This window comes from Microbulbifer yueqingensis, assembly GCF_900100355.1.
Lineage (GTDB): Bacteria > Pseudomonadota > Gammaproteobacteria > Pseudomonadales > Cellvibrionaceae > Microbulbifer > Microbulbifer yueqingensis.
The window spans coordinates 402,360-458,600 of record NZ_FNFH01000002.1; the positions used below are offsets into that span (position 1 = coordinate 402,360).

Annotated in this window: 54 protein-coding genes, 1 other RNA gene and 1 pseudogene (1 of these 56 cut by a window edge); 31 read left to right on the forward strand and 25 right to left on the reverse strand. The window is 61.3% G+C overall.

The genetic code is table 11. The features are described from left to right. Positions 1-80 precede the first annotated feature (80 nt). The 5 genes from nirB (at position 81) to BLT26_RS05575 (ending at position 7,108) form a co-directional block, all read left to right on the forward strand. Positions 81-2,606 carry a nitrite reductase large subunit NirB gene (gene nirB / locus BLT26_RS05555; protein ID WP_091509891.1) on the forward strand — a complete coding sequence of 842 codons (2,526 nt, stop codon included), beginning with the start codon at positions 81-83 and terminating at the stop codon, positions 2,604-2,606. Positions 2,607-2,698: 92 nt separating this feature from the next. Continuing rightward, positions 2,699-3,094 (forward strand): nitrite reductase small subunit NirD, encoded by a 396-nt coding sequence (gene nirD / locus BLT26_RS05560; protein ID WP_091509894.1) that lies wholly within the window; start codon positions 2,699-2,701, stop codon positions 3,092-3,094. A 2-nt stretch (positions 3,095-3,096) separates the two neighbouring features. Continuing rightward, positions 3,097-5,766, forward strand: coding sequence for a nitrate reductase (locus BLT26_RS05565; protein WP_091509898.1), 2,670 nt, complete (start codon positions 3,097-3,099; stop codon positions 5,764-5,766). A gap of 150 nt (positions 5,767-5,916) precedes the next feature. After that, positions 5,917-6,324 carry a VOC family protein gene (locus BLT26_RS05570; protein WP_091509901.1) on the forward strand — a complete coding sequence of 136 codons (408 nt, stop codon included), beginning with the start codon at positions 5,917-5,919 and terminating at the stop codon, positions 6,322-6,324. 58 nt (positions 6,325-6,382) lie between these two features. Further along, the gene (locus BLT26_RS05575) at positions 6,383-7,108 is read left to right on the forward strand and encodes a dienelactone hydrolase family protein (protein WP_091509903.1); all 726 of its coding nucleotides are present in this window, start codon (positions 6,383-6,385) and stop codon (positions 7,106-7,108) included. Positions 7,109-7,207: 99 nt separating this feature from the next. Here the strand turns inward: BLT26_RS05575 and soxR are convergent, their stop codons facing one another. Then, positions 7,208-7,666, reverse strand: a complete 459-nt coding sequence (gene soxR, locus BLT26_RS05580) for a redox-sensitive transcriptional activator SoxR (protein WP_091509907.1) — start codon at positions 7,664-7,666, stop codon at positions 7,208-7,210. A 358-nt stretch (positions 7,667-8,024) separates the two neighbouring features. Here soxR and BLT26_RS05585 point away from each other — a divergent pair, with 358 nt between their 5' ends. Continuing rightward, on the forward strand, positions 8,025-8,981 hold the full coding sequence (locus BLT26_RS05585) for an ABC transporter ATP-binding protein (RefSeq protein ID WP_091509910.1): 957 nt from the start codon (positions 8,025-8,027) through the stop codon (positions 8,979-8,981). Further along, positions 8,978-9,739, forward strand: coding sequence for an ABC transporter permease (locus BLT26_RS05590; RefSeq protein WP_091509913.1), 762 nt, complete (start codon positions 8,978-8,980; stop codon positions 9,737-9,739). The genes BLT26_RS05585 and BLT26_RS05590 overlap by 4 nt, the downstream gene beginning before the upstream one ends. A 58-nt stretch (positions 9,740-9,797) precedes the next feature. Here BLT26_RS05590 and BLT26_RS05595 read toward each other — a convergent pair whose 3' ends face one another. From BLT26_RS05595 to BLT26_RS05605, 3 genes are all read right to left on the reverse strand, one after another. Next, entirely contained in the window at positions 9,798-10,706 is a 909-nt protein-coding gene (locus tag BLT26_RS05595; RefSeq protein WP_091509916.1) for an MBL fold metallo-hydrolase, read from the reverse strand. Further along, positions 10,699-11,598 (reverse strand): glycerophosphodiester phosphodiesterase family protein, encoded by a 900-nt coding sequence (locus tag BLT26_RS05600; protein WP_091509918.1) that lies wholly within the window; start codon positions 11,596-11,598, stop codon positions 10,699-10,701. Before BLT26_RS05600 ends, BLT26_RS05595 begins: the two co-directional genes overlap by 8 nt. Positions 11,599-11,662: 64 nt before the next feature. Beyond that, positions 11,663-13,048: a hypothetical protein gene (locus BLT26_RS05605; RefSeq protein ID WP_091509922.1), complete on the reverse strand. Its 1,386-nt coding sequence runs from the start codon at positions 13,046-13,048 to the stop codon at positions 11,663-11,665. Between the two features lie 710 nt (positions 13,049-13,758). Here BLT26_RS05605 and BLT26_RS05610 point away from each other — a divergent pair. From BLT26_RS05610 to BLT26_RS05650, 9 genes are all read left to right on the forward strand, one after another. Further along, positions 13,759-14,349 carry a response regulator transcription factor gene (locus BLT26_RS05610; RefSeq protein WP_091511025.1) on the forward strand — a complete coding sequence of 197 codons (591 nt, stop codon included), beginning with the start codon at positions 13,759-13,761 and terminating at the stop codon, positions 14,347-14,349. An 8-nt stretch (positions 14,350-14,357) separates the two neighbouring features. Further along, positions 14,358-14,792, forward strand: coding sequence for a curli production assembly/transport protein CsgE (locus tag BLT26_RS05615; protein ID WP_245720605.1), 435 nt, complete (start codon positions 14,358-14,360; stop codon positions 14,790-14,792). Further along, positions 14,792-15,211 carry a curli assembly protein CsgF gene (locus tag BLT26_RS05620; RefSeq protein ID WP_091509927.1) on the forward strand — a complete coding sequence of 140 codons (420 nt, stop codon included), beginning with the start codon at positions 14,792-14,794 and terminating at the stop codon, positions 15,209-15,211. The genes BLT26_RS05615 and BLT26_RS05620 overlap by 1 nt, the downstream gene beginning before the upstream one ends. A gap of 58 nt (positions 15,212-15,269) precedes the next feature. Then, the gene (locus BLT26_RS05625; protein WP_175453033.1) at positions 15,270-16,139 is read left to right on the forward strand and encodes a CsgG/HfaB family protein; all 870 of its coding nucleotides are present in this window, start codon (positions 15,270-15,272) and stop codon (positions 16,137-16,139) included. Positions 16,140-16,173: 34 nt separating this feature from the next. After that, on the forward strand, positions 16,174-16,722 hold the full coding sequence (locus BLT26_RS05630; RefSeq protein WP_091509935.1) for a hypothetical protein: 549 nt from the start codon (positions 16,174-16,176) through the stop codon (positions 16,720-16,722). Positions 16,723-16,757: 35 nt separating this feature from the next. Next, entirely contained in the window at positions 16,758-17,648 is an 891-nt protein-coding gene (locus BLT26_RS05635) for a hypothetical protein (protein WP_091509939.1), read from the forward strand. Between the two features lie 645 nt (positions 17,649-18,293). Then, positions 18,294-19,181 (forward strand): hypothetical protein, encoded by an 888-nt coding sequence (locus BLT26_RS05640; protein ID WP_091509943.1) that lies wholly within the window; start codon positions 18,294-18,296, stop codon positions 19,179-19,181. 151 nt (positions 19,182-19,332) lie between these two features. Next, positions 19,333-20,208 (forward strand): hypothetical protein, encoded by an 876-nt coding sequence (locus tag BLT26_RS05645; RefSeq protein ID WP_091509947.1) that lies wholly within the window; start codon positions 19,333-19,335, stop codon positions 20,206-20,208. A gap of 673 nt (positions 20,209-20,881) precedes the next feature. After that, positions 20,882-21,757: a hypothetical protein gene (locus BLT26_RS05650; RefSeq protein WP_175453034.1), complete on the forward strand. Its 876-nt coding sequence runs from the start codon at positions 20,882-20,884 to the stop codon at positions 21,755-21,757. 68 nt (positions 21,758-21,825) lie between these two features. Here BLT26_RS05650 and greA read toward each other — a convergent pair whose 3' ends face one another. From greA to dapB, 7 genes and pseudogenes are all read right to left on the reverse strand, one after another. After that, positions 21,826-22,302 carry a transcription elongation factor GreA gene (greA, locus tag BLT26_RS05655; RefSeq protein WP_091509954.1) on the reverse strand — a complete coding sequence of 159 codons (477 nt, stop codon included), beginning with the start codon at positions 22,300-22,302 and terminating at the stop codon, positions 21,826-21,828. 140 nt (positions 22,303-22,442) lie between these two features. Then, positions 22,443-25,673, reverse strand: coding sequence for a carbamoyl-phosphate synthase large subunit (carB, locus tag BLT26_RS05660; RefSeq protein WP_091509959.1), 3,231 nt, complete (start codon positions 25,671-25,673; stop codon positions 22,443-22,445). Between the two features lie 99 nt (positions 25,674-25,772). Further along, positions 25,773-26,933, reverse strand: coding sequence for a glutamine-hydrolyzing carbamoyl-phosphate synthase small subunit (gene carA, locus BLT26_RS05665; RefSeq protein WP_091511029.1), 1,161 nt, complete (start codon positions 26,931-26,933; stop codon positions 25,773-25,775). A gap of 397 nt (positions 26,934-27,330) precedes the next feature. Continuing rightward, entirely contained in the window at positions 27,331-27,933 is a 603-nt protein-coding gene (locus BLT26_RS05670; protein WP_245720606.1) for a YfiR family protein, read from the reverse strand. A 188-nt stretch (positions 27,934-28,121) separates the two neighbouring features. Then, a complete protein-coding gene (gene rimK / locus BLT26_RS05675; RefSeq protein WP_245720634.1) occupies positions 28,122-29,057 on the reverse strand; it encodes a 30S ribosomal protein S6--L-glutamate ligase in 936 nt (311 codons plus the stop codon). A gap of 84 nt (positions 29,058-29,141) precedes the next feature. After that, positions 29,142-29,549: pseudogene (locus tag BLT26_RS16600) on the reverse strand (ATP-dependent zinc protease family protein); the annotation flags it as partial. A 27-nt stretch (positions 29,550-29,576) separates the two neighbouring features. Further along, positions 29,577-30,401, reverse strand: a complete 825-nt coding sequence (gene dapB / locus BLT26_RS05680; protein ID WP_091509967.1) for a 4-hydroxy-tetrahydrodipicolinate reductase — start codon at positions 30,399-30,401, stop codon at positions 29,577-29,579. 107 nt (positions 30,402-30,508) lie between these two features. Between dapB and BLT26_RS05685 the strand changes: the two genes are divergently transcribed. Beyond that, entirely contained in the window at positions 30,509-30,853 is a 345-nt protein-coding gene (locus BLT26_RS05685) for a TraR/DksA family transcriptional regulator (RefSeq protein WP_091509972.1), read from the forward strand. Positions 30,854-30,886: 33 nt separating this feature from the next. Here BLT26_RS05685 and BLT26_RS05690 read toward each other — a convergent pair whose 3' ends face one another. The 4 genes from BLT26_RS05690 to grpE form a co-directional block, all read right to left on the reverse strand. Then, the gene (locus tag BLT26_RS05690; protein WP_091509975.1) at positions 30,887-31,768 is read right to left on the reverse strand and encodes an alpha/beta hydrolase; all 882 of its coding nucleotides are present in this window, start codon (positions 31,766-31,768) and stop codon (positions 30,887-30,889) included. A gap of 250 nt (positions 31,769-32,018) precedes the next feature. Further along, complete coding sequence (dnaJ, locus tag BLT26_RS05695) at positions 32,019-33,143, reverse strand: molecular chaperone DnaJ (protein WP_091509979.1); 1,125 nt, start codon at positions 33,141-33,143, stop codon at positions 32,019-32,021. A 119-nt stretch (positions 33,144-33,262) separates the two neighbouring features. Further along, on the reverse strand, positions 33,263-35,206 hold the full coding sequence (gene dnaK / locus BLT26_RS05700; RefSeq protein WP_091509982.1) for a molecular chaperone DnaK: 1,944 nt from the start codon (positions 35,204-35,206) through the stop codon (positions 33,263-33,265). 134 nt (positions 35,207-35,340) lie between these two features. Further along, positions 35,341-35,985, reverse strand: a complete 645-nt coding sequence (gene grpE / locus BLT26_RS05705) for a nucleotide exchange factor GrpE (protein ID WP_091509986.1) — start codon at positions 35,983-35,985, stop codon at positions 35,341-35,343. Between the two features lie 275 nt (positions 35,986-36,260). On the opposite strand from grpE, the gene recN reads away from it, so the two are divergent. Both recN and BLT26_RS05715 read left to right on the forward strand, forming a co-directional pair. Next, positions 36,261-37,928 carry a DNA repair protein RecN gene (recN, locus tag BLT26_RS05710; RefSeq protein WP_091509989.1) on the forward strand — a complete coding sequence of 556 codons (1,668 nt, stop codon included), beginning with the start codon at positions 36,261-36,263 and terminating at the stop codon, positions 37,926-37,928. A gap of 100 nt (positions 37,929-38,028) precedes the next feature. After that, complete coding sequence (locus BLT26_RS05715) at positions 38,029-38,622, forward strand: 1-acyl-sn-glycerol-3-phosphate acyltransferase (RefSeq protein ID WP_091509993.1); 594 nt, start codon at positions 38,029-38,031, stop codon at positions 38,620-38,622. A gap of 75 nt (positions 38,623-38,697) precedes the next feature. Here the strand turns inward: BLT26_RS05715 and fur are convergent, their stop codons facing one another. Beyond that, on the reverse strand, positions 38,698-39,108 hold the full coding sequence (fur, locus tag BLT26_RS05720; RefSeq protein ID WP_091509997.1) for a ferric iron uptake transcriptional regulator: 411 nt from the start codon (positions 39,106-39,108) through the stop codon (positions 38,698-38,700). A gap of 317 nt (positions 39,109-39,425) precedes the next feature. On the opposite strand from fur, the gene BLT26_RS05725 reads away from it, so the two are divergent. Continuing rightward, positions 39,426-39,773: an outer membrane protein assembly factor BamE gene (locus BLT26_RS05725; RefSeq protein WP_091510000.1), complete on the forward strand. Its 348-nt coding sequence runs from the start codon at positions 39,426-39,428 to the stop codon at positions 39,771-39,773. A 27-nt stretch (positions 39,774-39,800) separates the two neighbouring features. On the opposite strand, the gene BLT26_RS05730 is transcribed toward BLT26_RS05725, so the two are convergent. Beyond that, entirely contained in the window at positions 39,801-40,142 is a 342-nt protein-coding gene (locus tag BLT26_RS05730; RefSeq protein ID WP_091510004.1) for an RnfH family protein, read from the reverse strand. Further along, complete coding sequence (locus BLT26_RS05735) at positions 40,139-40,579, reverse strand: type II toxin-antitoxin system RatA family toxin (protein ID WP_091510008.1); 441 nt, start codon at positions 40,577-40,579, stop codon at positions 40,139-40,141. Before BLT26_RS05735 ends, BLT26_RS05730 begins: the two co-directional genes overlap by 4 nt. A gap of 185 nt (positions 40,580-40,764) precedes the next feature. Here BLT26_RS05735 and BLT26_RS05740 point away from each other — a divergent pair, with 185 nt between their 5' ends. From BLT26_RS05740 to ssrA, 4 genes are all read left to right on the forward strand, one after another. Further along, positions 40,765-42,183 (forward strand): sodium-dependent transporter, encoded by a 1,419-nt coding sequence (locus BLT26_RS05740; RefSeq protein ID WP_091510011.1) that lies wholly within the window; start codon positions 40,765-40,767, stop codon positions 42,181-42,183. A 20-nt stretch (positions 42,184-42,203) separates the two neighbouring features. Continuing rightward, positions 42,204-42,683: an SsrA-binding protein SmpB gene (gene smpB, locus BLT26_RS05745; protein ID WP_091510016.1), complete on the forward strand. Its 480-nt coding sequence runs from the start codon at positions 42,204-42,206 to the stop codon at positions 42,681-42,683. Between the two features lie 74 nt (positions 42,684-42,757). Next, entirely contained in the window at positions 42,758-44,110 is a 1,353-nt protein-coding gene (locus tag BLT26_RS05750; RefSeq protein ID WP_091510020.1) for a sodium-dependent transporter, read from the forward strand. Between the two features lie 92 nt (positions 44,111-44,202). Continuing rightward, positions 44,203-44,591: a transfer-messenger RNA gene (ssrA, locus tag BLT26_RS05755) on the forward strand. Here the strand turns inward: ssrA and BLT26_RS16460 are convergent. Further along, complete coding sequence (locus tag BLT26_RS16460) at positions 44,542-44,757, reverse strand: hypothetical protein (protein WP_175453035.1); 216 nt, start codon at positions 44,755-44,757, stop codon at positions 44,542-44,544. The genes ssrA and BLT26_RS16460 overlap by 50 nt on opposite strands. A gap of 448 nt (positions 44,758-45,205) precedes the next feature. Between BLT26_RS16460 and BLT26_RS05760 the strand changes: the two genes are divergently transcribed. From BLT26_RS05760 to BLT26_RS05780, 5 genes are all read left to right on the forward strand, one after another. Beyond that, positions 45,206-45,415 carry a cold-shock protein gene (locus tag BLT26_RS05760; protein WP_091510024.1) on the forward strand — a complete coding sequence of 70 codons (210 nt, stop codon included), beginning with the start codon at positions 45,206-45,208 and terminating at the stop codon, positions 45,413-45,415. A 272-nt stretch (positions 45,416-45,687) separates the two neighbouring features. After that, positions 45,688-47,961, forward strand: coding sequence for a ribonuclease R (rnr, locus tag BLT26_RS05765; RefSeq protein ID WP_091510027.1), 2,274 nt, complete (start codon positions 45,688-45,690; stop codon positions 47,959-47,961). 295 nt (positions 47,962-48,256) lie between these two features. After that, positions 48,257-48,934, forward strand: a complete 678-nt coding sequence (locus BLT26_RS05770) for an SDR family oxidoreductase (RefSeq protein ID WP_091510031.1) — start codon at positions 48,257-48,259, stop codon at positions 48,932-48,934. Positions 48,935-49,028: 94 nt separating this feature from the next. After that, complete coding sequence (locus tag BLT26_RS05775; RefSeq protein WP_091510034.1) at positions 49,029-49,349, forward strand: heavy metal-binding domain-containing protein; 321 nt, start codon at positions 49,029-49,031, stop codon at positions 49,347-49,349. A 50-nt stretch (positions 49,350-49,399) separates the two neighbouring features. Continuing rightward, positions 49,400-49,720 (forward strand): hypothetical protein, encoded by a 321-nt coding sequence (locus tag BLT26_RS05780; protein ID WP_091510039.1) that lies wholly within the window; start codon positions 49,400-49,402, stop codon positions 49,718-49,720. A 48-nt stretch (positions 49,721-49,768) separates the two neighbouring features. Here BLT26_RS05780 and BLT26_RS05785 read toward each other — a convergent pair whose 3' ends face one another. The 3 genes from BLT26_RS05785 to BLT26_RS05795 all read right to left on the reverse strand — a co-directional run bounded on the left by BLT26_RS05785 (position 49,769) and on the right by BLT26_RS05795 (position 52,968). Continuing rightward, entirely contained in the window at positions 49,769-50,545 is a 777-nt protein-coding gene (locus BLT26_RS05785; RefSeq protein ID WP_091511035.1) for an enoyl-CoA hydratase, read from the reverse strand. Positions 50,546-50,733: 188 nt separating this feature from the next. Continuing rightward, positions 50,734-51,651, reverse strand: coding sequence for a dimethylarginine dimethylaminohydrolase family protein (locus BLT26_RS05790; protein WP_091510043.1), 918 nt, complete (start codon positions 51,649-51,651; stop codon positions 50,734-50,736). Between the two features lie 69 nt (positions 51,652-51,720). Continuing rightward, the gene (locus tag BLT26_RS05795) at positions 51,721-52,968 is read right to left on the reverse strand and encodes a Zn-dependent hydrolase (protein WP_091510046.1); all 1,248 of its coding nucleotides are present in this window, start codon (positions 52,966-52,968) and stop codon (positions 51,721-51,723) included. A 129-nt stretch (positions 52,969-53,097) separates the two neighbouring features. Between BLT26_RS05795 and BLT26_RS05800 the strand changes: the two genes are divergently transcribed. Next, positions 53,098-53,880 carry a tryptophan 2,3-dioxygenase gene (locus BLT26_RS05800; RefSeq protein WP_091510049.1) on the forward strand — a complete coding sequence of 261 codons (783 nt, stop codon included), beginning with the start codon at positions 53,098-53,100 and terminating at the stop codon, positions 53,878-53,880. A 113-nt stretch (positions 53,881-53,993) separates the two neighbouring features. On the opposite strand, the gene BLT26_RS05805 is transcribed toward BLT26_RS05800, so the two are convergent. Both BLT26_RS05805 and BLT26_RS05810 read right to left on the reverse strand, forming a co-directional pair. Beyond that, entirely contained in the window at positions 53,994-54,416 is a 423-nt protein-coding gene (locus tag BLT26_RS05805; protein ID WP_091510052.1) for an ExbD/TolR family protein, read from the reverse strand. 183 nt (positions 54,417-54,599) lie between these two features. After that, the gene (locus tag BLT26_RS05810) at positions 54,600-55,052 is read right to left on the reverse strand and encodes a methylglyoxal synthase (RefSeq protein WP_091511038.1); all 453 of its coding nucleotides are present in this window, start codon (positions 55,050-55,052) and stop codon (positions 54,600-54,602) included. A 243-nt stretch (positions 55,053-55,295) separates the two neighbouring features. On the opposite strand from BLT26_RS05810, the gene BLT26_RS05815 reads away from it, so the two are divergent. Further along, positions 55,296-55,697 (forward strand): hypothetical protein, encoded by a 402-nt coding sequence (locus tag BLT26_RS05815; protein ID WP_091510056.1) that lies wholly within the window; start codon positions 55,296-55,298, stop codon positions 55,695-55,697. Between the two features lie 25 nt (positions 55,698-55,722). Here BLT26_RS05815 and BLT26_RS05820 read toward each other — a convergent pair whose 3' ends face one another. After that, a protein-coding gene (locus BLT26_RS05820) for a hypothetical protein (RefSeq protein WP_091510060.1) crosses the window boundary here: on the reverse strand, positions 55,723-56,241 show its 3' portion. The gene runs 270 nt beyond the window's last position; the window shows 519 of its 789 coding nt (coding positions 271-789); the start codon falls outside the window, past its right edge; its stop codon occupies positions 55,723-55,725.

Sequence of the window (56,241 nt, forward strand, 5' to 3'; positions counted from 1 at the left end):
GAAGAGCACACGGCCGTGCCGGACTTTCCCGCCCAACCGTTCCCCTCCTGCCGGAAACTTCAGATAAAACGGCAGGATTTATGGTCAAGCAAAAACTCATCGTTATCGGCAACGGCATGGTGGGCCACCACTTTCTGGAACAGCTGGCGGCACGACCGGAAAGGGCCCTGTTTGAGGTCACGGTATTCTGTGCTGAACCCCGGCCGGCCTACGACCGCGTACACCTGTCCGAGTATTTCGCCGGGCGCAGTGCCGAAGACCTGGCAATGGGCAAGGTAGACCAGTACCGCGAGTGGGGCTACGAGCTGCTGCTGAACGATGCGGTAGCAAGTATCAACAGGAAAGAGAAAACCATCATCTCGGCCAGCGGTACTACCCGCCCCTACGACCACCTGATACTCGCCACCGGCTCCTACCCTTTCGTGCCACCGATTCCCGGCCACGAGCACGCCAGGTGTTTCGTCTATCGGACACTAGAGGACCTGGACGCAATCCGGGCTGCCAGTGAGGACGCACGCTGCGGCGTAGTGGTGGGTGGCGGCCTGCTGGGGCTCGAAGCCGCGAACGCACTCAGGGAGCTGGGGCTGGAAGCCCACGTGGTGGAATTCGCTCCGGGGCTGATGTCGGTGCAGCTGGACGGGGGCGGCTCGGAACTGCTCAAAAACAAGATTGAAGACCTGGGTGTGACCGTCCACACCGACACTGCCACCGAGCTGATCGAGGAGGTGGGCGGCCGCCTGCGTATGCAGTTCAGGGGTGACCGGGAGCTGGTAACGGATCTCATCGTCTTTTCCGCGGGGATCCGCCCGGAAGACAAGCTCGCGGGAAGTGCCGGCCTCGAACTCGGCGAGCGCGGCGGTATCGTCATCGATGAGGCCTGCCGCACCTCGGACCCGCATATCTTTGCCATCGGCGAGTGCGCCCTGTACGACAACAGGATATTCGGCCTGGTAGCGCCTGGCTACTCCATGGCCCGCACTGCCATTGCCCGCCTCTGCGGCGAAAGCGCCAGTTTCACCGGTGCTGACATGAGCACCAAGCTGAAGCTGCTCGGCGTTGAGGTGGGCTCCATCGGCGATGCACACGGTCGTGCAGAGGGCGCCTCGGCCATCACCTTCGTGGATGAGCAGGCCGGCGTCTACAAACGGATCATCATGGACGGGGCAGGAAAAAAACTGCTGGGCGCGGTGCTGGTGGGAGACACCGGGGACTACGACCAGCTCCTGCAATACCACCTCAACGGTATCGAGCTTCCGGAGCAGCCGGAGCAGCTTATCCTGCCCGCCGTGGACGGCGAGACGCCCGCCCTCGGCGCCGGCGCCCTGCCCGCCACTGCCACTATCTGCTCGTGCCACAACGTCAGCAAGGGCCAGATCATGGAGGCAGTACAGGGCGGTTGCTGCTCCCTCGGGGAGGTCAAGGAACAAACCTGTGCCGCCACCGGCTGCGGAGGTTGCGCGGCGCTGCTGAAGAACGTGGTGGATGAGGAGCTGGCTGCGCTCGGGGTGGAGGTCAACAACCACCTGTGCCCGCATTTCGAGTTCACCCGCCAGGAGTTGTTCCATATCGTGCAGGTGGGGGAGATCCAGACATTTGACGAGCTGCTGGAAAAGCACGGCCGCGGCCATGGCTGTGAAATCTGCAAGCCCACCGTGGCCTCGATACTCGCCTCACTCTGGAACGACCATATCCACAGCAAGCCGCACGTGGGCCTGCAGGACACCAACGACACCTTCATGGCCAACATGCAGAAAAACGGCAGCTACTCGGTGGTACCCCGAGTGCCGGGTGGTGAAATTACCCCCGACAGGCTGATTGTGCTCGGCCAGGTGGCCAAGAAGTACAACCTCTACACCAAGATCACCGGTGGCCAACGCGTGGACCTGTTCGGCGCACGCCTCGAACAGCTGCCGGAGATCTGGCGAGAGCTTATTGACGCTGGCTTCGAGACCGGCCACGCCTACGGGAAGTCCCTGCGCACGGTGAAGTCCTGTGTCGGCAGCACCTGGTGCCGGTTCGGAGTACAGGACAGTGTCGGTATGGCCCTGCATATCGAGAACCGCTACAAGGGCCTGCGCTCGCCGCACAAGATCAAGATGGCGGTGTCGGGCTGCACCAGGGAGTGCGCGGAGGCGCAGAGCAAGGACGTCGGCGTGATCGCCACCGAAAATGGCTGGAACCTGTTCGTGTGCGGCAATGGTGGCATGCGGCCGCGTCATGCCGACCTGTTCGCCACCGACCTGGATGACGAAACCCTGGTCCGCTACATCGACCGCTTCCTGATGTTTTACGTCCGCACCGCCGACAAGCTGCAGCGGACCTCGGTCTGGCTGGAAAACCTGGAGGGCGGCCTCGACTACCTGCGCGAGGTGATCATCGAGGACAAGCTGGGTATCGGCGCTGAACTGGAAGAACAGATGGCCAGGGTAATCGGCACTTACCAGTGTGAGTGGAAGACGGCGATCAACGACCCGGAGATGCTCAAGCGCTTCCGCCAGTTCGTCAATACCGACGAACCGGACGAGAAAATTGTCTTTGTCGAGGAACGCGGCCAGCCGCGACCGGCGCGCGATGACGAGGTGGTAAAAATTGCGGAGCCCGCGTGACAGCCGCCGGCGGGCCCCAATGCACCAACCAGGGGCGCTGCCCCTGGATTTCAATCAGGGATGCACAACTATTGCATTTTGGAGTATAAATAATGAATCAAGTTGCCATAAACCCCGCTCCGTGGCAGCCGGTTTGCCAGCGATCAGACCTGGTTGCCAATTCCGGAGTGTGTGCACTGATGGGCGATCCCTCTGCCACCGGCCCCCTGGCCGGGCGCAGGAGTATCGCCCTGTTTTTTATTCCCCACGCGACGCCACAGTTCTATGCCATTGATAACTGGGATCCCATCGCCGGTGCCGGGGTCATTGCCCGGGGCCTCGTAGCGGAAATCGACGGCGAACTGACGGTAGCGTCCCCCCTTTACAAACACCACTTCCGGCTGCGCGACGGCGCCTGCCTGGAAGACAGTAATGTTTGCCTGCGCACTTACCCGGTAGCCCTGGACGGCGACTGTGTCAGTGTCGCGCTTGCCCCGGATCGCCAGTAGCGATGGCGCCGACCGAGCGCCTCCGCGCGCACAGGAGTTGTACCACCTGTCCCTATTGCGGCGTCGGTTGTGGCGTCTCGGTAACCCGGCAGGTAGCCACCAGTGATGCCGGGGTCTCTGTGGAGGGCGACAGGCAGCACCCCGCCAATCGCGGACGGCTGTGTGTCAAGGGCTCGGCACTTGCGGAAACCCTGGGAGAGCGCGGTCGCCTGCTGCGCCCACGCCTGCACGGCCGGGAATGCGACTGGGAAACAGCCATGGGCTACATGGCAGAGCAGTTCTCCAGAACCATCGAGCGGCACGGGCCTGATTCGGTGGCTTTCTACCTGTCCGGGCAACTGCTTACCGAAGACTACTACGTGGCCAACAAGCTGATGAAAGGCTTCATTGGCAGCGGCAATGTCGACACCAACTCCAGGCTTTGCATGTCCTCGGCAGTGGCGGCCTACAAGCGGTCACTGGGCGCCGATGCTGTACCCTGCTGCTACGAGGACCTGGAGCACGCGGACCTGGTGGTATTGGTGGGCTCCAACGCGGCCTGGACCCATCCCATTCTCTTCCAGCGCATGCAGCAGGCACAGGCGAAGCTGGTGGTCATCGATCCCCGCGCCAGCGCCACCAGTGAAACAGCCGACCTGCACCTGGCCATCACCCCCGGCAGCGATGCGGCCCTGTTCAGCGGGCTGCTGAATTACCTGGTACAGGGCCACCACATCGACCGGCAGTTCGTGGCAGAACACAGCGATGGATTCCAGCAGGCCGCGGCGGCCGCGGCAGCGTGGGGCCCGGACAGGACCGCCCGCACCTGCGGGCTGGCGCTGGATGAACTGCTGGCTTTCTACCAGCTGTTTGCAAGCACCAAAAAAACCATCACCTTCTATTCACAGGGGATCAACCAGTCCACCAGCGGCACCGACAAGAATAATGCGATCATCAACTGTCACCTGGCGACCGGCAGGATCGGCCGCCCTGGTTGCGGCCCCTTCTCGATCACCGGCCAGCCCAACGCCATGGGCGGGCGCGAGGTGGGTGGGCTGGCCAATATGCTCGCCGCACACATGGACTACCGCGCTGATCATATCGACCGCGTCAGCCGTTTCTGGCAAGCCTCCAATATTGCACGCAGGCCCGGCCTGAAGGCGGTGGACCTGTTCCGGGCGGTCGAGTGCGGCGAGATCAAGGCTATCTGGATCATGGCGACCAACCCGGCGGTGAGCATGCCGGACGCCGCACAGGTAAGCCGGGCCCTGCGCAAGTGCCCACTCGTGGTGGTGTCCGACTGCGTGACCGATACCGATACCGCCCGCTGTGCGGACCTGTTGCTGCCGGCCACAGGCTGGGGGGAGAAGGACGGCACCGTGACCAACTCGGAGCGACGCATCTCGCGGCAGCGCGGCTTCCTGCCGCCTCCCGGTGAAGCCCGGCACGACTGGCAGATAATCTGTGACCTGGCGAACCGGCTGGGACACGGAGAGGCGTTCACATACCGGCATCCCGCGGACATATTCCGCGAGCACGCCGCCCTGTCGGGTTTTGAAAACGGGGGTGAGCGGGCCTTCGACATATCCGCTCTCGCCGGGCTGACCAGGCGACAGTATGAACAACTCACACCGGTGCAATGGCCGGTCAACGCCGCCAACCCTGGCGGCACGGCGCGGCTTTTTACCGACCGGCGGTTTTTCACCGGCTCCGGCCGGGCGCAATTTATCCCGGTGGAGCCACGCCTGCCCCGGCAGCAGCGCAGCCAGGGGTTCCCGTTGTGGCTCAACAGCGGACGCCTGCGGGACCAGTGGCACACCATGACGCGTACTGCCCGGTCGCGGCGGTTGCTCGACCACAGTGAGTTACCGGAGATCCAGCTGGGCCCGGCAGACGCCGCAGATCATGCCATCGGGGACGGCCAGCTGGTGGAGCTGCGCAGCGCCCGCGGCCGCATGCGCGGTCGCGCCGTGGTGAATCCGGCGCAGCCCGCCGGCCAGTTGTTTGCACCGATTCACTGGAGCGAGAGCCTCGCCGCTGACAGCCGGGTCAGCGCGCTGGCGGAGCCGGTCACGGATCCGCATTCCGGGCAACCCGAATTCAAGCAGGTAGCCGTGCACCTGCGCGCGGTTACCGTCCACTCCTACCTTCGCCTGGTGTGCCCGGCCATTATCGCCGAACGGTTACAGCGCCAGCTGGACAGGCTGGCGGGACTGGAGCACTGGTACCGGGTGCCCTGTGACGGCGGCTTCCGGTATGAACTGGCATTCTCGGCCGCACCGGACTGCCGGGCACTGGCACTAGAGCTGCTGGAAGGCCCCGGCGACGCCCTGCGCTGGCAGCGACTGCAATTGCCGGGTGCCGAACGCTGGCTGGTGGATAACGGCGAGCTGCAGTTACTGATGTTTGCGGCCCCTGACTGGCGGCGGTTACCGGACGGTTCTGCCCTGGAGCAGTGGCTGCAACGGCCCCTGCCTGAAAAAACCGCGCAGCTCCTGCGGGACATCGCGCCGGCCTCGCCGGTGGTTTGCAGCTGCATGCAGGTATCGCGGCAACAGATAGACGCTGCCATCGAAGCCGGCGCCGAATCGGTAGAGGCACTGGGGGAAGCCCTGGGCTGCGGTACCGGCTGCGGGTCCTGCAAGCCGGAGATCGCCGCCCTGCTCAGGACGCAGCAGGCCAGCGTTGCCTGAGCGGGTGGCACCACCATGCCCCAGGGCCTGCAAGCCCATCGGGCCAGGGGCATGGTGCACACTGGCGTACGGACGTTAACATGCCTGTCCGCAGCGGGCCGGAGATGGCAGCGCGCGGCAAACATTCCCGGGCAGATACCAGGACAGGCCATGTTCCGCATCCGCAATATCGACCACATCGTGCTCCGCGTCACCGACTTACGGGCCATGTTGGCTTTTTACGTGGATATACTGGGCTGCAGCGTCGAGCGCGAAAAGCCCGGCATTGGCCTCTACCAGTTGCGCGCCGGCGGCAGCCTGATTGACCTGGTGCCCGTCAGCGAGCCGCTGGGCCGCGCCGGCGGCGCGCCACCCGGCCGGGAGGGGCGCAACCTGGACCACCTTTGCCTGCATATCGAGCCTTTCCACCCCCAGGCCCTTGTCCGCTACCTGCGCGCCAGGGATATCGAGCCGGGACCAGTGGAGACCCGCTACGGTGCCACCGGCAACGGGCCCTCGCTCTATATTCAGGACCCCGAGGGAAACACGGTGGAACTGAAAGGTTCCCCACCAGCTTGAGATACCCGGGAGCGCACGCCTATAGTCAGTACCCGGCAATCGATCAGGGAGAGCGAACATGCACAGCGAGAGCATTGAATACACCGTCGATGGCGAATCCTTTACCGGCTACGTGAGTTATGACGACAGCCGCGAAGGCAAGCGTCCCGGTATTATCGTTATCCACGAATGGTGGGGGCACAACGACTTCGTGCGCATTGAGGCCGACAAGCTGGCTGCCGAGGGCTATACCGCCTTCGCGCTGGATATGTTCGGTACCGGCAAGCAGGCGGACAACCCGGACGATGCCGGAGCATTGATGAACGCCGCGCTGGAGAAACCCGGAGCAATTGAAAAGCGCTTCCGCGCGGCAATGGAAATCCTGCAACAGCACGAGACCGTGGATGCCTCACGGATCGCCGCCCAGGGCTACTGCTTCGGCGGCATGGTGGCGCTGAACATGGCCCGGCTGGGGCTAGACCTGCGGGGCGTGGTCAGTTTCCACGGTGCGCTGGAATCAGATATCGACGTCGAGCCCGGCAGCGTCAATGCCGAATTGCGGGTGTACACCGGCGGCGCCGACGACATGATCCCGGCAAAACAGGTCGCCGCCTTTGTCGAAGAGATGCAGAACGCTGCAGTGAAATTCGAGCTGACCAGTTACCCGGGCGTGAAGCACGGTTTCACCAATCCGGCGGCGACAGATCGCGGTGAGAAATTCGGCATCCCGCTGGCATACAGCAAGGACGCTTCGCAGGATGCCTGGAACGGCGCCATGGCTTTCTACCGCAAACTGTTTGGCTAGCCTCTGCCCGCCGGGATACCGGGGCACGCGCACCCTTTGCAATTTACGGGAGAAAGTGGCCCCGGCCCTCCGGATATCACCCCTTCGGCAGGCCGGTCCTTATCTCGGCTCCAGGTAACAGGCTCCGACACCCTGTTCCCCGGCCTTGTCATCGGCGTTGTATAGGGGGCAGCATTTCATCGACAGGCAGCCGCAGCCGATACAGCCCTCAAGCCGGTCGCGCAGCCCGACCAGCTCCCCGATCCGCCGGTCCAGGTCATCACGCCAGCAGGCGGACAGCCGCGCCCAGTCTTCCCGGTCCGGCGTACGGCCGTCCGGGAGAGTGTCCAGCGACTCCCGGATTTTTGTGAGCGGCACACCCGCGCGCTGGGCGACCCTGATAATCCCGATCCGCCGCAGCACATCGCGCGCATAGCGCCGCTGGTTGCCCGCGGATCGCCAGCTGCGAATCAGGCCCTTGCTCTCGTAGAAATGCAGGGTCGACACAGCCACCCCGCTCCGTCGGGCCACTTCCCCAACTCCCAGCTCGGATTTTGTTCCCCGTCCTCTGTCACTCATCGCTTTCTTCCAGCACACTGTTTTTATATCCCATATTTTCACCCCAACAAGCTATTGACCTCAAGTTTGCTTGAGGTTTTACACTGCCCCGCACCAACTGAAAAGCACACAAGGAGAGACACCATGATGGCAAGCGGAGAACTCAGGCCGAATCCACAACGTCGGCCGGAGCAGAGCAGTGGCAGAGATGCGGGGCGCGCACAAGGACAAGCGGAGACCCCTCCGGTACACTCGGCAATCACCCGCGCCCTCGGGGCGATCGGCAGGATACTGCTGAAACTGGTGGTGCGCTGGGCGCACCGGGCACAGGTAGCCAGCCCGCCTGGCCCGTGGATTCACAAATAAGCAAGGAGTAGCAGTGGAACCCATTATTTCGGCCAGGGGGGTAAGCAAGACCTACCAGGGCGGCTTTACCGCACTGCGGGATGTCGACCTGGAGATCCGCCGGGGCGAAATCTTCGCCCTGCTCGGCCCCAATGGCGCCGGCAAGACCACGCTCATCAGCATCATCTGCGGTATCGTCAATCCGTCCAGCGGCACCGTGCTGGCCGACGGTCACGACATTATCCGTGACTACCGTGCGGCCCGCAGCCGTATCGGGCTGGTTCCCCAGGAACTCGCCACGGATTCATTCGAGAGTGTCTGGGCCACCGTTACTTTCAGCCGCGGCCTCTTCGGCCGGGCGCCGGATCCCGCCTATATCGAGAAACTGCTGCGCCAGCTGTCCCTGTGGGACAAGAAAGATAGCCGCATTATGGCGCTTTCCGGCGGAATGAAACGCCGGGTGATGATTGCCAAGGCGCTGTCCCACGAGCCAAAGATCCTGTTCCTCGACGAGCCCACCGCCGGCGTCGACGTGGAGCTGCGCCGGGACATGTGGCAGATGGTTCACAGCCTGCGGGAATCGGGGGTGACCATTATCCTCACCACCCACTACATCGAGGAGGCGGAGGAAATGGCCGATCGCGTGGGCGTGATCAACCACGGCCGGGTGGTACTGGTGGACGACAAGAGGACGCTGATGCAGAAAATGGGTGAGAAGGAACTCAGCCTGCAGCTGGCGCGCCCCATGGACAAGCTGCCGAAATCCCTGGCCGGACTACCGGTGAAGCTCAGCGAAGACGGCCAGCGGCTCATCTACCACTTCGACATCAAGAGCGGGGACACCGGCATTACCGATTTCCTGCGCCGGCTCAACGATGCCAATATTGATTTCCGCGACCTGCATACCCGCGAGAGTTCCCTTGAGGACATATTTGTGGGGTTGGTAAGGGCAGAGCGCGATGAGCGGTTGAAAGAGGAGTCGCAGTCATGAACTGGTACGGCATACGGGCTATCTACAGGTTCGAGATGGCGCGGACCTGGCGCACGCTGATGCAGAGTATTGCCTCGCCCGTGCTTTCCACCTCGCTCTACTTTATCGTGTTCGGGGCAGCGATCGGCTCACGCATGGGAGAGATTGACGGCATCAGCTATGGTGCCTTCATCATTCCCGGCCTGATCATGCTGTCATTATTGAGTGAGAGCATTTCCAACGCCTCCTTCGGGATCTTCTTCCCGAAGTTTTCCGGAACCATCTATGAGGTATTGTCCGCGCCGGTATCGGCATTCGAAATAGTGGCTGGCTATGTCGGTGCCGCCGCCACCAAGTCGGTCATCCTCGGCGGGCTGATCCTGCTCACCGCGCGCTTCTTCGTGGACTACGAGATCCTGCACCCGGTCTGGATGCTGGGCTTCCTGGTCCTGACGGCCGTCACTTTCAGCATGTTCGGGTTTATCATCGGGATCTGGGCCGACGACTTCCAGAAGCTGCAGATCATTCCACTGATGGTCATCACGCCCCTGACGTTTCTCGGTGGCGCTTTTTACTCGATCAACATGCTGCCGGAATTCTGGCAGAAGGTGACCCTGTTTAATCCCGTCGTCTACCTGATCAGTGGCTTTCGCTGGGCCTTCTACGGCGTGGCCGATGTCAACGTGGCCGTCAGCCTGGGCATGACCGTGCTGTTCATGCTGCTGTGCCTCTGCGGTGTCTGGTGGATTTTCCGCACCGGCTACCGCATCAAGACCTGAGGGGCGGGGCAAAAAAATGGCGGCTCGCGCCGCCCCCCTGCCCGGCTCCCGGCCGAGGTCACTGCGTGCGGACCAGCGAATCGTAGACGATCCCCGTCCACACATCGGGCTTCATGAAAAACTGCCCGTACTCCGCGTCATACTCCCTGGTCGGTTTCGCCGCAATCACCTCCTCGCGGCTGAGCCCCTTGTCGACCAGCACCTGGATCCGGTCGCGTAGTTCGACCAACAGATCACGCTGCTGCTTCAGTTCGGCACGGTTACTCAGTGCGCCGTGGCCGGGAATGATTTTCGTCCTGTCATCGGCCAGCGCCAGCACCCGGTCCATGGCTGCCACCATACCCTGGACCGAACCGCCGGAAGACAGGTCGATGAATGGATAGCTACCGTTAAAAAAGGTGTCGCCGGTGTGAATCACATTGGCTTCGCGGAAATGCACCATCGAGTCCCCGTCCGTATGTGCCGGGGCCAGGTGCTGTACGTGTACTTCGTCGCCGTTCCAGTGGAAGGTGGTGGCATCGGTGAAGGTGATAACCGGCAGGGCGGCGGCGGGCGAAGCCGGCACGGTGCGGCCCAGCTCTTTCATAAACTGCTCGGCGCTCATGCGCTTACGGACATTTTCATGCGCCACCACCAGGGCGCCAGCTTCACCGAAATTCTCATTGCCGCCCGTGTGGTCCCCGTGCCAGTGGGTGTTGACGACAAAGCGCACCGGTTTATCAGTTATTTCCTTCAGTGACGCACGGATCTTCTCTGTCAGCGGTGCGTACTGGTCGTCCACCAGGAAAATACCGTCTTCGCCCGAGAAGACGGCGATGTTACCCCCGGCGCCCTGCAACATGAAAACCCCGCCGGCCACCGGCTGGCTCTTGATTTCCACATTGGCAAAACGATCCTGCGCCGAGGCCAGGACAGAAATCGCGCCGGCCATGGTAGTGAGAACGGCGACTTTCATTACTTTACGCATTGCTGACCTCCCGATTGTTGTTGTTGCGGCGGTTGAGATTCTGCAGGATATCCGGCCTGTCAGTGACAATGCCATCCACGCCGAGCTCTGTCAGCCAGCGCATCTGTTCAGGGGCATTCACCGTCCAGACCGATATATGAAGGTCGAGGGAGTGGGCCGCCTTCAGGAAACGGGAGCCGATGACCGGCAGCCCGAAGTAACGCAGTGGTAGCTGCATGGTCTGGTAGGCCGGTCGCAGGAGCGTTTCAGCGCGCAACAGCTGGGCCACGTAGAAAAGCAGGGCGTCGCCAAGCGATGCTCCAGTGGTCACTTCCGGGCAGATGCGGCGGAACTCGTCGATCACCCGTTTGTGGAAGGTCGATACGATAACCCTGTGTTGCTGGCCCGCGCGACGAATGGCCGCACACATGGCGTGGGCGGCAGCGAGGTCGTTGTTCTTGAGCTCGATTATCAGCGGGATATCGGCGACCGCATCGAAGACCTCATCGATCGTGGCGATGCTCAGTGGTGAATCACGGTAGGGAAAGGAAATTCCGTCGCGGGTCCAGTTCTCTGCCAGCCTGAGCCCCCGCAGTTCTTCGAGGGACAGGTCGATTACCCTGCCCTCCCCGTCCGTGGTTCGCTCGAGCACATCATCGTGAATCAAAACCAGGTGCCCGTCCGCGGTAAGGTTGAGGTCAACCTCGACCGCATCGACGCCAAGGCTGGCCATTTCGCGAACATAAAGCAGCGTATTGCCCGGATACAGCCCCCGCCCCCGCTCGTCGCCATGCGCTATCACCATCGGGGTGGGGCCGGCGGGCAGGTTTACAGTGCGTTCTTGCGCCAGCCGACCCCGCGCGTAAAACCACAGAATCGCCAGCAGCAAACAGAACAGGGCGAACCACATCATGGCCGGGTGCTTGCCTCTTTATCTTGTGTGAAGGTCGTTCCCGGGAGCTGCCGGGAACACAGCCTCAGGCGGAGTCCTCCACCGTTTCCAGCGTCCGGCTGGAGCGGCGCCAGCCCTCATAGCGGGACTCCAGCCACAGGGGCAGAAAGATCACGATGTCGTACAGCCGGATCAACAGGTCGCTGCAGTGGAGGAGCACAGCACCCACCAGGCGCAGAATTGTCGACAACGAGCGCAGCACCAGGGCGGCCAGCATGCCCAACACATTGCGCGCCGAGGCAACAAAACCCTCGAGCGGCACCGCGGTGAACGCGAGCACCAGCGGCAGGACAAAGCCCAGCAGCATCTGTGCGGTGGTTGAGACCCATGAAATGTCACCGGCAGCGGCGGCCCTATCTGTCAGGTCGCCCTGTATCACTACCTCCCGGGTAAAGGCGAGACCCGCCTCGCTACAGGCAAGGGCAAGCAGCAGACCACCAGCGGCCCACGCGAGTCTCTTGCGCAGGACGTCGCCCAGCGAGCCCAGCGCCGGAACCATCCTCGTGACGCCCAGGCACTCGAGCAGAAAAACTCCCAGGCCGATCTGGAGCAACAGGATCACCCCGGCGGTGGTATCCGCCAACGGGTAAGCACCGATGGCCGCTCCCCCGCCGACAAGCTCAGCCAGGGGCCGGGCGATCAGGTGGAAATTGACCAGCGCACCGCCTGCGAGGATCACCAGTACAAAGGCAGAGATAAAGAACTGGCTCAACGAGGAGGATGACAGGCGGCGCACGGCGCGGTCGCTCCCCTGCTGTATGTCTTCATAGCGGCGCATGTGGCCATCGAGGGCCGTGGCACGACGGATGACGGATTCCACATTTTTATTCACCCGGCCCAGCCTCTTCAGGATAGAGCGCCAGTGCGGGACCATCCGCTTCAGTAACTGGTGCCGCTCCTTGGAGGATTCCCGGTAGGCCTCGAGAGCCTTGGCCTCTGACTTGCGCATCGAGTGGTGGATAATTTCCAGCACATCCCCGACCACTGGATCCTGCGTGGCGGGGATCTCGCAGACCGCCTTGATGGCCTTGGCCCAGTTCGAGGGCTCCGGCGGCACCTCGGCACTGCGCACGTAGTCCTCGTCAATGGCGGTTAGCTGTTCGCACAGCCGACGATGCAAGGTGGGGTACTGCGCCAGCTCCCGCTTCATGGTGGCCTCGATCCGCTCGAACTCCCGCTCCACGCTGCGCTCGGCGGCTTCCAGGCCACTCGCGAGCATGACCTCCCGGTTGCGGGCCTGCAGGCGCCGCTCGGCCCCGGACACAGCCTTCGCCGCAAGGCGCAGAGACTGTTGGGCAATGCGTCCGAGGGTACTGATGGCCTGGTGGACTGGCTGGCGGGCAACGAATAGCACCAGTAACGCCAGGGTGAACCACAGCCAGAGCGGAAGACTGTCCAGAATTTCGGTCACTATTCTCTCTCCTATTGTTCGACTGGCTAAAAATCAACCTCCGGCGCTATGGAGGACTTCCGGTATCACGACAGCTCCAGTACCCACGCTGGCGCTTAACCTGTTGATTTTGAGCAGAATAACCGCACCTGGCCACCACCAGGGCGGACAGGGTCACTTCAGGGCAATCTGCTTCGGCCATGCATAAGATGCCAAAATACGACACTTTACACTGCCGGGCCAGCCCCGGGCCCGGACAGTTCGCCAGTCTCCCGGCTGCCAATGTAAGCCGGGCGTCCCAGTCGGCCTGGCCTGGCCGAAGACTCGCCGCCTGGCTCGCGCGCCCTTAGTGCGCAGTGCCGGCCCTTAAATACTCACCCGAGTGTGACTATTTTCCCCTCTCCGGCCAGCGCCGACAGCCTCGCGATCGCAGTCCGGGGGACAGCCCCTGTGCCCATGGTATAAAGCAATAAGTTCGATTATTGGCCACCGGATTGAGTGGAAAACTCCCGGGCGGAATTCGGCGTTTTCCGTAAGCTCCTGTCACTCGCAAATCGCCCCGCAGCGTCTACACTCCATACTAACTTCTCACCTGGTGAGCTTTTTGCCCCATAGGTGTATTGGTTCCCGGCAAGCTTCGACAAACTGGCGAATCAACCGTTTCCAGGGTGTCTGACTTAGCGCGCGCACTCAGGATGAATTGTTTCCAAGGAGAGGTAATGGAGAATTGTATGCCGGTGCTTTTCTACAGCAACTCCGGCCTTCATGGGGATCTGCTTTTTTGCCTGATTTCCGATTCACTGCCGGGGGAGTGGGAAAAGGCGGAAATTGGCCGGCAGAGACATTGCCTCCCCCACTATTCGGCAATAGTCATTGACTGTTCACAGATTTCAGTCACTGCAGGTGAGAATACCCTGACCAGGTTCCTCCTAAGTGTCAGCCACCCGAATGTTTTACTGGTTGACTATCCGGCAGACTTCCCGGAATCCCTCTCGACACAAATCGAGAGCCGGGGAATAGAGTTTTTATGCGACTCTCACTGCAGCCAGGATACGCTGCTCGAAAAACTGGGCACGGCCCTGGGGGGGCGCAAGCAGCAAACGGCGTCTGAGCGTCAACGGCACCTGCTCACCCGCCGTGAACAAGAGATTCTGAGCCAGCTTACTTCAGGAGAGTCCAACAGCGTAATTGCCACCAGGCTCCACCTCAGTGAGCACACGGTCAAGAACCATATCTACAACATCTTCCGCAAGATTGGCGTGAAGAACCGGCTGCAGGCCAGCAACTGGGCGAAGCTGCACCTGGAGGAAGAGCGAATATGAGGCGCCTTTTGCCTTTTCTGCTTGTCGCCCTCTCTCTCTACGTTTCGGCACAGGACAGCGAACTGGATGAGGCCACCCGGACGGAAGACCTTGAGCAGCCCGGCGGCCGGCTAGAGGATGAAATCAGCGGCTTCAATATCGACCAGACAATCAGCCGCACGGGTCACGATTTTGCCCGCTACATGAATGAATACAGGAGCTTTCACTATCCCGACAGTGAATACAACCTGACAATCCGGGAGCGACCTTCAGCGCGCTGGGGCAACCTGATCTGGATCACGTACAACGGCAAAACCCTGTACAGGCGTTTCCTCCGCCCCAGCACCACCAATGTCAAGCAGGAGGCAGAGCAGGCTGCGATACAGATTCACGAGATAGTGCAGCAGGAAAAAATAAGGCAGGCACTAGAGGATAATTTTGATTTAGGGAAGGATGAATTCTGATGAGAATTAATAAGTTTATTGGACTGATTATTCCGGCATCCCTGTCATTGTCGGCAGGACTCGCGTCTGCCACTGAGCTTATCTATACACCGGTCAATCCGAACTTCGGCGGGAACCCCCTGAACGGCAGCTACCTGATCTCCAACGCCCAGTCCCAGGATGACAATGAAGATCCGGACCGGCCGGAAGATCTCTACGAACAGCCGAGTGCGCTGGACAGGTTCACAGATTCGCTGGAGACACGCCTGCTAAACCAGCTGCTTACCGACGTCGGTAACGGCAACAGCGGCGAACTGATCACCGATGACTTTATCGTCCAGATCGTGGATACGGATGGGGTACTGACGGTACTGATCACTGACAGGGAAACCGGGGACACCAGTGAAATCATTGTAAGCGGGCTGAACCCGACCAATTGATCCCGGCCCGATCTCAGCGCGAATAAATTTAATAACTTTATATCCGGAGGGATGTGTCATGCAATATGTCACAGCCAGAACAATCCTGCCGATGCTCGCCCTGCTAGGGAGCCTGGGCGGCTGCTCACTGATGAAGGATGCGAGTGATTCACTTGTCGGGCCCGGGGAGGAGACGGCACAGTTGACGCCACGCTCTGTGACATTCCGTGATCTCTTGAATCTCCCGCAACCCAAGGGAAAAATCCTGGCCGCCGTCTACAGCTTCCGGGACCAGACTGGCCAGTACAAGCCCCAGCCCTCCAGCAGCTTCTCCACTGCCATCACCCAGGGCGGCGCTTCGATGCTCATGGATGTGCTGAACGAATCAGGCTGGTTTATCCCGCTCGAAAGGGAAGGGCTCCAGAACCTGCTCACAGAGCGCAAGATTATCCGGGCCGCGCACAACAAGCCCAATGTCCCAATGAATAACGCCGACCCCCTTCCCAGCCTGGTCGCTGCGAACGTGCTCCTGGAAGGGGGAATCGTGGCTTATGACACCAATATTCAGACCGGTGGCATCGGGGCCCGCTATTTTGGCATTGGCCTCGACGGCCAGTACCGCGTGGACCAGGTGACCGTGAACCTGCGGGCCATTGATATCCGTTCAGGCCGGGTCCTGCACTCGGTGTTGACTTCTAAAACCGTTTATTCGAAAGCGGTCAGCGCTGACGTGTTCCGCTACGTAAAATTCCGTCGCCTGCTGGAGATGGAGGCCGGCTTCACTACCAATGAACCAGCACAACTGGCGACGTTATCCGCAATGGAATCGGCGGTGATTCACCTGATCAGCGAGGGCATCGTCAGCAATTCCTGGGCATTACAGAACCCGGACGATATCAACAACCCCGTATTGCAGTATTACCTGAACGAACCCACAACAATCATGTAGCCGCCTATCTGGCGCGCGGGCCAGGAACCAGAATATGAGTTTACGACGCCACAGCTACTTGCCGGGCCTCCTGGCCCTACTGCCCGTTGTCCTGATGCTGCCTCCGCAGGCGCAAAGTGCCGACCTTTCTGCCGTGTCCGAGCTTCCTGCATCCAGTGAACTGGATTATTTCGGTCTCGCCTCTATCGCCAATATGGCCATCATCTACCAGGAGGGTAGCCTGAACGACATCGATGGCAGGCAGACAGGCTTGCTGAACTACCTTTCTGCCCTGCAGGAAGGACACCAGAACGGCCTCTCTATCGACCAGTATGGCGAGGGCAACGCGATCATCTCCCGCCAGCTGGGTGAAGCCAATATTGCGGCCCTGATCCAGGCGGGGATTGAAAATCTCATCCAGCTCGACCAGCTGGGCTTCTCCCACAAAGCCGAAATATCCCAGTTTGGCAGCCAGAACTCGGCGCGGGTCGAGCAGATCGGGGCCATTCACAGCGTTTACATCTACCAGAGCGGAAACGGCTTGAATACCTCGGTCACGCAGACGGGAACCGCCATATCAACCATCGTCAACCAGTACGACTGATCACTGCCGCCAGGCCCTGAATCGGGTACCCCCCCATGAAAATATATGCGTGGATCCCAGCACTGCTCACTGTGATTGCCAGTACTGGCACTGTTTCACAGGCTGACAGTACCGAGCAATCCCAGGCCGGCGTACTCAATTCCGTCATTGCCGACCAGGCCTCCCCAGATCCCGGTGGTAACGAAATCCTCCAGGAGCAGGCAGGAGGCTACAACAGCGCAGCCGCAATTCAAGAAGCGGAGACAGGCAGCAGCAGCTCCCAGGAACAGGATGGATTTCTCAATGAGGCTGTTACCATCCAGCAATTCGGCACCGGGAACAGCAACAGGATTTTCCAGCTGGGCGCCAACAATACTGTCACCAGCCTGCAATTACTGACCTATGACAATGGTGCGAATGTCAGGCAGATCGGTGTGGGAAACCGCGCTGATACGAACCAGGTGCTGGGTGTAGGCAACCAGCTACTGGTTAATCAGCGCGGGGCTCTGCAGAGCGCCGAAGTAGAGCAGACGGGAAGCTTCACGTCACGGGCAATCTCCCTCCAGAGGGGCACCAGCAATGTGACCCGGACAGGCCAGTCCGGCAGCGGTCACCAGGCAGTCCACGATCAGGACGGCAGCCTCAACAGAAGTGGGTCCAGCCAGGCCGGGTTGGCAAACGAGCTGGAGAGCGTGCAAAGCGGTATCTCCAATACCGCAAACGTCGTCCAGGAGGATTTCTACAATAACGCCCAACTATCGCAGGATGGTTTTCTCAATGGTGCCCGGGTGATTCAAACTGGAGTCTTCAACCAGGGAGGCAGTCACCTCGCCATCATACAGCAGGCTGGACAGCTCAATGACGTCCAGGTCATACAGAGCGGCCTTTCCTCAACCACGATTGTCACCCAGATCGGCAGCGGGAATTCTGTCTCGCTGCGTAACTAGCTCCTGCTCCCGACCGGTACACTAGCGTCGCGCCAGGGGCTTTCCGGGGCCACGGCGCCATTTGTGCCCACGAGCAGTTGAAACTCACGCCCAGTTATCTCCAGCCCCGCAAGAGGCGCTCCGCCTGACCAATAACCGCCGATGATGCCTGACGCATTTTACTTCCCGGGCGACACCCCTTACCTCGACCGGTTAAAAAACGAACTTTTTTCCTAGCGTTTCGACACTTCCCTCTCATAGCGACTTACCCCCAGCCCTACAACACTGAGAGTCAATCGATCACAATTCAATCAATCTGATGGTTTGCTGATCGAACGGAATTTTCACCGTAGCAACGCCGTAGGTGCCTTTATCCGCCCAGTTATGTCACCAAGCCAGCTGCCCTACATCCGGCCCCATTCACATACCGGAAGCTGGGGCCTGGCATTGGCACAGCCTTGTGAGCTGCTTGCAGGCGGACAACAGACCACCAAAGCGCAAGACCGGGACAGGTCGATGTGCCACCCGATTCGGCCCATCGAAGCCGATCATCAGGTTGGACGCATGTGACCGCGGTGAAACAGAACATGGTACGAGGATCGGTACCATCGTAAGTCGGCCATTTTCGTGCCGGTTTTATCAACGTCTGATGTAAAGGAGCAACTCATGAAGACGTTTATTACGCCCATCGCCGCAGCAGTATTTCTCGCCGCCAGCGGCAGTGTTTTCGCAGCCAACAACACCGCCGTCCAGAACCAGACGGGTGTCGGAAACTTCCAGAGCGCCACCCAGGTGGGTGCCGGTGTGGATGACAACCTGATCCTGCAGAACCAGCTCGGGTTCTTCAACGTGGAAGTCGCCCTGCAGACCGCAGGCGAGGACCTCAGCACAATCACCCAGAACCAGGTGGGCGCCGTAAACGTAGCCGTCTCCACCCAGGCCGCGGGTGCCCTCAACAATGCAAGCATCACCCAGCTGGGTGCAGCCAACGTGGGCGTTACAACCCAGGCAGTTTCACTGCTCAGCAGCGCCGATGTAACGCAGGTTGGCTTCGTCAACCTTGGCGTGGTAACCCAGATCCTGAGCCTGCTGAATAGTGCCAGCATCACTCAAGTGGGTGCGGCGAACTTCGGTAACATCCTGCAAACAGTCGCCGCGTTTAACGATGCCGATATCCTGCAGGGTGGCTTCGGCAACTTCGCCAATATCAACCAGATCTTCGCGCTCGGTAACGACGCTGACATCATCCAGGGCGGCTTCTTCAACGTCGGTAACATTAACCAGGTGGGCTCTATTGGCAGCACGGCGCTGAAGGTGCAGGTCGGTGCACTTAACGTAGGGGATATCACCCAAGTGGGCATCGGTCATGTGGCCTCGGAGTTCCAGTTTGGCTTTGCCAACGAATCCCACACCACACAGCTTGGCTTCTTCCACAACTCCACGACTACCCAGGTGGGTGGATTCAATTTCCACGACACCACCCAGATCGGCTTCAATGAAACCGCGGTGGCTACCCAGGTTGGTTTCGGCAACACCGGCTTTATCCTCCAGTAAGCGCTGGACTTAGGCTGGAATTTCGGGGCGGCCACCATGGCCGCCCCTCTGCAGTTGAAAGGCTAGCTCTTTATATGGCTCACAAGGCCAGAAGGCGGGTACGAATCTCCACGAAGAGATCCTTTGAGGTTAAGAAGTAAAGGAGCTAACAGTGAAAGCACTGACCCCAATCGCCGCAGCGACGCTCTGTATCGCTAGCGGCCTTGTCCTGGCGGAGAACAACACCGCTATCCTGACCCAGAACGGTACCAACAACACCGGCACTGCGGATCAGCAGGATGCCGCAGCCTCGGGCAATACAATCGACCAAATGCAGTCCGGCAATATGAACAATGCCGAGGCGATCCAGCGGAACGAGGTCGATAGCAATATTTACCAGGTCCAGGAAGGTGAACTGAACGAAGCCTATTCCTTGCAGATGGATGGCTCGGGCAACACTGCTACCATCTACCAGTCCGGCGTGTTCAACAATGCCTCGACCTGGCAGGTTTCCACCCAGGGCAGTACCGCGATCATCAGGCAGGAAGGCGTCAACAACGAAGCTGAAATCCACCAGTATCTCGGCCAGGGTAACATCGCCGTAATCGAGCAGAGTGGTTACGTTCACGGCGCCTACATCGGGCAGTACACCAGCTACGGGTCCGAGGCATATATCACCCAGTCCGGGGCGGATAACGAAGCGTACATCCTCCAGAGTGGTACCGGCCACTATGCTGGCGTCACCCAGGACGGCATCTACAACCGGGCGACCGTCACCCAGAGCGATGGCTTCAACGCGGCGGACATTTACCAGGCGGGCTTTGGCAACGATGCCAATATTTTACAGTCGGGCTGGTATAACAACGCGAGCATCAGCCAGGCCGGCTATTACAACATGGCCGACATCATCCAGTCAGGCTCCGGCCACCAGGCCATTGTCAGCCAGGCTGGCGCGCTGAACGAGGCACTGGTCATCCAGGGCGGCAATTCCGAGACGGCAATCGTAACCCAGGCTGGCAGCGGCAATACGGCGATCGTTGTACAGTAGCCCTTCCCATTTACCCGCGGCCCATGCCAGGCCGCGGGCTCTGCCAGAAATCCCCTTTCCCTGCAGCCGGGTGCGACAGTGTTCCCAGGCAGTCCTGACCGGCTGACAACGGATGCCGGCACCAGCACACACCCGAGCCCCTGCCGGGCCAGGTTTATTCCGTACCGTGTCCCTTTAGGGAGTGATCTACGTGCAAGTGTTTTTCGGGGTGCTCGCCGTGGAGTGCGGGAATAGTGGGGATATCGGGCATGGCGGGGGAATGTAAAAGGCCGCGAAAAAAATGACACGATTTTCCGTCTGTCGCCTGAATTAACCGAAACTCAAACTTTATTCCCGGTGGAATCCGCACTTCTCTCCTATGGCGGAGCGCGATACGAAGGACAAGACTTTATACACCAGCGATCAAACATCGATCATTCATTGAAGAAACGAGCAGTACTACCAATGAATCACGATTTCTACGAATCATCGCGTTGCATTTCCCATACCGCGATCTCCCCGCGGTATCACGCCCATCGCAAGCCAGACATCCAGCCCAGGCCCGCCTCCGCAAAGGAAAGGGATAGCCAGCGGCTGCGCCCTATATGGTACTAATCTGAGTGCCATTTCTGCCGGCATTGCAGATGCCGGAATTTCCAAACGTCAGTAGTTCAATGTAGTAATGGAGAAACTCATGAAGACGTTAACCCCGATCGCCGCCGCCCTGCTGTTTGCAATCAGCGGAACTGCGCTCGCAGCAGGTAACACCACCACCCAGAACCAGAATGGTTTCGGCAACAATGCGTCAGCCAACCAGACGGGCCCGTTGACCATCAACAACACTATTAACCAGACACAGAGCGGGGTGCTTAACAACGCCTCGGCCACCCAGTCTGTGCAGCTTGGCAGCTCTATCAATCAGGTACAGAGTGGCGCGCTGAACAACGCCGTGGCGTTGCAGACGTTCGGCATCGGCAACTCTGCCAATAGCGTGCAGAACGGCCTGCTGAACAACTCACTCACGGTGCAATCCCTGCAGCTGGGAAGTACCTCCATGCATATGCAGAACGGCGTACTGAACAGCGCTACCACCTTCCAGGTACTGGGTGCGGGCAACAGCGCAATGATCAACCAGTCCGGCCTGCTGAACAGTGCTTCTGTGGTTCAGGTGTTCAGCTTTGGCAATAGCGCGGTGATCAACCAGAATGGAATCCTGAACAATGCTGACGCGCTACAGTCTGGTTTCGCGCACACTTCCAGCATGACCCAGAACGGAATCCTCAACGACGCCGATACCCGTCAGTTCGGTATCGGTAACGACGCCACCATCGCGCAGAACGGCCTCGCCAACGAGGCGGATATCTCCCAGGCAGGCTTCAATAACGCCGCCTTCGAAAGGCAGGTAGGTATCGCCAACGACGTATACGTCGGTCAGATCGGTGTAGGCCACCTGGCGGTTACTTCACAGACCGGGCTCGGCAACAATGCACTGGTCGGCCAGTTCGGACTGAACGAAACCGCGTTTGTCACCCAGATCGGCGCATTCAACAACGCCGTGGTCTTCCAGTAAGGAGCGCGACCTCCCAAATAAAAAGGGCGGCCCAGTGGCCGCCCTTTTTATTTTTTCCGGTCTGGACATCAAATGTGCTCGACGGCCTCGATCTCGTACTCCACCGAACCAGAGGGAGTGCGCACCTCCACCACATCGCCGACCTCCTTGCCAATCAGGGAGCGCGCAATCGGTGAATTGACGGATATCTTGCGCTGCTTCACATCCGCCTCGTCATCGCCGACAATCTTGTACGTAACCTCTTCATCGGTTTCCATATGAATGATGGTCACCGTGGTGCCGAAGATCACCTTGCCACTGGGCTCGATGGATTTAACATCGATTACCTGGGCATAGGAAAGCTTGGATTCGATTTCCTGGATCCGGCCCTCGATGAATCCCTGCTTTTCCCGCGCTGCGTGGTACTCGGCATTCTCCTTCAGGTCACCGTGCTCACGGGCCTCGGCAATCGCCTGCACCACGGCAGGGCGCTCGACTTTCTTCAGATTTTCCAGCTCGGCACGCAGGGCCTCGGCGCCCTCTACGGTCATTGGTACCCGGTTCAAGGTGGGACCTCCCATTATTATTACGACAAAGCCGGGAACCGCACGCTAGCGCGGGCCCGGCAAGCTATTTACCCTTGGTTGGCGGGAGCACGACTGTTGCCAGGAGGCTCCCGCAATCGACCTGTTATTCCGGCAACTTCCTATTCCGACAGCTTCGCAACCTGCTTGTGCAGGTCCTGCAGGCGACGCACCTTGAGCGGCTCACCCAGCTGCATGGCCAGGGCCATGGCCTTGGCGGCCGCCAGGGTCGTGGTGTAACACACCTGGTGGTTCTCGGCGCTGCGGCGGATGTCGGCGGAATCGCGAATGGCCTGGCGCCCCTCGGTGGTATTGACCACCAGCGCAATCTCGTCGTTCTTGATCATATCGACGATGTGCGGGCGCCCTTCGCTCATCTTGTTGACGGTTGTAACGGGAATATCGTTTTCCTGCAACACCCTGGCGGTGCCGCGAGAGGCAACCAGCTCGAAGCCGAGGCCCGCGAGGTCGCGCGCCACACTGACCGCGGCGTCCTTGTCGAAGTCGCGCACCGAGATGAATACCTTGCCGGATTCCGGCAGGGTGTCGCCGGCGGCGAGCAGTCCCTTGCCGAACGCCTCGGCAAAGGTGGTTCCCACACCCATCACCTCACCGGTGGATTTCATTTCCGGTCCCAGGATCGGGTCCACTTTCGGGAACTTGTTGAACGGGAACACCGATTCCTTCACCGAGAAGTAGTCCGGCACGATCTCTTCAGTAAAGCCCTGCTCCGCCAGGCTGATGCCGGCCTGGCAGCGGGCCGCAACCTTGGCCAGGGAAGTGCCGATGCACTTGGACACGAACGGCACGGTGCGGGAAGCGCGCGGGTTGACCTCGATCACGTAAATCTCATTGTCCTGCCAGGCCAGCTGTGTATTCATCAGGCCAACCACGCCCAGCTCACGCGCCATGGCCTTGACCTGCTCGCGCATCTCGTCCTGGACCTCCGCTGGCAGGCTGTAGGGCGGCAGGGAACAGGCGGAGTCACCGGAGTGCACGCCACACTGCTCGATATGCTGCATGATGCCGCCGATGACAACGTCTTTGCCATCGGAAACCGCGTCGATGTCCACCTCGATGGCGGCATTGAGGAAGTTGTCCAGCAACACCGGCGAATCTTCAGAGACCTGCACGGCCTCTTTCATGTACCGGAGCAGCTCGTCTTCCTTGTAGACGATTTCCATGGCGCGACCGCCCAGGACGTATGACGGGCGCACAACCAGCGGGTAACCGACGTCCCTTGCTGCCTGCACCGCTTCGGAAACCGAGCGCACGATGGCGTTCTCCGGCTGCTTGAGGCCCAGGCGCATGATCATCTGCTGGAAGCGCTCGCGGTCCTCGGCCCGGTCGATCTGCTCAGGTGTGGTACCGATGATCGGCACGCCTTCCGCGGCCAGGTAGCGGGCGAGCTTCAGCGGGGTCTGGCCGCCGAACTGGACGATCACGCCTTCCGGCTTCTCCTTGGCCACGATTTCCAGCACATCCTCCAGGGTCACCGGCTCGAAGTACAGCCGGTCGGAGGTGTCGTAATCGGTGGAAACGGTCTCGGGGTTACAGTTGACCATAATGGTCTCGTAACCGTCCTCGCGCATCGCCAGTGCCGCGTGCACGCAGCAGTAATCGAACTCGATGCCCTGGCCGATTCGGTTCGGCCCGCCCCCGAGTACCATGATCTTCTTGCGGTCAGACGGGTTCGCCTCGCACTCCTCATCGTAGGTGGAGTACATGTAGGCGGTGGAGGTGGCAAACTCGGCCGCGCAGGTATCCACGCGCTTGTAGGAGGGGAATACGCCCAGCTTGTGGCGGAATTCGCGCACGGTTCTCTGGCTCACACCCAGCAGTTGGGCCAGGCGCATGTCGGAGAAACCCTTGCGCTTGAGGAAACGCATGTAGTCCGTGGTCAGGGCCGAGGTGGGCAGCGACTTTAGCGGCTCCTCGATCCGCACCAGCTCCTCGATCTGTACCAGGAACCAGGGATCGATGGCGGAGAGCTCGTAGACCTCCTCCATACTCATACCCATGCGGAAGGCGTCGGCCACATACCAGATACGCTCGGCACCCGGCACGGAAAGTTCCCGGCGCAGGCGCTCCTGGGCTCCCTCCTCTTCGGGATCAATCTTGCTCTCGAGGCCGAAGCTACCCACTTCCAGGCCGCGCAGCGCCTTCTGCATGGACTCCTGGAAGGTGCGGCCGATGGCCATCACTTCGCCGACAGATTTCATCTGCGTGGTCAGGCGAGCATCGGCCTCACCGAACTTCTCGAAGGTGAAGCGCGGAATCTTGGTAACCACGTAGTCGATGCTGGGCTCGAAAGAGGCCGGGGTGGCACCGCCGGTAATCTCGTTCTGCAGCTCGTCGAGGGTGTAGCCCACGGCCAGCTTGGCGGCTACCTTGGCGATGGGGAAACCGGTGGCCTTGGAGGCCAGGGCAGACGAGCGGGAAACCCGCGGGTTCATCTCGATAATCACCATCCGCCCGGTTTCGGGGCACACACCAAACTGGACATTGGAGCCACCGGTTTCCACACCGATTTCACGCAGCACCGCCAGCGAGGCGTTGCGCATCAGCTGGTATTCCTTGTCGGTCAGTGTCTGCGCCGGCGCCACGGTGATTGAGTCGCCGGTATGCACTCCCATCGGGTCGAAGTTCTCGATCGAGCACACGATGATGCAGTTGTCGTTCTTGTCGCGGACAACCTCCATCTCGTACTCTTTCCAGCCGAGCAGCGATTCATCGATAAGCAGCTCGTTGGTGGGCGACAGGTCCAGGCCACGCTTGCAGATTTCCTCGAATTCCGGCCAGTTGTAGGCCACACCGCCACCGGAACCGCCCATGGTAAAGGACGGGCGGATAATCACCGGGAAGCCGAACTCCTCCGGCACATGCATCGCCTCTTCCATGGAGTGGACGATTTTCGCCCGCGGGGTCTCCAGGCCGATAGAGCGCATTGCCTTGTCGAACAGGTCGCGATCCTCTGCCTTCTCGATGGCCTCCTTGTCCGCGCCGATCAGCTCCACGCCGAACTTTTCCAGCACGCCGTGCTTGTCCAGCGCCAGGGCACAGTTCAGCGCGGTCTGGCCGCCCATGGTCGGGAGGATGGCATCGGGGCGCTCTTCCTCGATGATCTTGGCCACGTTGCGCCACTCCACCGGCTCGATATAGGTGGCATCCGCCATGGCCGGGTCGGTCATGATGGTGGCGGGATTGGAATTTACCAGGATAACCCGGTAACCCTCTTCGCGCAGCGCCTTGCAGGCCTGGGCCCCGGAGTAGTCGAACTCACAGGCCTGGCCGATCACGATCGGGCCGGCGCCAATAATCAGAATGCTTTTGATATCTGTGCGTTTTGGCATCTTTCTTCCGTCTCGCACCGGCCTGTACCGGTGGTGGTCAATTCAAAATTCAGTCAGTGCAGTGTGCACCCGTCCCGCAAGCGGCCTCTGCCGCGCCGCTCATTGCGCCTGGCGGCGCGCCTCCATCAGCTCGACAAACTGGTCGAACAGGGGCGCCACGTCGTGGGGGCCGGGACTGGCTTCCGGGTGTCCCTGGAAACTGAACGCCGGCTTGTCGGTCAGGCGAATACCCTGGTTGGTATTGTCGAACAGGGACACATGGGTGATTTCCACATTTTCCGGCAGTGTCTCACCATCGATGGCAAAACCGTGGTTCTGGGCAGAAATCATGACCTTGCCGCTCTGCAGGCACTTGACCGGGTGGTTGCCGCCGTGGTGGCCGAATTTCATTTTCTCGGACCTGGCGCCCACGGCGAGGCCCAGCAGCTGATGACCGAGGCAGATACCGTAGGTAGGGATCTCCGCATCCAGAATCTCCCGGATGGCCTTGATGGCGTAATCACAGGGCTCGGGGTCGCCGGGCCCGTTGGACAGGAACACGCCGTCGGGCTTCATTGCCAGCACTTCGGAAGCCGGGGTCTGAGCTGGCACCACGGTCAGCTCGCAGCCGCGATCCACCAGCATGCGCAGGATGTTGCGCTTTACCCCGTAGTCGTACGCCACCACTTTGTAGGGCTGCGCTGCCGGCGCCGGCTTGTGTCCCTGCCCCAGTTCCCAGGTGCCCTCATTAAACGGATACGCCTCTTTGGTGGACACCACCTTGGCGAGGTCCATGCCCTTCAGCCCGGCGAACTCCCGCGCCTTGGCCAGGGCCGCATCGCGGTCGATATTGTCACCGGCGACGATACAGCCGTTCTGTGCACCCTTGTCCCGCAGCAAGCGGGTCAGGCGGCGCGTGTCGATATCGGCGATGCCCACAACATTGCGCTCCCGCAGGTAGTCATCCAGCGACTGCTCCTTGCGGAAGCTGCTGGCCAGCAGCGGCAGGTCGCGGATTACCAGGCCGGTAGCCCAGATTTCCCCGGCCTCCTCATCCTCGGCATTGGTGCCGGTATTACCGATATGCGGATAGGTCAGGGTGACTATCTGGCGGGCGTAGGATGGATCGGTCAGGATTTCCTGGTAACCGGTCATGGAGGTATTGAACACCACCTCGCCTACCGCGCTCCCGTGGGCGCCAATGGCGCGACCGTGAAATTCGCTGCCGTCCGCCAGTATCAGCAGGGCTGGCGTCGTACTCTCCATCAGGGTGCTGGGCATCTGGTGGCCGGGCGTGGGGACAGTTTTACTCAACTTGATCTCCAATCTTCAGAACTGCTTCCGGGCGGGATTAGACATGAGGCGCGCTGGTACTGCTCCGGCTTGAACCGGACCCCTTACGGACTCCGGTGCAGCAGCACCGCCCATGGTAGGGGCGTTACCTGGAGCCCCTATAAAAAAGCGAGATGAAACACCTGCTTCATCTCGCTTTTTGCATTTCTTCACGCGCGGCTCTCACACTGTGGCCGGCGTTACTGCTTAGTTGGCCGCCGGCATTGACGGGTCTGCCAATATAATGGCGCATCAAGCGCATGACATGCCCAAACCGGGCGCAGATTCTACGCCAAAAAACGCCGCAACGCCAGTACAAAAATGCGCCACACACCCTGGCCCGGCCCTAGCGCCGCCCCTTGGTCAACCGGAACAGGCTGTTACCTATCTTCAGGTCCGAATGGTCGAGCGCCGTCTTGTTCAGGCTTACGGAAACCCCGGCACCAAAGCCCGTGAAGCCTATCATGCCCCCGGCGGTGGTAAAGCCCTCGACATCACTCACGGTCAATACCGAGAAGTACTCCAGCGCCAGCGTGAGGTCCCGGAACTGGGCCGGTGCGATCGGGCCCAAAACCAGAATCTGGCAACGGCGCGCTTCCAGCTTCTCGTCCGGCGCCAACTCACGCACCTCCACCGCACGCCCATCGACACGATGGTACTTCAGCTGCCCGGTGAGCGGCTCTGTCAGCGCTTCTGCACCCATCACGCAGATGCGGAAAGGTGCGCCGGTGCCATTGAACACCTCAATCGGCCATTGCAGGTGGTGGGCGAAATGCACGATGTAGTTGACCATCAGGCGCCGCCCGGCTTCCGAGTCCGACAGCCTGGTGCTGCCACCTGCTCCTGCCGCCGGAGCCGACAGCAACATCTGCAGCACTAGCAGCAGAAGGAGGTGCCCTATGCCCTGGACCGCCAGGCTGCGGTAAAGATATCCGGCGTGTGTTTTCATGCCCACTCGCGAGACCCGGTAAATCAGTCGCCCGGGCAACCTTCGGCGCCCGGCAGATGGCGACCCGCGAGTCTGTAGGGGGACGCCTCTCTGCCAAAGGTTAGTCTCGCGGTAAGGGCTTCGCCAAAGCAGCGGGACGAGACCGCTGCCAGGCGAGGGGCTGCCGATAAGGGCGGCAGTTGCGGATATCAGTCGGTGGCGCTGCCGTCGCTGCTCTCACCCCCATTGACGGGGGTCACGGGGCGCCACTTAAGGGCCTTTTCAATGGAAATGATCATCGAGCCGGCGATGTCCTTGCGGGTGGCGCTTTCGATACCCTCGAGGCCAGGCGAGGAATTGACCTCGAGCAGCAGGGGCCCCTTCTTGGAACGGATAATATCCACCCCTGCGACCTTCAGCCCCAGCGTCTTCGCCGCCTTGACCGCGAGACGCTTCTCTTCCGCCGTCACCTTGACCACCGATGCCGTACCGCCCTGGTGGATATTGGCGCGGAACTCGCCCGGGGCAGCCTCACGCTGGATGGACGCCACCACCCGGTTGTCGATCACAAACAGGCGCAGGTCCTTGCCCTGGGCCTCGCGGATAAACTCCTGCACCAGCAGGTTGGCCTTCAGGGACTTGAAGGCATTGATCACCGACTCGCCCGCCTTGCGTGTCTCCGCCAGGACTACGCCGCGACCCTGGGTGCCCTCGAGTAGCTTGACGATCAGGGGCGCCCCGCCAACCATCTCGATCAGCTCGTTGGTGTCCACTGGCGAGTTGGCAAAGCCGGAGGTGGGGATGTTCAGGCCTGCCTGTTGCAGCAGCTGCAGGGAAAACAGCTTGTCACGGGACTGGCTGATGGCGCCGGAGCCGTTCAGGGCAAAAACACCCAGGCTTTCAAAGTGGCGCGTCAGCGCGCAGCCATAGAAAGTCTGGCTGGGGCGGATCCGGGGGATCACCGCATCGAGGTTGTTGAGAATGCGCCCATCGCGGTAGTGGACCTCGGGCTCACTGGGATCCAGTTTCATGTAGCACTGGCGAATATCCAGGAAGCTCATGCGGTGGCCGCGCTCGGCACCCGCCTCCATAATGCGCTGGTTGCTGTACAGGTCCGGGTTGGAAGCCAGCACACCAATGCGCAGGCCGGTGCCGGCCATGTGGTGCTCGTCGCGGTAGTACTCCTCCAGCTCGCTCGGGCGCATCTCGCCGAGGCAGAAGCTTTCCGCCGGGTCCACCATCATCTTGCCCATCATCGCCTCACGGCCGAGCAACATGCGGTAGCCCATGGTGTCGCGGTTGGTAAGGGTCAGCTCGATATCCCAGACACTGCCGCCGATGGAGAGCGACGTACGGATTACCGGGCGTTTTTCCGAATCACCGGAGGAACTCCGCACCGTGCGCTTGTCGAGTATCCTCGCCTCGCAGCGCACGGACGGCCGCCGCTGGTGCTGCAGCGGGTGCGCCTCGAAGCTCACCCACGGCTCCCCGTCGCGCTTGAAGGTCTGGATGTTATATGCGTGCAGGCTCGAAGTCTTGGCCCCGGAATCCACCCGTGCCTTGATCGCGGGGATGCCGAGGGCCGGGAAGCTGCACCATTCCTCGCTGCCGACGATTATTTTCTTTTCCAACGTCAACTCCTATCAGCTGCCATCGCGTGCAGGTTAACTGACTTTCAGCCCCAGTACATCGCGCATGTCATAGTGACCGGGCTCCCGGTCGCCTTGTTGATCTTCGCCCAGCAGCCACAGGGCCGCGCGCAGCGCGCCCCGGGCAAAGGAAAGGCGGCTGCTGGCCCGGTGACTGATCTCCACCCGCTCGCCGTCGGCCAGGAACATCACGCTGTGCTCGCCCACCACATCCCCGCCGCGCACGGTAGCGAAGCCGATGGTGTCCCGCTCGCGGGCGCCGGTCTGGCCCTCGCGGCCATATACCGCCACCTGCGCCAGGTCGCGCCCCAGGGTCTCGGCCACCACTTCACCCATGCTGAGGGCAGTACCTGAGGGCGCATCCACCTTGTGCCGGTGGTGGGCCTCGACGATTTCGATATCCGCTTCCTGCCCCATCACCCGCGCCGCAGTCTCCAGCAGGTTGAAGCAGAGGTTCACGCCAGTGGAGAAATTGCTCGCCAGGCAGAGCGGCACCCGCGCGGCATTGGCGAGCAATGCCTCCTTGTCTTCCGGCGTAAAGCCGGTGGTACCGATGACAATCGGCTTGCCGTGTCGGGCACAGTATTCCGTATTGGCCAGGGTGGCCGCAGGGGCGGAGAAGTCGATCAGCACATCAAACTCTGCGGCATCCAGGCTGTCCACGACCGCCAGCCCAAGGCGCCCCGTGCCGGTCACCTCGCCGGCATCCGCACCCACCAGGCTCGAGCCGGGCCGCACGATTGCTGCCGCCAGGTCAGCCTGCCCCGACTGTGCCAGCGCCTCGGCCAGCGCGCGCCCCATTCGTCCGGCGAATCCCGTCACTGCTACCTTGACTGCCATCTCTCCTCCTTTCCCGGCCGCGGCGTAAAAGTCGCGGATTCTACCCCGGCCCCATGGGATTGCTGTAGTAGTATTGCCATTTATAACAACAAAAAAGGACCGGTTTCATGAACGATGCAGAACTGGGTGCATTCCGGCGCAGGCTGCTGCAGCTGGGCGAGGAACTGGTGTCACTGGAGGACACCGCGCGGCGCGGCAGCCAGACCGTGGAACTGGACCAGTCCAGCGTCGGCCGCCTGTCGCGCATCGAGGCGCTCCAGGCGCAGCAGATAGCCCTGGACTCGGACCGGCGCCGCCAGCACCTGCAGCGGGCGATCGAGGGCGCGCTGCGGCGAATCGACAGCGGCGACTTCGGCTACTGTTTTGTCTGCGACCGCGAGATAGAGCGCGCCCGGCTGGAGACAGACCCCACCCTCACCCGCTGTATCCATTGCGCTGACCACGCCGGCTGAACGCCGCCTCCCCGCACCCGGCAGGGGCAATAATCAGTGCCAGTTCAGCAGACGCTCGATCCTCTGGACCGCCTCGTGCGGGTAATTCATCAGCGTGTGAATATGGCGACCCTCGGTCTGCCAGAAAGCCTTGGGTTCGCGGGCATTAGCAAACAGGGTTTGCCCGCGCTCGGGCCGCACATTCGAGTCATCGCTACTCTGGATAATCAGCTTCGGCGTCGCACTGATCTCGCGAATGTCCTCAGCGGCGATGTAGGGCTGGTGGAACTCCTCCGGATGGCTCTCCGCGCGCTGGCGCAAGAAGTCCACGGGCGCATTGTCAGCAGCCACAGTGGGGAAAGAAGCCACGCTGCCATCGAGTACCAGAGCCGCCACCTGCTCTTCAAGATCTTTCGTCAGCCGCACAGCCACCTGGCCGCCGAGTGACTGGCCGAACACAACCACCGGCTTCGACTGCACGTCCTCCCGTGAGAGCATATTCGCGAACGCAGTCTTGCTGTCATTTAGCACATTGGTGTGCGTCGGCTTGCCGCCGGACTTGCCGAACCCCCGCCAGTCCAGCGCGTACACCTGGAAGCCGCCTTCCACAAGCGGGCGAATTGCAGGCAGATAGAGACTGACGTTGCCACCCGAGCCGTGCAGGAAAAAAATAGTCGCCTTTGCGCTGTCGGTTGGTGGCTGGAAGAAATAACTGTAGATAGTGACACCATCGGCCACCTGCAGCGGAATCTCCTCGTGCCGCGTGGAGTCCATTCCACGCATCTCTGTCACCGGGAAATAAAATAACCGGGACTCATCGTTTTCCACCACCGCCCTGACGAAGTCATTGGTCTGGTAGAGATAAAGAGCGAAGCCCCCCGTGACCACGACGATGCCCAGCATTCCCCAGGCGAAGATTTTTAATACCTTTTTCATTTTTGTGATTCCCTTCTCATGAATTACTACGCAGGATGCCAACCCTCTGCATCCCCACCATCCCGGCCCGGGAGCCGGCGTAGATGCGACAGTTTATACCAGCGGCAAAACTCCCGTCAGTGTCCGGAAATCATGCCAGGTGCCCCTCCTCGCGCGCTGTTCGTAAATTCACGGCACAAAAAAAGCGGCCCGGGGGGGGCCGCCTCTTTCGGTACCGCCGGCTCCGGGAGGAGCCGGCCAGGGAAAGCTGTTACAGCTTCATATCGCCGAAGAAGCTCTTCACTCCCTCAAACCAGCCTGTCTGGCGCGGGGAGTTCTTTTTCTCGCTCAGCGTGCCGGCGAACTCCTCCAGCAATTCCTTCTGCTTGCTGGTCAGGTTGACCGGGGTCTCCACCACCACACGGCACAATAGGTCGCCCGGCGCACCGCCGCGCACCGGCGTCACGCCCTTGCCGCGCAGGCGGAACAGCTTGCCGGTCTGGCTCTCGGCCGGGATTTTCAGTTTGACCTTGCCATCGAGCGTGGGAACCTCCATTTCACCGCCGAGGGCGGCGGTGGCAAAGCTGATCGGCACCTCGCAATAGAGGTTCTTGCCGTCGCGCTGGAACAGCTCGTGCTCCTTCACCACCACCTGCACATAGAGGTCCCCGGGCGGACCGCCCTCGGGGCCGGCCTCGCCCTCGCCGGACAGGCGGATGCGGTCGCCGGTATCGACACCCGGCGGCACTTTTACCGACAGGGTCTTGGTCTCCTCGACCCGCCCGGCGCCGTGGCAGCTGCCGCAGGGATCGCTGATGATGGTGCCGCGGCCGCGACAGTTGGGGCAGGTCTGCTGTACCGAGAAGAATCCCTGCTGCATGCGCACCTGGCCGATGCCACCACAGGTACCGCAGGTCTGCGGCTGCGAGCCGGGCTTGGCGCCGGAGCCGTCACAGGTGTCACAGCTGGTCAGGGTCGGGACGCGGATCTTCACCGTGGTGCCGCGCACAGCTTCTTCCAGGTCCAGCTCCAGGTCATAGCGCAGGTCAGCGCCGCGCTGGGGCCCGCCCCGGCGACCGCCGCCACCACCGAAAATATCGCCGAACACATCGCCGAAGATATCGGAGAAGCCACCGAAGCCGCCCGCGCCGGCGCCGCCACCCATCTGGCCTTCCACACCTGCGTGGCCAAACTGGTCGTAAGCCGCCTTCTTCTGCGGATCTGACAGGACTTCGTAGGCCTCGTTGGCCTCCTTGAACTTGTTCTCGGCTTCCTTGTCGTCGGGATTCCGGTCCGGGTGGTACTTCATGGCTACCCGGCGATAGGCCTTTTTCAGGTCTTTTTCCGAGGCATCCCTGGCCACACCGAGGACTTCGTAATAATCGCGCTTCGACATAAAAAATGTGTTCTGTGTTAACTGACTGGGGCGCGGCGGCCAGTTCCCCTGAATTGCCGCCGCGCCCCGGTAATTGATCGTTGCAGGGGCGGCCGCCGGCCGCCCCTACTCAGGAGGGCTTACTTGTCCTCTTTCTTGTCGTCCTTAACTTCCTCGAACTCGGCGTCCACTGCGTCGTCACCGCCGGACTGCTGGCCACCCTGCTCGGCGCCGGCAGCGCCTTCCGCACCCTGGGCCGCCTGGGCCTGCTCGGCGTACATCTTCTGCGCCAGCGGGCCGGAGGCCTCGGTCAGCTTGTTGGTGGCCGCTTCCATGGCGTCCTTGTCGTTGCCCTTGACCGCTTCCTCGGCTTCAGAGAGCGCCGCCTCGATCGCGGACTTCTCTTCCTCGGTCGCCTTGTCGCCGGCTTCCTCCAGTGTCTTCCTGGTGGCCGAGATCATGCCGTCGAGGGTATTTCGGGTGGTCACCAGCTCCTCGAACTGCTTGTCAGCCTCGGCATTGGCCTCGGCGTCCTGCACCATCTTGTCGATCTCTTCCTCGGACAGGCCCGAAGAGGCCTTGATCACGATGGACTGCTCCTTGCCGGTGGCCTTGTCCTTGGCGTGGACGTGCAGGATACCATTGGCGTCGATATCAAAGGTCACCTCGATTTGCGGCACACCACGCGGAGACGGCGGGATGTCAGCCAGGTCGAAGCGGCCCAGCGACTTGTTCTGGGCTGCCTGCTTGCGCTCGCCCTGCACCACGTGAATGGTTACCGCTGTCTGGTTGTCCTCCGCTGTGGAGAATACCTGCGACTTCTTGGTCGGGATAGTCGTGTTCTTGTCGATCAGCGGCGTGGCCACACCACCCATGGTTTCGATACCCAGGGTCAGCGGGGTCACGTCCAGCAGCAGGACGTCCTTCACATCGCCGGCCAGTACCGCACCCTGGATGGCAGCACCCATGGCCACGGCCTCGTCCGGGTTGACGTCCTTGCGCGGCTCCTTGCCGAAGAAGTCGGTAACCTTCTGCTGCACCAGCGGCATGCGGGTCTGGCCGCCCACCAGGATCACCTCGTCGACGCCGGATGCGGACAGGTCGGCATCCTGCAGGGCGATTTTCACCGGCTCCAGGGAGCGGTTGACCAGCTCCTCCACCAGGCTCTCGAGCTTGGCGCGGGTCAGCTTCACGACCAGGTGCTTCGGACCAGTGGCGTCTGCGGTGATGTAGGGCAGGTTCACCTCGGTCTGCTGGCTGGAGGAAAGCTCGATCTTGGCCTTCTCCGCGGCCTCCTTCAGGCGCTGCATGGCCAGCGGGTCGCCCTTGAGGTCGATACCCTGGTCCTTCTTGAACTGCTCGGCCAGGTAGTCGATCAGGCGCAGGTCGAAATCCTCACCACCGAGGAAGGTATCGCCGTTGGTGGACAGCACCTCGAACTGCTTCTCGCCGTCTACGTCGGCAATCTCGATGATGGAGATATCGAAGGTACCGCCGCCCAGGTCATAGACCGCCACGGTGCGGTCGCCGCCCTTCTTGTCCAGGCCGTAGGCCAGCGCGGCCGCGGTGGGCTCGTTGATGATACGCTTCACGTCCAGGCCGGCGATGCGGCCGGCATCCTTGGTGGCCTGGCGCTGGGAGTCGTTGAAGTAGGCCGGCACGGTGATCACCGCGGCCTCGACCTTCTCACCGAGGAAGTCCTCGGCGGTCTTCTTCATCTTCTTCAGTACTTCGGCAGAGATCTGCGGCGGCGCTTTCTTGTCGCCCTTCACCTCTACCCAGGCATCGCCATTGTCGGCCTCGACGATGCTGTAGGGCACCATCTTGATGTCCTTCTGCACCACGTCATCCTTGAATTTGCGACCGATGAGGCGCTTCACCGCGTACAGGGTGTTCTGCGGGTTGGTCACCGCCTGGCGCTTGGCGGACTGCCCCACCAGGATCTCGTTGTCATCGGTGAACGCGACGATCGACGGGGTGGTGCGATCACCCTCAGCATTTTCGATCACACGTGCCTTCTCGCCGTCCAGGACCGCCACACAGCTGTTGGTGGTACCCAGGTCGATGCCGATAATTTTTCCCATCAGTATGTTCCTCACTTTATTCGCGTCTCGCCCCACCCGGGGGAGGAGCGCAAGTTCTAATTCAGTTGTCAGCTATATTGGTGCCGGTCACGCGTTTTCAAGGCTGGCCGCGCCGGTTTCACTACCGGTCCCGTTCAGGGAGCCTTGCTCACCACCACCATTGCCGGGCGCAGCAGGCGCCCGTTCAGGAGATAACCCTTCTGGAATACGTCCAGCACGGTGTTGGGCTCCACATCACCGTTGGGGACCTGGGTCATCGCCTGGTGCCGCTCGGGATCGAAGGGCTCACCGCTGGGGTCGACCACTTCCACCGAATGCTTGGCCAGGGTGTCCGTGAATGACTTGAGGGTGAGTTCGATCCCCTCGACGATTGCCTTGTTGGCCTCGTCGTCGGCATCGATGCTGGAGAGTGCCCGCTCCAGGTTATCCACCACCGGCAGGAAGTCCTGCAGCAGCTTCTCCTGGCCGTACTTGTGGGCCCGCTCCACGTCCTGCTGGGCGCGGCGGCGGGCATTCTGGGCGTCGGCCTGGGCCCGCATGGCCAGGTCCTTCTGGATGGCCAGCTGCTCCTGCAGGCCCAGGATCTCTTCCTGCAGCGCCTCGGCGCTCTCGGCCTCCGCGTGCAGGGCCTCCTCTGCCTGGTGCTGCTCCTCGGGAGTGGGCTCCTCTACCTCGGCTCCCACACGCTCTTCCCCGGCCGCCGCCTCTTCAGCGGTCAGCGCTTCAGGATGCGGCGCCCCCTCTTCAAACTGCTCTTCTTCGCTGCGCTCTCTGGCCACTGCTCTCTCCGTCGCGTCGACTGTCAGTTGGTTAATTTTCTGTCCGCCCTGCGGGCGGTGCAGACGTATATGGGGCCGTGCCCCTGTAGTTCAAGGGGTTATTCCGTAATCCCTGCCTTGGGAGCGCCCCGGCGTCCGGCCACCCGCGAGCCCGGTGGCCCTGGAAGCGTGCAATGCCCACCCCGCGCACTGTAGTGTGATCCCCCAACGGTAGCGACACGCCACCAATTACTGTATAAATACACAGATAACAAATCAGCCAGAAACGTTTTCCTATGTTGCTGCACCTGTCTATCAGCCAATTCACCCTGGTGGACCAGCTGGAACTGGAGTTCGGCGCCGGCACCAGCACCCTGACCGGCGAGACCGGAGCCGGCAAGTCCATCACCCTGGATGCCCTTGGCCTCGCGCTCGGCGACCGCGGCAACGCGGAACTGGTGCGAGCCGGAGCCAAGCGCGCGGACATCCACGCTACCTTCGATATCGCCGATCACGCGGAGGCCACCGCGTGGCTCGAGGAGCAGGAGCTGGATACCGGGCGGGAAGTGATCCTCCGACGCACCATCAGCGCCGACGGCCGTTCCCGCGCCTACATCAACGGGCAGCCGGTGACCCTGCTGCAGCTCCGGGCCCTGGGCGAGCAGCTCATCGATATCCACAGCCAGCACGAACACCAGTCCCTGCTGAAGAGGGAGACCCACCGGCGCCTGCTGGATGAGTTTGCCGGCGCCGGCGAGCTGGCGGCGGAGACCCGCATCCACTACAAGGCCTGGCAGGACCAGTACCGCCGTTACCGGGCCCTCGCCGACAGCGCCGAGGAGACGGAGGCGCGGCGCCAGCTGCTCCAGTACCAGCTCGAGGAACTGGAACAGCTCAACCTGCAGCCGGGCGAGATAGAGGATCTCGAGAGCGAACAGCGCCAGCTGGCCAATGCCGGCGAGATCCTCAGTGGCAGTTACCAGCTGGCGGCCATGCTGAGCGGCGGTGAGGGCGATATCGCCGAGCAACTGCACCGGGCACTGCAACTGCTCACCGCAATGCCCGAACAGTCGCAGGACCTGGCCGAGGTGGCGCAGATGCTCGACAGCGCACGCATCCAGGTGGATGAGGCAGCGGGCACCCTGTCGCGCCATATCGACCGCTTCGAGATGGACCCCGAGCGCCTGGCAGAAGTAGAAGAGCGGCTCAGCGCCATATACCAGGCCGCGCGCAAACACCGGGTCCAGCCTCCGGAGCTGCCAGACCTACAGCAGCAGCTGCAGGCCGAGCTGGAAGAAATAGGCGCCCCGGACGCCCTGGACCGGCTGGCCGATGAGTGCGAAAAACTTGAGCGGGTCTACCGCGCCACGGCCGGAAAACTGGGCGAGCTGCGCGCCGGCGCCGCGGAAAAACTGGCGGCGGCGGTCAACGCCCAGCTGGCGGAACTGGCCATGCCCCACGCCCGGGTCGAACTCGCCCTGCAGGAACAGGAAAAACCGGCGGCGACAGGCCTCGAGGAAGTGGAGATACTGATCGCCACCAACCCCGGCCAGCCGGCGCGCCCGCTCGGCAAGATCGCCTCCGGAGGCGAGCTGTCGCGGGTCAGCCTGGCGATCCAGGTGGTCACCGCCAAGACCTCGCGTACTCCCACCCTGGTCTTCGACGAAGTGGACGTGGGCATCGGCGGCGCAACCGGCGACGTGGTGGGACGCCTGCTGCGACAGCTCGGCGAGGGGCGCAACGGCCGCACCGGCCAGGTCATCTGCGTAACCCACCTGGCCCAGGTGGCGGCGCGCGCCCACCGCCAGTACCTGGTGAAGAAGCACAGCGACGGCGACTCGGCGTTTGTGTCCCTGCGGGAGCTCAAGGGCGACGAGCGCCGGGAGGAGATTGCGCGCATGCTGGGCGGGGAGACCACCGCCCAGTCGCTGGCTCATGCCGGTGAGATGCTCGAGCGCGCGTGACCGGCGAGACGGAATTGGTACTGAAAAATCCGCAATTAACCGGGATTGGCGGCAATAGCGACACTATAATGCCGCGCCAAACATCAATCCGGCTGAATTCATGCAGAGAACGATTTTCAACACCCCGATCGTAACCCCCATCCTCCGCCAGGTGGCCAAGCTGCTGCTGAAGCTCCACGGCTGGCGGGTGGTCGTCGACCAGTCAGCGCTCGAGCTGAAGAAATATGTCCTGCTGTGCGCCCCCCATACCACTAACTGGGACGGCTATTACTTCATCCTGACCGCGCTGAAGGTCGGCGTGGTGCCGCAGTGGATGGGCAAGGACAAGCTCTTCCGCTTTCCGCTCGGGGGCGTCATGCGCTGGTTCGGCGGTATCGCGGTCGACCGCAGCAAGGCCAACAACCTGGTCGAGGCAACGATCGACCAGTTCAACAAGGCATCGTCACTCATCGTGGCAGTGCCGCCGGAGGGGACGCGCGGCCGCGCGGAACGCTGGAAGACTGGTTTTTACCACATCGCCCGCGGGGCGAATGTGCCCGTGGTATGCGGGTTCATCGATTTCGCCAGGAAGGAAGTGGGGTTCGGCCCTGTATTCGAGATGGGTGACAACCTGGCGGCCGAGCTGGCACGGTTCCGCGACTTCTATGCCGAAAAGGTGGGCAAGTTTCCCGAGCTGTACACGCCGCCGGCATGATTGTCGCCGGGTGCAAAGCGGACTGGCCGCATGCGGGCCGCGAATGCGGCCCGGCGCGCCGTAAGGGCTAGACGGCTAGGATTCCTTCTTCTTCACATACAGCACCAGGCTGTGGCCGGTTAGCTCGTAGCCGTGCTCCTCGGCAATCTGCTGCTGCAGCCGCTCGATCTCCGCATTGTGGAATTCGACCACCTCGCCCGTGTCGGTGCAGACCATATGGTCGTGGTGGTCGCCGCGGTCCAGCTCGAACACCGAGTGGCCGCCGTCAAAATTGTGGCGCATCACCAGGCCGGCACTCTCGAACTGGGTCAACACACGGTATACGGTCGCCAGGCCCACATCTTCGCCTGCCTCCAGCAGCATTTTATACACATCCTCTGCGCTCAGGTGCTGCTCGCTGGCCCCCTCAAGCAGCTGCAGAATCTTCACTCTCGGCAGCGTCACTTTTAGGCCGGCCTTGCGCAGTTCCTGGTTTTCATTCGACATGGATCAGTTTCCCGGGATGATTCTCGTGGTCCAGGCGATGCAGCGACTTGCCTGCCGGTGCGCCACGCGGGCACCGCAGTGTCTGTCAGCTCGCCAACTCTTGCGGTATTATCCACGCCGAGCGTAGATAGCGGAACCCCGGGGCCAATCCGGGTCGAGGGAAAGGCACAGCGGACCTGGCCGGTAATCGGCCTGCAACCGCCCCGGAACGGGAACTTTCGCCGCCCGGGGGCGCCTATCCTTAACCGGAAAGCGCATGAGCCCCATCGGCCACTGCCCGCGGTTCCCGCAGCACCGACAGAACAATGGAGCATTGAATGCCAAAAGCCGTAAAAGTCCTAGCCATCGCCAGCCTGTGCGCACTGATCAGTGCCTGCAGCCTGTTCCAGTTCCCCGGTGTGCACAAGATCAAGGTCCAGCAGGGCAACATCATCACGCAGGAGATGGTAGACCAGCTGCAGCCGGGTATGACCCGGCGCCAGGTGCGCTTCGTGCTGGGCACCCCCCTGCTCGAGGACACCTTCAATGCCGACCGCTGGGACTACGTCAACCGGGTGCGTGAGCCCGATGGCGAAGTCACCCAGAAGCGCCTTTCCGTCTTCTTCAATGGCGACATACTGATCGCGACCAGTGGTGACTGGCAACCGGCAAGCTGGCCGCGCTAGGCTGCCGCAGGGGGTGGCGACTGCCGCTCACCCTGCGCCCTTGGCCTCCTGCGCCTTGCGCCGCGCCTTCTCCGCCCTCTGTTTGCGGGCCTCCTTGGGATCGGCAATCAGCGGGCGGTAGACTTCCACCCGGTCTCCCGGCTTCAGTTCATACTGCTCTGCCGGCGCCAGCCCCTTGGTACCCAGTGCCTGCCCGAAGATTCCCAGCCGCGCGCTAGCAGGGTCAATCTCCGGGTACTCCTCCGGCAGGCCGGAGCGGACCAGGGCCTCGGCCGCCGTCGTGCCCGGCTTCACCAGCAGGCTCACCAGCCGCTGTTCGTGTGGCAGTGCGTACACCACCTCCACGGCAATGGTCTTGCTATCACTCATCGCGTTTCCCCGTAAATGTGCTCGGCGCGCTCACTCATCACCCGCACCATCTGGTTGGCCAGCTCGCTGAAAAGCTTGCCCACAGCTGCCGCGATCAACCGGTTGCGCAGGCTGAAGGACAGGCTGAAGCTCACCTTGCACGCATCGTGGGCGAGCGGCGTAAAATGCCAGAGCCCCGAGAAGTGCTCGAAAGGACCGTCCACCAGTTCCAGCGTCATCCGCGTGGGGCGCTCAAGCTTGTTGCGGGTAGTGAAGCTCTGGTGAAGCCCCGCGCGCGACAGCTCCAGCCGGGCCTCCATGGTCTCCTCGTCACTGTACAAAACTTGTGCACCCTTGCAACCGGGAAGAAACTCCGGGTAACGCTCGACATCGTTCACCAGGTCAAACATCTGCTCCGCACTGAACATCACCAGTGCACTGCGCTCTATCTCTGCCATGCTTTCCAATCTTTCCAATACTGCCGGTGGAATTGCCATTTCCGCGCAATCGAGGGGCAATTTTGCCAGCCGACGCTACTCAAGCCGCCCAATTCCTGCAACAATCGCAGCTTTATCTGGCCCGGGGCCGCGAACCCCGTGGCCCGATCCCGAGAAGACAAGAATAACAGGCAAGCGAGAGTTATATGTCCGCAGCAAGAGAGCATTTCGGGTCGCGACTGGGTTTTATCCTCGCCGCGGCGGGGTCAGCAGTCGGTATCGGAAACCTGGTCGCCTTCCCGGTGGCTGCCACCAAGAGCGGCGGGGGGGCCTTCCTGCTGGTTTACGCCCTGTTTGTATTCCTCATCTGCCTGCCGGTTATGATGGCCGAGCTGGCGCTCGGCCGCAAAAGTGACAAGGACCCGGTGGGCGCCTACCGCCAGCTGTCGGGCGGCTCACACCTGTGGCGGATTCCGGGCTGGTTCGCCCTGATCACCCCGTTCATGATCGCCGTCTTTTACCTGGTGGTCACCGTCTGGGTACTGGGTTACCTCATTGCCACGCTTACCGGCAACCTGGACCTGCTGGCCGGGGGCGACTACTTTGGCCAGTTCATCAATTCGCCGATCGTCTTCCTCTACCTGGTGCTGATGATGCTGATCATCAACGGCATCCTCGCCCTGGGGGTCAAGGACGGCATCGAACGGGCGGCAAAGACGCTGATGCCGATGCTGTTCGTCATGCTGCTGGGGCTGGTGATCTTCGTGTTGACCCAGGAAAACGCCATGCTGGGGGTCAAGTACTACCTGATTCCCGACTTCAGCAAGCTCAACGCCGAAGTGGTGAACAATGCCATGGCCCAGGCCTTCTTCTCCCTGTCTCTGGGCATGGGCATCATGATCACCTACGGCTCCTATATGAAGAAGCGCGATTCCATCGCCGGCTCCGCCAAGGTGGTGGCGCTTACCGACACGATGGTGGCCTTTACCGCGGGCCTGCTGATCCTGCCCACCATCTTCCACTTCAACCCGCAGATCGACCCCACCGAGCTGAGCGACTCCTCCGCGGGCATGATCTTCCTGTTCCTGCCGAAGATCTTCCTGGCCCTGCAGGACAACGTCGGCTATGTCGGGGCCAGCGCCTTCGCCGCGGTGTTCTTCTTCCTGGTGCTGGTGGCGGCCGTCACCTCACTGGTTTCCATCATCGAAGTACCGGTGGCCACCCTCTGTGACGAGCGCGGCATGGAGCGCAAGAAGGCCATCTACAGCATCGGCGCCATCCAGCTGGTACTGGCCGTGGCCTGCGCCATGTCCTTCGGCATGGCCGGCTGGCTGACCGAGTTCATGCAGGTCGCCGGCGAGAACAAGTCATTCTTTGATCTGGTCGAGCTGATCTTCTATTCTACGATCCTGCCGCTGAATGGCCTGCTGGTATGCCTGTTTGTGATCTACAAATGGAAGCGGGCCAATTTCGACCGCGAGCTGCAGGAAGGCGACAGCGGTTTTGCCGGCAGCCTCTCCCAGAAATACGTGAACTTCTCCCTGGGTACCTTTATCCCGTTGATCCTCCTGTTGGTGTTCATCAACACGGTGGCCGAGAAGTATTTCGGGCATAGTTTCTTCTGAATCAGGCACAAGTTGTTCTCATGGCCAAAAAGAAAAGCGCAAACACCTCCAGCACCATCGCACTGAACAAGCGGGCGCGGCACGACTACTTCATCGAGGAGAAGTTCGAGGCCGGCATGGAGCTGCAGGGCTGGGAGGTGAAGAGCTGCCGCGAGGGCAAGGCGCAGCTGACCGACAGCTACGTGATCTTCAAGAACGGTGAGGCCTGGCTGCTGGGTGCCCGCATCCAGCCGCTACCCAGTGCCTCCACCCATTTCGTCACCGAGCCCGACCGCACGCGGCGCCTGCTGCTCAACAAGCGGGAGCTGGCCAAGCTGATTGCCGCCGTCGACCAGAAAGGCTACGCCGTGGTCGCCACGGCCCTGTACTGGAAGAAACACCTGATCAAGTGCGAGGTCGCACTGGCCAAGGGCAAGGCCATGCACGACAAGCGGGAGACCGAGAAGAAGCGGGACTGGAACCGCGAGAAGCAGCGCCTGATGCGCACCGACCACCGCTGACGGGCCGCGACAGACTGTCCCGGCCCTGGAAGTAGCTGTAAGAAGTACCGATAAGAATAACGAAGAGATTTACTATGAGTGCACCGAGAGGACAGTTCAGCTCCAATGTGGGTTTCCTGATGGCCGCGGCGGGTTCCGCCGTGGGTCTCGGCAATATCTGGGGCTTCCCCACCAAGGCTGCCGGTAATGGCGGCGCCGCCTTTGTGGTGGTCTACCTGGTCCTGGCCTTCCTGCTCGCCTACCCGGCCCTGATGGCCGAACTCACCATCGGCCGCCACGCCCGCAGCAACATGGTGCAGGCCCTGCGGGGTGTCGCCATCGGCCCATTCAGCCGGCTGTTCGCCAATATCACCGGCTTCGGCGGCATTATTGTCGCCTCGCTGATCCTGAGCTTTTACTCCATCGTCGCCGGCTGGATGTTCGCCTACCTGGTGGAGCCCTTCGCCGCGATTTCCGGGGCAACCGGCGCAGCGGAATGGCTGACCGGCAGCAGCGTATCGCGCAACCTGCTGTTCACCGGCATGTTCAGCATCATGACCATGGTCATCATCGCCAGCGGCGTGGAGAAAGGCATCGAGCGCTGGTCCACCCTGCTCATGCCCGCGCTGATCATCCTGCTGCTGTTGCTCATCGTCTACGTACTTACCCAGCCCGGCGCCATGACCGGCCTCGAGGTCTACCTGATGCCCGACTTCAGCCTCCTGTCCCCGGAACTGCTGATCTCGGCCATGGGCCAGGCCTTCTTCTCCCTGTCGCTGGGTGTGGGCACCATGCTGATCTACGGCTCCTACCTGAGCAAACAGGAGAGCCTGCCGCGGCTCGGCGCCCTGGTAACCATCATCGACGTGGGTATTGCCTTTACCGCCGGCCTGCTGATCCTGCCCGCCATGTACGTGGCGCAGGAGGCGGGCACCCAGATCTTCTCCGAGGGCGGCGAACTGATCGCCGGCCCCGGCCTGATCCTGCAGGTGCTGCCGGCCCTGTTCGACACCATGGGCACCGCCGGCCTGTTCGTGGCCATTGCCTTCTTCGCCCTGATGACCATCGCCTCCCTCACCTCCTCCATCTCCATGCTGGAGGTTCCGGTGGCCTTCTCCATCGAGAACCTGGGCCTGCGCCGCCGTGGCGCGACCCTGCTGGTAGGACTGGTCATTTTCGCCATCAGCACCCTGATCATCTTCAATTTCGACGCCCTGTTCGGCCTGGTGATCAGTATCAGCACCGAGTACGGCCAGCCACTACTGGGTGTGGCACTGTGTGTATTCGCGGGCTGGATCTGGCGCCGTGACCAGCTGCTCACGGAGCTGAAGAAGGGCCATGAGAACATCGAGACCACCCTATTCTGGCGGGTCTGGCCCTGGTACGTGCGCATCGTCTGCCCACTGCTGATCCTGGCCGCCTTCGCCCAGTCGGTGCTGGTGGGCTGATCGCGACCGCGGGGTCTGATAAAGGCCCCGCTACCGTATTGTGCCGGAACTATTTCTGGTATCATTGGCCTAAGAAACGCATGGTTTCTATCGGGGATGACTTGGATTCGACGCCGGTGACGAAACCATGGGTGCATGCCGTGATGGCAGCCAATCACGTAAATCCAAAGCTGCATTTTATTAGTTGCCAACGACGACAACTACGGTGCCCAACTCGCTGCGTAAGCAGCCTGTGAAGCACTACTAAGGGTTCGTCCCTTAGCAGCCTTCAGCAAGGTTCCAGTACCGCGCTGTAGACTGTCATACAGAACTGGATCGCCCTGAACCGCGCCTGTCGGGGATGGGTTAAAACTTCAACAGGCTCGCCAATTACGTCCTGCCCATCGGGCTGTATGCGGCTAAATCAATAGATGGATCTAAGCATGTAGAGCTCATGGCAGAGTGCTGACGGACGCGGGTTCGACTCCCGCCATCTCCACCAAATTAAAAAAGCCCGCTACCGCAAGGTAGCGGGCTTTTTTAATTTGGCCGAGCTGACGAGAGGGGAACGCAAAGCGCAGGGTTCGATCAACGCGCGCCAGCGCGTTAAGACAGCCAAAGGCTGCCCCGAAGGGGTGAGGAGCGTAGCGACGAATCACTCCCGCCATCGAGAACTCCCGGTCGCGACCGCACATGCTGACGGAGCGAGCATGGAACGCTTAGCGCAGGGTTCGATCAGCGCCCCATGCGCGCTAAGACAGCCGCAGGCCGCCACGCAGGGGTGAGGAGCGTAGCGACGAATCACTCCCGCCATCAGAGATTTCAGCGCCCCCACTGACGAAGCCATTCTTAAACCGCCGGGTTCTACCAATGCGCGCCATCTCCCCAGGTCCCAGGCCTTCAGGAACCCTGTATCCACCAAGTCTTCCGAGAAAAGCTTTGACTTCGTTAACAGGGGGTTCTACAGTGTCAACAGTCAAAAGTAAGCCTCTAGTTTAAAATCCTCAGTTTCGTCGCATCCCAGTAGTTCTTCGTCCTGTAGCTTCTAAATTCCAGTCTTTTTTTGCTATTCATGCCTCATGAAGGCTTGTATTTATTTGTTTACAGGAAATTACCATGTCCAATACAACTACCGGCACTGTTAAGTGGTTTAACGAGTCCAAAGGCTTTGGCTTTATCGAACAGAAGTCCGGCCCTGACGTGTTCGCCCACTTCAGCGCGATTATGAGTTCAGGCTTCAAGACCCTGGCCGAAGGCCAGGCCGTTGAGTTCTCCGTAACTCAGGGTCCCAAAGGCCCGCAAGCTGAAAACATTGTTTGTGTCTGAGCCAACAGGCTCACATTTACAGCCGGGCCTGCAAAGGTCCGCTGCTGGGTGGCCCGGATGCCACCTCGGTTGAGAACCCACCTCCGGGTCTTCCAACCTGAAAGACCGGCCTTCAGACTGGTGACAGTCTGAATGGCCTGTAGTAATACCCGCTCAACGCCGTTGAGCCATTCCGCCTGCATATCTTGCCGAGTAACACCTGATCTGCCCTGCCACATCACTCAAGTTCTCACCAAGCGCAATTTTATTGGCGGTTTTCCCGAGAGAATTTTATGAGAAAAGCCCCAGTAGCTGCGTTTAATCCCGGCGATGCTGAAAAATACAGCCATCCAATTCCCGCGCGTGAGTTCATCATGAGCCTGCTCGAGAACAATAAAAAAGCACTTGATCGTGAGAAGCTGGCAACAGTCCTTGACCTCAACAGCGACGAGCAGAAAGAGGCATTGCGCCGCAGGTTGCGGGCGATGGAGCGCGATGGACAGATCCACTTTGATCGTCGCCGAGGCTACAGCCTGGTTAAAGCAGAGGACCTGGTAAGCGGCCGTGTCATCGGCCACCCGGATGGTTTCGGCTTCCTTAGCAGCGATGCACAGGAAGAAGACCTGTTCTTATCGGACAACGAAATGCTGACTGTCTTTGACGGTGACCGTGTGCAGGCCCGCATCAGTGGTACCGACCGGCGTGGACGCAAGCTCGGCGTTATTGTCAATGTAATTGAGCGCAACACCACCCACCTGGTCGGGCGCTTGCAGTTTGAAGATGACCACTATTTTCTGAAACCGGAAAACAGTCGTATTGCCCATGAGATTGACCTCGATCGTGACGAATTGATCGGCGCGAAGCCCGGGCAGTACATCTCTGTAGAGATCACCGAGTTCCCGAGCCGCCGCTACAATGCATTCGGGCGCATAACCGAAGTGCTGGGGGACTCCATGGGCCCCGGCATGGAGATCGATGTGGCAATCCGCAGCCACGACATTCCCCACAGCTGGCCGCAGGATGCCCTGCTGGCGGCGAAAAAACTGGGAAGTGAGGTACCCGAGGCAGACAAGCTGCACCGTGCCGACCTGAGAAAGCTGCCGTTTGTGACCATCGACGGTGAGGACGCCAAGGACTTCGATGATGCCGTCTACTGTGAAAGTGTGGCATCCGGTGGCTGGCGCCTGTTCGTGGCAATTGCGGATGTTTCACACTATGTCGCCCCCGGAAGTGCGCTGGACCAGGAAGCCCGCAAGCGCGCGACGTCCGTATACTTTCCCGGCCGCGTGGTACCTATGTTGCCGGAATCACTCTCTAACGGACTCTGTTCGCTCAATCCACAGGTAGACCGGCTGGTTATGGTCTGTGAGATGACCATCAGCAGATCCGGGAAAATGACCGGTTACACCTTTTCAGAAGGTGTTATCCACTCTCACGCCCGCCTCACTTACAACCAGGTAAACGCGTTCCTGACATCACCGGAGTCAAACCTGGGTCGCAAGACCGCTCGCAAACTGCAGGGAACGGGACAGCACATCCACACCCTGCACCAGCTATACGCGGTATTGAAAAGAGCCCGGACAAAACGCGGCGCGATGGATTTTGAGAAACCGGAAGTGCAATTCAGGTTCACCGAAGACCGCAAGATTGAAAAAATAGTACCCGTCATCCGCAATGATGCACACAAGATGATCGAGGAGTTCATGCTGAGCGCAAATGTGGCGACGGCAGACTTCCTCAAGCAACAGAAGATGCCGGCGCTGTACCGGGTGCACGAAGGCCCCCAGGACAAGAAGCTGACGACCCTGCGCGCTTTCCTTGACGCCAGGGGACTCAGGCTGGCCGGCGGTAACAAGCCGCGCCCCGCGCATTTCGACCAGCTACTGACCCAGGCAGGTCAGCGCAGCGATGCGCAAACCATTCGCACCATGATGCTGAGGTCTCTCAGCCAGGCGGAGTACAGTCCGGATAACCGCGGCCATTTTGGCCTCGCCTATTCCGCCTACGCGCACTTTACCTCCCCCATTCGCCGGTATCCGGACCTGATGGTACACAGGGCCATTCGCTCGGTAATCCGCCAGCCAGGGCAACGTACCATTTTGCCCCAGGCGCTTAAGTCCATCTTCGGCGCGGGCAAGGCAATGGTGCAGCGTTTTGACAGCGCGGAAATCCTCGCGCCCCATAAGAGCTACCCCTACGACATGGCGGCAATGGAGACCCTTGCGGAACACTGTTCCAACGCCTCGCGCCGCGCCGACAAGGCGAGCTGGGATGTAGAAGCCTGGCTGAAGTGCGAATTCATGCAGGACTTTGTTGGCGAGACCTTCCCCGGCCACGTCAGTAGCGTCACTAACTTTGGCCTGTTTATCGAGCTTGACGATATACAGGTTGAAGGCCTGGTACACGTGACTGCACTGAAAAAGGACTATTACCACTTTGATGCCGGCAGGCAATGCCTTACCGGCGAGCGTAGCAATACCAGGTTCGCCATTGGCGATGCCATCGAAGTGCGCGTTGTACGTGTGGATATGGACCGACGCAAAATAGAATTTGCACTGGCCAATTAGAGCTCGCCCAATTGGGTTCTCATCGATACCCCTTGGATCGGTTAGCGATTTGAGAGGCACTCCCTACCCGGTCCAGGGCCCCCGTTAGCGGCCCTTGGCGACTACGGGGACTATCGTCCTGCGACGCTCTCGACGCCACTCCTCTCCGGCCGGCACGTACGGCCTCATGCCGCCCCCCACCCGCGCGACGGCTCTTCTAAAGTGATACCTGGCATTATCGCCCGCTAGCCTCGCAGGCAGTCCTCGCCGGGCGCGCAATCCTCCGGCGCACGCGGGGAAACAAGGAGAGCCAGAAATGAGTGACAGGGTAATGTTAATAACAGGCGCCTCGAGCGGTATAGGCAGGGCCACAGCCCGGATTGCCGCTCGGGACGGAATCAAGGTGGTGATAACCGCCAGGCGCAAGGAGGCTCTCGAGTCGCTCGCTACAGAGTTGGGCGCGGATAAGACGCTCACGGTACCGGCCGACCTCACCCAGTTCGGGCAGCTCAAGCAGGTTGTGGATACGGCCATCGATCACTTCGGCAGGCTGGATATCGTATTCGCCAACGCCGGCACGGGACTGGACCAGCCAGGCACAGAACAGGGCGACCCGGACGAATGGCAGCAGCTGATCGACGTCAATATCCGCGCCCTGCTGTGGACCGCGAAGCTCACCCTCCCCCACCTGCGCAAGACGAAGGGCCATTTCATCATGACCGGATCCCAGGCAGGGCGGATCTCGCTCAAGGGTTCCATCTACGGCGCGTCCAAGTGGTTCGTGCACGGCTTCGGCGCCAACCTGGCAGAAGAGATGGAGGAGTGGGACGGGCGCTGTACGGTGATTGCGCCGGGCATGGTGAACACGGAATTCTTCGACGAGCCCAAGCCGGACAAACTCGATCCGGAGGATGTCGCCAGGGCGGTACTGTTTGCGGTCAACGCAGAGCCTCGCGCCACGGTTCGGGAGATACTGATCACCCCGACCTATTGACGATAACCACGCTGCCGGCGGCTACCAGCCCACAACTCGACGGCCGGCGCACGCTTGCGGTAATCTGCTGTCCATAAAGAAACAGGAGGCCGAAATGCTCAGGACAACCACCCCTACTGTCGACGGCAGGCAGATCCGCGAATATCTCGATGTAGTCGCGGGCGAAGCCATCATGGGTACCAATGTCTTCAAGGATTTTTTCGGCGCTATTCGCGATTTCGTCGGCGGCCGTGCGGCAGCCTATGAGAAGGAAATGAGCAAGGCGCGGGCGATTGCCTTCAAGGAGATGGAGGACCAGGCCCGCAGCCTGGGTGCCGAGGGCATCGTCGGGATCGATATCGATTACGAAGTGGTCGGCCCGGACGGCGCGATGATGATGGTGAGTGTCAGTGGCACAGCGGTGAAATTCCACTAGCGGCAATGCCAGCTGCAACTTCATCCGACTTAGTGCACGGGGGAAACTGAATGGACAGAGACCAGTACCTGGCAGAAGTGGAGTCGCGCCTGCGGCGCATGTTTTCCGCCTCGAAGAGCGGTTACCGCACCCCGGCGGCAGACCGGCACCGGCTGGAGGGCTTCATGCAGGCAGGGGTCTTCTTCGGGCTGACTGACAACCGCGAACTTACCGAGCTGATGGAAGAAATCCACTTCAGCGTGTTCGGCAAGACCATCCGGGAACGGCGCGAGGACCAGCCGCTGAACTGGCAGAGCGAGACCGTCGATTATAGCGCCTACGAGGCGCCGCCATTTATCCGCAACGGCGACACCGGCAGTCCCGTCACCTGAGCCAGTCCCCTGTGGGACGGCCCAGGCGCGGGCCGCATGGCGGGAAACTCAGAAACGCGAGAAATCCGCCGGCCGCTTTTCCATGAAGGCGGTCGCGGCCTCCTTGAATTCCTCGGTCTGCAGGCGCTTCTGGAAGTGCAGCGCCTCCTCCTGGATTACCTGCAGGCCCTGGTCGTGGGTGCCCTGGCGCAGCAGTTGCTTGGTGAGCCTGATTGCCTCGGGGGCCCGCGTGGCCAGTTCGGCGGCCGTCAGGCGCGCCTGCACCAGGGCGTCGGCCGCCGGCACCGCCGCATTGCAGATACCCAGCTCCACGGCCTCATCGGCACCGAACTTCTTGCCCAGCAGCAGCAGTTCCGCGGCCTTCGCATGGCCCATGATGCGCGGCATGAAGTAACTGGAGCCGTATTCCGGGCACAGGCCCAGGTTGGCGAACGGCATCTGGAACATGGCGTCGTCACCGGCGAAGGCCATGTCGCAGTGCAGCAGCATGGTGGTGCCTATGCCCACGGCCGGGCCGTTCACCGCGGCGATTACCGGCTTGGGGAAGTTGTACAGCGCCACCATGAACTGGAATACCGGCGACTCCTCGCTGGAGGCCGAGCCGCCGAGGAAGTCCATCAGGTCGTTACCACTGGTAAACACGCCCTCGGTACCGGTTATCACCACCACCCGGATCTCGCGATCGTCGACAGCCGAGTTGAGCAGGTCCGCCATGGCCGAGTACATGGCCATGGTCAGGGCATTCTTGCGGTCGGGACGTACGATGGTGATTTCCAGCACCCGGTCGGTAACCTGTGCCTGGATTTCTGCGCATGAGCTCTGCATGGGCATCTCCGATTGAAGTCTGTGGACAGGCAGCGGCCTGCTCGCCGGCGCCGTGATAGTGCCTATGTTAGCCGCTGGGCCGCGGCATGGGAGTCCCGATTCGATCACTGCGGTTGACCGGACGTGCCGTCGCCCCGAAGCCCTCAATGCAAAACGCCGCCCCGGGGGCGGCGTCAGTCAGTGGTTGCTCACTGCCCCACGAAATCGCGGCGCAGCGGCTGGCACATGCAGTGCACCCCGCCCCCGCCGGGGGTGATCATGGAGATATCCGGGTCGATCACTTCCAGGCCGTGGGCCCGGCACTTCTCCGCCAGCCCCTTGTTGGCCTTCGGCAGCATGACGCGGTCCTCGCCCAGGGCCACCACGTTGACCCCCAGCTCCAGCACCTGCGGGAAGGGAATGTCGATGATCTCGATATTGCGGTCGCGGAACCACTGCACCAGCTCCGGCTCCACGGCGTCCACACAGATGGCCGCCAGTTTCTCGGCCAGCATGGCCACCATCACGTCGATGTGGAGGAAAAAGGGATCGAACGGGTAGCCCTTCACTTCCCAGCCCTCCTTCTCGATCCAGCCCTTCATTTGCTCGAAGCCCTGCGGGCTGGTGCGCTCGCCGGAATAGCCGCACAGGATGACGCCGGGCTCCAGCACCATGAAGTCGCCACCTTCCAATGAGCCGGCGGTGATGATGTCGTAGATGGGGATGTCCAGCTCCTGGTACAGCTTGACGATCGGCGCCCACTCCCCGCGCCGCCAGGGGCTGTACATCTGCGTGACAATAGGGCCCCAGGGGGTCATCACCGAGGAATCGCGGCCGTAGATCTGGTAGGGCAGCGTGCTGTCGGCGGGAATGATGTGAGTGTTCACTCCCGCGTGGCGGTAGGCGTCGACCATTTCCGCGTGCTGGGCGGCCGCCACCTTGTGGTCGAACTTCATGCCCAGGCGCTCGGCGCGGCGAGCGCTGGCATTGCCGGTACGCCAGCTGAAATTGTCCACCGGCCCGATCAACACGTCGCGCAGGGTGCCGTACTCGGAATCCATGCCCCACTTCTGCAGGGGTTTTGTACCGCCGTTTTCCAGGCGGCGACGGAGGGTGAATTCACTCATGTCAGGTCTTTCCAGTTAACTGCTTATCACCCGGCTGGCGCTGGCCGGCCGGCTTCTCGTTTTTATCTGTCAGGCGATGCCGGCGCGGTCCAGCATCGCCTGCAGCAGGACATTACAGCCCTTCTCCAGGTGCCCGGGCTCGGCCGACTCGGCCTCGTTGTGGGACAGGCCGCCGGCGCAGGGCACAAAGATCATCGACACCGGCGCCACCCGCGATACGTACACGGAGTCGTGGCCGGCCCCAGAGACCATCTTGCGGTGGCTGTAACCGAGGTTCTCCACCGCGGAGTTCACCGCATCGATACATTGCGGGTCGAAGGCCACCGGCGGCGAGTGCCATTCCTCGCGGATCTCGATCGTAGAGCCGGTGGCCTCCTGCACCTCCTCTGCCACGCGCTGGAGCGCCCGGTGCAGGTGCTCCAGACCCTCGGGTTCCGGGTGGCGCAGGTCCAGCGCCAGCACCACTTTCTCCGGTACCGTATTGCGGCTGCCCGGCTCGGCCCGGAGGTCACCGCAGGTCATGCGGGCTTCCTCACTGTAAGCTTTCACCTCACCGTACAGGCGCTCGCACAACCTGGACAGGGCCTGTACCGGGTCGCGCCGGTCTTCCATGGGCGTCGGCCCGGCATGGCAGGGGGTGCCGTGGAAGGTCACGTCGTACCAGCGGATACCCTGTACGCCGGTCACAACCCCGATCACCTGCTCCTCCTTCTCGAGAATGGGGCCCTGCTCGATATGGGCCTCGAAGGCGGCGGCGATGGGGAAAGGCTCCGCGGGCACCTCACCCCGGTAGCCTATCCGCTCAAGCTCGGCGCCGATGGTCCTGCCGGATTTGTCTTCGCGGCCGTGACCGTACTCCAGGCTGAATTCACCCGCCCAGACGCCGGAGCCAATCATCGCCGGTGAAAAGCGCGCGCCCTCCTCGTTGGTCCACACCACCACCTCCAGTGGGGCGCGGGTCTGCACTCCGTGCTGTTCCAGGGTCCGGATTACCTCCAGGCCCGCCAGTACGCCGTAAACGCCGTCGAATTTGCCCCCCGTGGGCTGGGTGTCCAGGTGCGAGCCGGTAATCACCGGCGGGGCGTCACTCTCGAGGCCCGGGCGACGGGCGAAGATATTGCCCATCCGGTCGACCCGGATCTCGCAGCCCGCCTCGCGGCACCAGCGCACGAACAGGTCGCGGCCCTCGCGATCCTCGTCGGTCAGGGCCTGGCGATTGCAGCCGCCGGCCGGCGTGGCGCCGATACGGGCCATCTCCATCAGGCTGTCCCACAGACGGGTGCCATCGATTCGCAGGTTTTGTGCAGTGTTTTTCATTCGAATGGCTCCAGACCTTATAATGTGCCCAATACTAAGCTTTTTTGTGCAATTTTAGTTTTGAACCACCGTGCGCAAAGAGAGCATTATTTCGCAACTGATCAAATAATAACCGGACCAGATTGACCCATGACCGTTACCTACAGTTCCTACCTCAAAGTCGACGAGCTACTCCAGTGCCAGCACCCCCTGTCAGATGGCCCCGAGCACGATGAAATGCTCTTTATCATAATTCACCAGAGCTACGAGCTCTGGTTCAAGCAGGTGCTGCACGAGCTGGATTTCCTGATGGGTCTCTTCAACGGCGGCGAGAAGTACCGCGCCCTGCATACTCTCAAGCGGATTGACACCATCTACCGGACCCTGATCCAGCAGGTGGACATACTCGAGACCCTCACCCCACTCGAGTTCATGTCTTTCCGGGACCGGCTTTCCACCGCCAGCGGCTTCCAGTCGTACCAGTTCCGCGAGCTGGAATTTGTCTACGGGGCCAAGGACGCGAAGAAGCTGGAGAATTATCCCCGGGGATCCGAACACCGCGCCCGCCTGGAGAAGCGACTCGAGGCCCCGACTCTCTGGGACGCATTCCTGAATTTTCTCGCCAAGGAAGGACACAAGATCCCGGCAAGCGTCCTCAACCGCGACTACAGCCAGGTAGCGGAGCCGTCCAGCGCCGTGCAGAACGTGCTGATCGATGTCTACCGCAATGACCCGCTGATCAGCGAGATCTGCGAGGCGCTGGTGGATATCGACACTTCCCTGCAGCAGTGGCGTTACCGCCATGTGAAGATGGTGGAGCGCACCATCGGCAGCAAGATGGGCACCGGCGGCTCCAGTGGGGTCGGCTACCTGCAGGGCACCCTGTTCCGGCCGGTCTTCCCCGACCTGTGGGCTATTCGCTCGGAGTTCTGAGGTATTGCGGTGGGCAGCGGGAATCCCGCTGCCCGGATCCGGGCAAAAAAAAAGCCAGCAGTTGCTGGCTTTTTTATGTCCGGCCCGAAGGCCAGAGGCAGGATCCCGGGAGATCAGTCCCCGAAGGGCACCAGGGATACCTGGATGTTGGAATTCACTTCCTTGGCCGCGTCGGCGATGGTCACGTAAGTCTCGGCACTGGACTTGTTGTGTGCGCGCACAATCACGATAGCCTGCGGGTTCTCGGCGAACAGCTGCGCGATACGGGCGCGGACTGCACGGGAGTCAACGCGGCTGGCACCCATGTAGATCTCGTCGTTCGCATCCACAGTCAGCAGGATATTCTGCTTGTCCGGGTCCGGCGGGGTCTGCTCGGTCTCATTGGGATCCGGCACGTTCACGTCCAGCGCCTTCTCCTTCACAAAGGACGCCGTCACGATAAAGAAGATCAGCATGATAAACACCACGTCCAGCATGGGCGTCAGGTCGATATCTGCTTTTTCCTCTTCTACGGCCTTACCGCGTCGTCTACTCATAAAACACCGTACAATTAACTAATGCGTTTGGCGCCGGATTGACCGGTCTGATCAGGTGGGCAAGATTGCCCCGAAATGGCGAGCTTTGCAAGGGCAACGTTCACCCGAGGAAAAGATCCTGCCAAATCAACAGGTTACAGCCTTAACCAGCCGCGATTGCACATTTTTTGGTCAAAAATTGCGCTACCTGGCCCTCTGGTATGCCTGGTAATCCGGCACCTCGCGCTCGAAGCTCTCCTCCATCAGGGTGGACCGCACGATCATATCCGCACTGCTGGAGTTACAGGCCACCGGTATATTCCACACGGCGGCAATGCGCAGCAGGGCCTTTACATCCGGATCGTGGGGCATGGGCTCAAACGGGTCCCAGAAGAACACCAGCAGGTCGATTTCTCCCTGGCAGATCTTGGCCCCCAGTTGCTGGTCCCCGCCCAGGGGGCCACTGAAAAGCTTCTGCACTTCCATCCCGGTAGCCTCCTGAATACGAGTGCCGGTGGTACCGGTGGCCAGCAGCTGGTGCCTCCCCAGCAACTCCCGGTGCTCGCGGCACCAGTCGATCAGGGCCTGCTTGCGATTGTCGTGGGCCACCAGTGCCACCCGCTTTGTTGCCGGGAGCGGTTGGGCAATAAACTGCATCATCACCTCGTCTTCTAGAGCGGTTAAAGGCTGCGATCGTGGCAGCAGTCGTTTCCCTGACCGCGATCGCATGGAAAGTGGAAGGCCGGCCACGCCGGCCTTCGGGCGGGAGCCAGCCATGATTTACGCAGGTTTGCCCGCCCGAGACAAGCCATCTGCTGCGGCAACGCCGCCATACTGCGACCGGGTGGCCCGCTCCCGTTATAATGCCCGGTAAATGATTTCTGCAAGGAGGTACTTGAGATGAGTGTTGGAGCCTGGGAACCGGAAAACCAGCAAGAGGGCGACGCCCCCGAATCGATCGACCGCGCTCAGCTCGAGCGATTTATCCACGCATTGCAACAGGGCGACCAGCTGCGCGAGTCGCTGAGCCTCGCCGACCAGGGGGCCTCTGCGCTAATGCGCCTGCCCGCCACCCAGTGGCTGCAGGAAAGCGAGTCCTGGCAGGATGATCAGCTGTGGGAGCTGATTCGCTTCTTTACCCTGGCTGAAGCACAGTTGCCGGGCTGGGATGGCGGCCCCGAGTCCCCGGTGATTCCGCTGGCAAAAACCCTGCGCCGGCGCAAGGCCCCGCTCAGCCGCGAACAACTGCTGTGGATACGCGAGCACTCCGACAATCGCTACCTGCCCTACGGACCGCTGTAATTTCCTCCCCGGTTATGCTGCCCGCTCAGTCGTCCGGCTCGAGTCGCGACAGCTGGGCCCGCAGTAGCGCGCTGTCACCCGGCTGGCGGTAATTCGCCGGCAGATGCCGCCACAGGACATAGCCGTCGCGATCAACCAACCACAGGGACGGCCGGCAAGCCCCGAACCCACTTCTCCGGCGCCGGCCCGCCCTCCTGATCCCCAGCAGCCGCACCCACAGGGGAACTCCGCCCGGCTCCACAAAAAAAGTGGAAGCGTCCCCACTCCCCGCAGCCACCGTAAGGAAATTGGTACGCCCGCTATCGCGGGGAGCACCTGCTGTCCAGTGATCCGCCGGCTCTGCTGTCAGCACCACCCCGATCGCACCATGCTTCTCCAACGCCGGCTCAAGCCCTGCCAGCTCAGCAACCAGTTTCCTGCTACTGCCACAAAAACTCCCGCGCGCGATGATCACCAGCGCGCCGCCTGCCTCGTATTGGTGCAGCCGGTCCCGGATCTCATCGCCTGGCTTGTTAATACTTTGCAGGCGTGGAAAGAGTGTGTC

What these genes read in the sequence shown, in the direction of transcription:
- nirB (WP_091509891.1), top strand. Translation starts at nt 81, where the DNA reads ATGGTCAAGCAAAAACTCATCGTTATCGGCAACGGCATGGTGGGCCAC.
- nirD (WP_091509894.1), top strand. Translation starts at nt 2,699, where the DNA reads ATGAATCAAGTTGCCATAAACCCCGCTCCGTGGCAGCCGGTTTGCCAG.
- BLT26_RS05565 (WP_091509898.1), top strand. Translation starts at nt 3,097, where the DNA reads ATGGCGCCGACCGAGCGCCTCCGCGCGCACAGGAGTTGTACCACCTGT.
- BLT26_RS05570 (WP_091509901.1), top strand. Translation starts at nt 5,917, where the DNA reads ATGTTCCGCATCCGCAATATCGACCACATCGTGCTCCGCGTCACCGAC.
- BLT26_RS05575 (WP_091509903.1), top strand. Translation starts at nt 6,383, where the DNA reads ATGCACAGCGAGAGCATTGAATACACCGTCGATGGCGAATCCTTTACC.
- soxR (WP_091509907.1), bottom strand. Translation starts at nt 7,666, where the DNA reads ATGAGTGACAGAGGACGGGGAACAAAATCCGAGCTGGGAGTTGGGGAA.
- BLT26_RS05590 (WP_091509913.1), top strand. Translation starts at nt 8,978, where the DNA reads ATGAACTGGTACGGCATACGGGCTATCTACAGGTTCGAGATGGCGCGG.
- BLT26_RS05595 (WP_091509916.1), bottom strand. Translation starts at nt 10,706, where the DNA reads ATGCGTAAAGTAATGAAAGTCGCCGTTCTCACTACCATGGCCGGCGCG.
- BLT26_RS05600 (WP_091509918.1), bottom strand. Translation starts at nt 11,598, where the DNA reads ATGATGTGGTTCGCCCTGTTCTGTTTGCTGCTGGCGATTCTGTGGTTT.
- BLT26_RS05610 (WP_091511025.1), top strand. Translation starts at nt 13,759, where the DNA reads ATGCCGGTGCTTTTCTACAGCAACTCCGGCCTTCATGGGGATCTGCTT.
- BLT26_RS05620 (WP_091509927.1), top strand. Translation starts at nt 14,792, where the DNA reads ATGAGAATTAATAAGTTTATTGGACTGATTATTCCGGCATCCCTGTCA.
- BLT26_RS05625 (WP_175453033.1), top strand. Translation starts at nt 15,270, where the DNA reads ATGCAATATGTCACAGCCAGAACAATCCTGCCGATGCTCGCCCTGCTA.
- BLT26_RS05630 (WP_091509935.1), top strand. Translation starts at nt 16,174, where the DNA reads ATGAGTTTACGACGCCACAGCTACTTGCCGGGCCTCCTGGCCCTACTG.
- BLT26_RS05635 (WP_091509939.1), top strand. Translation starts at nt 16,758, where the DNA reads ATGAAAATATATGCGTGGATCCCAGCACTGCTCACTGTGATTGCCAGT.
- BLT26_RS05640 (WP_091509943.1), top strand. Translation starts at nt 18,294, where the DNA reads ATGAAGACGTTTATTACGCCCATCGCCGCAGCAGTATTTCTCGCCGCC.
- BLT26_RS05650 (WP_175453034.1), top strand. Translation starts at nt 20,882, where the DNA reads ATGAAGACGTTAACCCCGATCGCCGCCGCCCTGCTGTTTGCAATCAGC.
- carB (WP_091509959.1), bottom strand. Translation starts at nt 25,673, where the DNA reads ATGCCAAAACGCACAGATATCAAAAGCATTCTGATTATTGGCGCCGGC.
- carA (WP_091511029.1), bottom strand. Translation starts at nt 26,933, where the DNA reads ATGCCCAGCACCCTGATGGAGAGTACGACGCCAGCCCTGCTGATACTG.
- BLT26_RS05670 (WP_245720606.1), bottom strand. Translation starts at nt 27,933, where the DNA reads ATGAAAACACACGCCGGATATCTTTACCGCAGCCTGGCGGTCCAGGGC.
- dapB (WP_091509967.1), bottom strand. Translation starts at nt 30,401, where the DNA reads ATGGCAGTCAAGGTAGCAGTGACGGGATTCGCCGGACGAATGGGGCGC.
- BLT26_RS05685 (WP_091509972.1), top strand. Translation starts at nt 30,509, where the DNA reads ATGAACGATGCAGAACTGGGTGCATTCCGGCGCAGGCTGCTGCAGCTG.
- BLT26_RS05690 (WP_091509975.1), bottom strand. Translation starts at nt 31,768, where the DNA reads ATGAAAAAGGTATTAAAAATCTTCGCCTGGGGAATGCTGGGCATCGTC.
- dnaJ (WP_091509979.1), bottom strand. Translation starts at nt 33,143, where the DNA reads ATGTCGAAGCGCGATTATTACGAAGTCCTCGGTGTGGCCAGGGATGCC.
- dnaK (WP_091509982.1), bottom strand. Translation starts at nt 35,206, where the DNA reads ATGGGAAAAATTATCGGCATCGACCTGGGTACCACCAACAGCTGTGTG.
- recN (WP_091509989.1), top strand. Translation starts at nt 36,261, where the DNA reads ATGTTGCTGCACCTGTCTATCAGCCAATTCACCCTGGTGGACCAGCTG.
- BLT26_RS05715 (WP_091509993.1), top strand. Translation starts at nt 38,029, where the DNA reads ATGCAGAGAACGATTTTCAACACCCCGATCGTAACCCCCATCCTCCGC.
- fur (WP_091509997.1), bottom strand. Translation starts at nt 39,108, where the DNA reads ATGTCGAATGAAAACCAGGAACTGCGCAAGGCCGGCCTAAAAGTGACG.
- BLT26_RS05725 (WP_091510000.1), top strand. Translation starts at nt 39,426, where the DNA reads ATGCCAAAAGCCGTAAAAGTCCTAGCCATCGCCAGCCTGTGCGCACTG.
- BLT26_RS05730 (WP_091510004.1), bottom strand. Translation starts at nt 40,142, where the DNA reads ATGAGTGATAGCAAGACCATTGCCGTGGAGGTGGTGTACGCACTGCCA.
- BLT26_RS05735 (WP_091510008.1), bottom strand. Translation starts at nt 40,579, where the DNA reads ATGGCAGAGATAGAGCGCAGTGCACTGGTGATGTTCAGTGCGGAGCAG.
- BLT26_RS05740 (WP_091510011.1), top strand. Translation starts at nt 40,765, where the DNA reads ATGTCCGCAGCAAGAGAGCATTTCGGGTCGCGACTGGGTTTTATCCTC.
- smpB (WP_091510016.1), top strand. Translation starts at nt 42,204, where the DNA reads ATGGCCAAAAAGAAAAGCGCAAACACCTCCAGCACCATCGCACTGAAC.
- BLT26_RS05750 (WP_091510020.1), top strand. Translation starts at nt 42,758, where the DNA reads ATGAGTGCACCGAGAGGACAGTTCAGCTCCAATGTGGGTTTCCTGATG.
- BLT26_RS16460 (WP_175453035.1), bottom strand. Translation starts at nt 44,757, where the DNA reads ATGGCGGGAGTGATTCGTCGCTACGCTCCTCACCCCTTCGGGGCAGCC.
- BLT26_RS05760 (WP_091510024.1), top strand. Translation starts at nt 45,206, where the DNA reads ATGTCCAATACAACTACCGGCACTGTTAAGTGGTTTAACGAGTCCAAA.
- rnr (WP_091510027.1), top strand. Translation starts at nt 45,688, where the DNA reads ATGAGAAAAGCCCCAGTAGCTGCGTTTAATCCCGGCGATGCTGAAAAA.
- BLT26_RS05770 (WP_091510031.1), top strand. Translation starts at nt 48,257, where the DNA reads ATGAGTGACAGGGTAATGTTAATAACAGGCGCCTCGAGCGGTATAGGC.
- BLT26_RS05775 (WP_091510034.1), top strand. Translation starts at nt 49,029, where the DNA reads ATGCTCAGGACAACCACCCCTACTGTCGACGGCAGGCAGATCCGCGAA.
- BLT26_RS05780 (WP_091510039.1), top strand. Translation starts at nt 49,400, where the DNA reads ATGGACAGAGACCAGTACCTGGCAGAAGTGGAGTCGCGCCTGCGGCGC.
- BLT26_RS05785 (WP_091511035.1), bottom strand. Translation starts at nt 50,545, where the DNA reads ATGCAGAGCTCATGCGCAGAAATCCAGGCACAGGTTACCGACCGGGTG.
- BLT26_RS05790 (WP_091510043.1), bottom strand. Translation starts at nt 51,651, where the DNA reads ATGAGTGAATTCACCCTCCGTCGCCGCCTGGAAAACGGCGGTACAAAA.
- BLT26_RS05795 (WP_091510046.1), bottom strand. Translation starts at nt 52,968, where the DNA reads ATGAAAAACACTGCACAAAACCTGCGAATCGATGGCACCCGTCTGTGG.
- BLT26_RS05800 (WP_091510049.1), top strand. Translation starts at nt 53,098, where the DNA reads ATGACCGTTACCTACAGTTCCTACCTCAAAGTCGACGAGCTACTCCAG.
- BLT26_RS05805 (WP_091510052.1), bottom strand. Translation starts at nt 54,416, where the DNA reads ATGAGTAGACGACGCGGTAAGGCCGTAGAAGAGGAAAAAGCAGATATC.
- BLT26_RS05810 (WP_091511038.1), bottom strand. Translation starts at nt 55,052, where the DNA reads ATGCAGTTTATTGCCCAACCGCTCCCGGCAACAAAGCGGGTGGCACTG.
- BLT26_RS05815 (WP_091510056.1), top strand. Translation starts at nt 55,296, where the DNA reads ATGAGTGTTGGAGCCTGGGAACCGGAAAACCAGCAAGAGGGCGACGCC.